Here is a 57,030-nt window from a genome sequence, read left to right on the forward strand (position 1 = left end):
GCCAGACTGCGGCGCCCGCCCTGACGCACGCGCTGATGCGCTTCGTGCAGGCGTTCGCGGAACAGCGAGCGGTTGGCCAGCCCGGTCAGTTCGTCGTAATGCGTCAGGAAGCGCATGCGCTCTTCCGATTCGCGCCGCGCTGAAAGATCGGCGAAGAAGCCGACGATATGGCTCACATTTCCCCGACTGTCGCGCACCGCGTTAAGTTGCAGCCACTGCGGATACAGCTCGCCGTTCTTGCGGGTTTCCACCAGTTCGCCCTGCCAACTGCCGTGCTGCTCCAGCGCGTGGCGGATCGAGACGTAGTGCCGCCGCGCGTCACGACTGCACGGCAGTTCGACGACATTGCGCCCGAGCATGTCTTCGATGTCGTAACCGGTGACCCGGCTGAACGCCTGATTGATCGCGATCAGCGCGTAGTTCGGGTCGAGAATGACGATGCCTTCACTGGCCGCTTCGAACACCGTGGCCGCCAGTCGCTGCTGTTCTTCAAGGCTTTTGCTCGCGCTGATGTCGCGCCGGGTGCCGACCATGCGGATCACCCGCCCACTGTCACTGCGCTCCACGGCGCGCCCGCGATCCTCGATCCACACCCAATGGCCGTCACCGTGCCGTACGCGGTATTCGATCTGATAATCCTCGGTGCGGCCCTTCAGGTGCTCGATCAGCGCCTGCTTCAGACCTGGCACATCTTCCGGATGCAGGCGTGGCTTGAGGTCGCGCAGGATCGCCGTAACGTACTCCGGCGCGAGGCCGAACAGTTCCTGGATCTGCGTATGGTGGACTTCGTCGGTTTGCAGGTTCCAGTCCCATAACCCCAGCTCACTGGCCTTCAACGCCAGGGCCAGACGCGCTTCGCTTTTGCTCAGCGCCTGATTGGCCACGTCCAGTTCGCGGCTGCGCTGGGCCACGCGATCTTCCAGCTCGACCTGTGCCTCACGCAATTGGCCCTCGGCACAGCGTCGCTGCTCGATCTCCTTGGCCAGCGCCTGATTAAGCTGCTCGCTGCGGTTCTGCGCTTGCTGCAGGTGTTCGATCAGGTGCTGATTCTGAAAACGCCGCAGCAAGCCGCGGTCGATCAGCCGGTTGACTTGCCAGGCGACCACGCTCAGCGAACCGAGCAGGATCAATCCGAGCCAGCCCCAACCGCGCGCCTGCTCATCTCCGCCCCAGAACAGGTAGCCGATTGCCGGCAGCAGGCACGGCAAGGTAAAGGACAGAAACGCTGGCAGGCTGACGGCATAGGCGACGCTGGCCGATAACGTCGCGGCGCCGATCAGGCCGAACACCCAGGCTTGCTGCATGAAGTTGTCGGCGGGCACCAGCGCGATGCCTGCACCGGCCAGGGTCAGCCCGGTCATGGTCGAGCCGAGCAGGAACATGCGGAACCAGATCGGCTGGGCCTGACGGTCCGGGATCGCCGAGTCGAACGCGGCGACCTGAATCACCCGCAGTGCCACCAGCGACAACAACCAGACCAGCCAGATGCTGACCACGAAGTAGCGCTGCGGACTCCAGAGCAGAGCGGCGCAGACCAGGCCATTGAGCAACATGAACATCGTCGGTAGCAGCGAGCCCTGATAAAGCAGGCGCGTGCGTTCGACCGCCATTTCAATGGCGTAATGCTTGCGGATGACCCGGGGTTCCACAGAGGGGCCCGACAGGTCTGAGCTGAGGGTCTTGTGCAATGTTGTTGTTCTTATAAGAGTGAGCATGGGCCCGAAACGTGCACGGAGCATACACAAGCCAACCCCGTTGCCAAACTGCTCCAGATCACAATTTGCCGGAAACTTTCCGCCGTCCGATCACCGGCAAAACCCGCAGAGTGAGGCGGGCCGAAGCCTGTAGCCAGTGACCGACCGGTCGTCATCGACGGCGCTTTCATCGGCTAATGCAAAGCTCGGTTTGCCCGGGCCTGCGGCGCACCCTAGAATGCCCCGATGCGCGATGATCTCTCCCTTCTGCTGAACTCCCTCAACGATGCCCAACGCCAGGCCGTAGCAGCCCCCGTTGGCCGTCAGTTGGTCCTGGCCGGTGCCGGTTCCGGTAAAACCCGAGTGCTGGTGCACCGTATCGCCTGGTTGATCCAGGTCGAAAACGCCTCGCCCCACTCCATTCTGTCGGTGACCTTCACCAACAAGGCCGCTGCCGAGATGCGTCATCGCATCGAGCAGTTGTTGGGTATCAACCCGGCCGGCATGTGGGTCGGCACCTTTCACGGTCTGGCGCACCGCTTGCTGCGGGCGCACTGGCAGGAAGCCGGGTTGAGCCAGACCTTCCAGATTCTCGACAGCGACGACCAGCAACGGCTGGTCAAGCGGGTGATCCGCGAGCTGGGGCTGGACGAGCAACGCTGGCCGGCCCGTCAGGCCCAGTGGTTCATCAACGGGCAGAAAGACGAAGGTCTGCGCCCGCAACACATTCAGGCCAGCGGCGACTTGTACCTGGCGACCATGCGCGGCATCTATGAGGCCTACGAGGCCGCTTGCCAGCGCGCCGGCGTGATCGACTTCTCCGAGCTGCTGCTGCGCGCCCTCGACCTGTGGCGCGATCACCCGGGTCTGCTGGCGCATTATCAGAAGCGCTTCCGCCATATCCTCGTCGACGAGTTCCAGGACACCAACGCCGTGCAGTACGCCTGGCTGCGTCTGCTCGGCAAGGGCGGCGACAGCCTGATGGTGGTCGGCGATGACGACCAGTCGATCTACGGCTGGCGCGGGGCGAAAATCGAGAACATTCATCAGTACTCTTCCGACTTCGCGGATTCGGTAACCATTCGTCTCGAGCAGAACTACCGCTCCACCGCCGGCATCCTCAAGGCCGCCAACGCCTTGATCGCCAATAACACCGGGCGTCTCGGCAAAGAGCTGTGGACCGACGGTGGCGACGGCGAAGCGATTAATCTGTACGCCGCGTTCAACGAACACGACGAAGCACGCTACGTTGTCGAAACTATCGAAAGCGCGCTGAAAACCGGCCTGGCCCGCAGTGATATTGCGATTCTCTACCGCTCCAACGCCCAATCGCGCGTTTTGGAAGAGGCCTTACTGCGCGAGCGCATTCCGTACCGCATCTATGGCGGCCAGCGCTTCTTCGAGCGCGCGGAAATCAAGAACGCCATGGCCTACCTGCGTTTGCTTGAAGGTCGCGGTAACGATGCCGCCCTGGAGCGGGTGATCAACGTCCCGGCCCGTGGCATTGGCGAGAAAACCGTCGAGGCGATCCGCGACCATGCACGCCACAGCGATGTGTCGATGTGGGAAGCGATGCGTCAACTGGTCGCCAATAAAGGCCTGACCGGGCGTGCTGCCGGCGCCTTGGGTGCGTTTATCGAGCTGATCGAGAACCTTGCCGCCAAGTGCATGGAGATGCCGCTGCATCTGATGACCCAGACCGTCATCGAGCAATCGGGGCTGATCGCCTATCACGAAGCGGAAAAAGGCGAGAAAGGCCAGGCCCGGGTGGAAAACCTTGAGGAACTGGTCAGCGCCGCGCGCAACTTCGAGAACACCGAAGACGACGAAGAGCTGACGCCACTGGCGGCATTCCTCGGCCACGCTTCGCTGGAAGCCGGCGATACTCAGGCCGACGAGCACGAGGACAGCATTCAGTTGATGACCTTGCACAGTGCCAAAGGTCTGGAATTCCCTTACGTGTTCCTGGTGGGCATGGAAGAAGGTCTGTTCCCGCACAAGATGAGCCTGGAAGAACCGGGTCGGCTTGAGGAAGAGCGGCGTCTGGCCTACGTCGGCATCACCCGCGCCATGCAGAATCTGGTGATGACCTATGCTGAAACCCGACGCCTGTACGGCAGTGAAACCTACAACAAGGTCTCGCGTTTCGTCCGTGAAGTGCCGAAGGGTCTGATTCAGGAAGTACGCCTGTCGAACAGCGTCAGCCGACCGTTCGGCGGCAACCAGTCGATGAGTGGCAGCAACCTGTTCAGCGGCAGCGAGATTCCGGAAACCGGCTTCAGCCTGGGTCAGGCGGTGCGTCACTCGATCTTCGGTGACGGCGTGATCCTCAACTTCGAAGGCGCCGGCGCGCAGGCGCGGGTACAGGTGAACTTCAGCGAAGGCAGCAAGTGGCTGATGCTCGGTTACGCCAAGCTGGAAGCGATCTGACGCCGGTTTCGCTTTTCTGTGGGAGCGAGCCTGCTCGCGAATGACATCACCGTGGTTGATCTGATAAACCGCAGTGTGGCTTTCGCGAGCAGGCTCGCTCCCACAGGGGTCGGCGTTGGATGATCTAACAAGGATATTTGCATGGGCTCAGGCTTCTTCTCTTCCTGGACATTCTGGGCCCTGCTCTCGGCGACTTTCGCCGCGCTGACGGCAATCTTCGCCAAGATCGGCATCGAAAACGTCAACTCCGACTTCGCAACCCTGCTGCGCACCATTGTGGTCCTGGTCAGTCTGGCCTTGATTTTGTACGCAACGGGCCAATATCAGTCATTGGGATCAATTTCCGCCAAGAGCTACCTGTTCCTGCTGTTGTCCGGTCTGGGTACCGGCGCGTCGTGGCTGTGCTACTTCCGCGCGCTGAAGGTCGGCCCGGCCTCGCTGGTCGCGCCAGTGGACAAACTCAGCGTGGTGCTGGTGGCGGTGCTCGGCGTGATTCTGCTGGGCGAGAAACTCGACCTGCGTCAATGGGGCGGCATCGGCCTGATCACCGCCGGTGTGGTGCTGTTGACGTTGCGTCGATAAGCAGTTTTCCCGCTGAACCTATCCCATTTTCCTACAGACAAAAGTACATGGCCTTATTGCTTCGACGGAGCTGAACGTAACCTGTCAGGCAAAAGCCCGAAACACTCTCTCGCTAGCCAGTAACACTTCAGCTGTGCAACATGGCGCGCGTGTCTCCACAAACGGGAATTCCCTTTATGAAACGTTTTCTTAGCATCGCCATGGCGTTGTGCATCGGCCTGACGATGAGCCTCGACGCCAACGCCAAGCGCTTTGGTGGTGGCAAAAGCGCCGGCGCTGCGCCGACACACCAGACCAGCCAGATGGCTCCTTCTTCCCCAGGCATGGGCGGCGCAGCAGCGACCGCTGGTGCTGCCGGCGCTGCCGGTGCCGCGGCCAAGGCCGGTGGCGCTTCGAAATGGCTCGGCCCTCTGGCCGGTATCGCCGCCGGTGGCCTGCTCGCGTCCATGTTCATGGGCGGCGGCTTCCAGGGCATGCAGATCTTCGACATCCTGATCATGGCCGTGATCGCGTTCGTGATCTTCCGCTTCATCGCCGCTCGTCGACGCAAGCAGCAGGAGCACCTGGCTCCGGCCGGCGCACCGATGCAGCGTGAAGTATTCGAGCAGAAACCGGCTGCCATGGGTTCGATCTTCGGTGGTTCGGCCGCACCGGTTGCCGCTCGTCCGGTGATCAACGCGCCGGCCTGGTTCAACGAGCAGAACTTCCTTGCCGCTGCGCGCAGCCACTTCCAGTCGCTGCAGCAGCACTGGGACGCCAACGAAATGGACAAGATCGCCGAGTTCGTGACCCCGCAAATGCTCGACTTCCTCAAGCGTGAACGTGCGGATCTGGGCGATGGCTTCCAGTCGACTTACATCGACAACCTGCAGGTTCAGCTGGACGGCGTGGATGATCGTGCCGACAAGACCATCGCCACCCTGACCTTCAGCGGCGTGTCGAAGACCTCGCGTTTCGACCAGGGCGAAGTGTTCAGCGAAAGCTGGAACATGGAACGTCCGCAAGGCGAGAACCAGCCTTGGCTGGTGGCCGGTATCCGCCAGAACGGCTGATCCCCATCGCGTTACGCATGTGGTAATAAAAACCCCGGCCTCGGCCGGGGTTTTCTATTTCGCGGTTGCATCTATAGCGAGCTACTGTATAAACCGGCCCATATAAACCGCGCCATTCAAGCAAGAGGATCCCGGACGTGGAAGAAATCATCGAACAACTGCGCGAAGCCAACGAACCCGTACCGGTTCCCCTGGAGTTGCCCGACGAAGATCAATTGGTGGAGATCGAGGAAGAACTCTTCATCAACATCCCGTTCGTCTTCAAAGAGTTTCTGCTGACCGTCAGCGACGTGGTGTACGGCAGCCTCGAGCCGGTGACCGTCACCGACCCGCAATCGCACACCTATCTGCCGGACGTGGCGGCCAACGCCTGGGACATCGGCGTACCGCGCGACCTGATCCCGATCTGCCAGGACGGCGACAACTACTACTGCGTCGAAGAAGACGGCACCGTGGTGCTGTGGTCCGGCGAAGAAGAGCTGATCACCGAAGAGTCCTGGGAATCGGTGTGGCACTGGGCGCGGGACGTCTGGCTGGAAAGCTGATTCGCCAGACGCCCGGGCCGGTCAGTGCCCCGACGACTCCTTGTGGTTGTCGAGGGTTTCCAGCAGGGCCACCTGCATCCGCGTGTGCACGCGGATGAACCAGCGCCAGAGCAGCGCCGCCACGGCGGCCGCGACTACGGCGACCAGCACCAGCAACTTGTTGGTCGGCAGAATACTGGCCGACAAGGCTGCCAACAGCAGGAAGATCACCAGCAGCGAGAGGATCGGGATCACTTCGGAGATCACCCGTCGCACTCGCTGCGTGTGCCGTCCGGCCATCTCCGGCTTCACGCCCATTTCCGCCAACAGCATCGACAGCGCCTTGAGCTTGCGATAAGCCGCGATCAGGAACGGCAGCGACAGCAGCAACGCCCCGCCCCAGATCAACGCCTTCTGCCAGCTCGGATCACCAATCCAGTCCTGCATCCACACCGACAGCCGTCCGGCAAAGAACGCACCGCTGAAGAAGATCGCGATCACCAGCGCCAGATTGACCCCGACCTGCAACAGGATCCGCCGGATCATCGCCGCCAGCATTGCGCCCTCGCCTTGCGGCTGAATGCTGCGCAGCCATTCGCCATACATGCCGAACACCCGGCCCAGACGCTTGGGCACTGCTGCCGAGAGCTTGATCGACAGCGGGTCAGCCGCGCGAATCAGGTACGGCGTGAGCAGCGTGGTGATCACCGACACCGCCACGGCCACTGGATACAGAAAGTTGCTGGTGACCTGCAGCGTCATCCCGAGCGCGGCGATGATGAAGGAAAATTCGCCGATCTGTGACAGCCCCATCCCCACGCGCAGTGAGGTGCGTCCATCATTGCCGGCGATAAACGCCCCGAGGCCGCAGGACAACATCTTGCCGAGCACCACCGCCACGGTGATTACCGCGATCGGCCACGCGTATTGCAGCAGGATCATCGGATCGAGCATCAGGCCGATGGCGACGAAGAAGATTGCACTGAACAAGTCGCGTACCGGCTCGATCAGGCGTTCGATCTTCAGCAATTGCCGCGACTCGGCCATGATTGCGCCGATCAGAAAGGCGCCGAGCACCATGCTGTATTCAAGCTTGACCACCAGCAGGCAGAAGCCGAAACACAGGCCGAGCACGGTGATCAGCAGCATCTCGTTGCTTTCGAATTTGGCGACATAGGCCAACAGACGCGGCACCAGCAGAATGCCGACCACCAGCGCAACGATCATGAACAACGACAGTTTGCCGACTGTGGAGAACACTTCGCCGGAGCTGACTGTACCGCTGACGGCGATGCTCGAGAGCAAGGCGATGATACCGATGCCAAGGATGTCTTCGACGATCAACACGCCGAAGATAAGCTGGGCAAAGCGCTCGTTCTTCATCTTCAGGTCATTGAGCGCCTTGACGATGATGGTGGTCGAGGAGATGGCGAGGATCGCGCCGAGGAACAGTGAGTCCATGGTGTTCCAGTCGAACCAGCGGCCGATTTCATAGCCGATCCAGATCATCAGCACGATTTCGAGAAAGGCGGCGATAAACGCCGTGGCCCCGACCTTGAACAACTTGCGCAGGCTGAATTCCAAGCCGAGACAAAACATCAGGAAGATCACCCCCAGTTCGGCGAGGGTCTTGATGGTTTCTTCGTCGTGGATCAGGCCGAACGGTGGCGTATGCGGGCCGATGATGAAACCGGCGACAATGTAGCCAAGCACCACCGGCTGCTTGAAGCGGTGAAACAGCACGGTGACCACACCTGCTACCAACATGATCACTGCCAGGTCCTGAATAAAGCTGATGGCATGCATGGTGTGGGCTCCTTGTATGACGTGACCCGCCGTCAGACATCAGAAAGGTCTGAGCGATATGGGTAAAAATCCGCTTTTCGTGTGGGAATTGCCCTGGGGCAGGGCCTTTTGCAGGTTAACACCGCGACTTCCGGCTGGAAGGCGGTGCAATATAAGGAAACAGATCGGTCGCGGCGTGACGGCAGCCAGTCGTCTGGCGTCCCGATAACGGTGCTTATGAAAAAGCCACCAGGCACCCGCAGAGGTGCGTCCAGCAACCCAGCCTTGATCCGTGAGAACATTATGGAACCCGGAAACGCCCAACTGTCGATGACGGTATTGATGACCCCCGACATGGCCAACTTCTCTGGCAATGTCCACGGCGGTACCCTGCTCAAATACCTCGACGAAGTGGCCTACGCCTGCGCGAGCCGCTATGCCGGCCGCTACGTGGTAACGCTGTCGGTGGATCAGGTGATTTTCCGCGAGCCGATCCATGTCGGCGAACTGGTGACCTTCCTCGCATCGGTCAACTACACCGGCAACACCTCGATGGAAGTCGGCATCAAAGTGGTGACCGAGAACATCCGCGAGCGTTCGGTACGCCATACCAATAGCTGCTTCTTCACCATGGTCGCGGTGGATGACCAGCGCAAACCGGCCGCCGTACCGCCGCTGCAACCGCAGAATAGCGAAGACAAGCGTCGTTACATGCAGGCGCAGCAGCGTCGGCAGATTCGCCAGGAGCTGGAAAAGCGTTATCAGGAGATCAAGGGCGACGCCTGAGATCAAAAGCAAAAGATCGCAGCCTGCGGCAGCTCCTACAGAGGACTAATGTTCACCCTGTAGGAGCTGGCGCAGGCTGCGATCTTTTCGCTTTTAGCTGGTTACAGACTGATCGCGGTCGCCTCGAACTTCACCCGCGGATGCGCGATCCGGTCCTGCGCCCGCACCAGTTGCAGCTCGTAACTGGCACACGCCTGGGTTTCCAGCAGCACTTCATGCACCGCTGCAGCGGTGAATTCGAACGCCGCCACCAAGCTGTCACCCAGCAGCACCCGCGCCAGAAACAGCCCGGACGTCAGATCGCCCACGCCCACTGGCTGACGTGGAAACGCCAGCAGCGGACGGCGCAAGTGCCAGCTTTCATCGGCGGTCACCAACAACATCTCGAAACCGTCCGCCGGCTTGCCCGGATAGTCCAGGTGCTTGACCAGCACCGCTTTCGGCCCGCGTGCCAGCAGCGCCCGCGCCATCGCCAGGCAGTCGAACAGCGACTGCGGCTTGCGCCCGGAAAAACTGTCCAGCTCCAGTTGGTTCGGGCACATGATGTCCGCCACCGCGGCCGCTTCTTCCAGCAGAAAATCGCTGACTTCGGTCGGCACACTGCAGCCTTTCTCCGGGTGACCCATTACCGGGTCGCACAGGTACAAGGCCTTCGGATTGACCGACTTGATGCGCTCGACACCACTGAGAATCGCCCGGCCCTGCGCCGCGCTGCCCAGATAACCGGAGAGCACCGCATCGCAGTTGCCCAGCTCACCGATCGCGGCGATGCCTTCGACCAGTTCGGGAATCTGGTGCGGCGACAGCACTTCACCGGCCCACTGCCCGTATTGGGTGTGATTGGAAAACTGCACGGTGTTGAGCGGCCAGACATTCACCCCGACCCGCTGCATCGGAAACACCGCGGCGCTGTTGCCGGCGTGGCCGAAGACCACATGGGACTGAATGGCGAGCAGATGAGGCGTACGTTTCATTCGGGTTATTCCGTAAAACGATTGAAATTCAAGCCGCGCAGTATGCGACGAAACACAGCCTGTACGACAGACCGGCGACGCAGTTAAGCTGAGCTTATCTTTTGGAGTTTCCTGTTGATGCTGACCCTCGAAAACATCTTCGTGCTGATGCTGTTCGCCGCTGCCGGCGCTTGGCTGTGGCACAACCACGGCTTGCGCGAGCGGGCACTGGAGCGGGTCAAGCAGCATTGCATCAACGTCGGCGTCGAGCTGCTGGACGGTAATGTCGCGTTGAAAAAAATCGGCTTGATCAAGGATGCCAGCGGTCGGCGGCGCCTGGCCCGGGTCTATAACTTCGAGTTCACCGTGACCGGCGAAACCCGGCACAACGGCACCATCACCCAATTTGGCGCACACAGCGCGCAGATCGAACTGGCACCCTACCCGCAACCGTTCGATGACACGCCACCTGTGGTCGAGGTCACCCGCCCACGAGCTGAAGTGATCGAGCTGAGCCAGTGGCGTCAGGATCACAACAAGTGGAAGCCTTGAGCTAACCCGCCTGAATCCGGCATTGCGCCAGACCTGTCTGCAAATCATCAACACTTTGCGCATCGGCAAAGATCAGTTCGATACGTGAATCCCGGCGCCACTCACTGGGTTGCCAATCCAGTTCCGCGTTATCCAGGGCATTAGCCGAAACCCAGCCCTGTGTGCTGTGGATAACCAGCTTGGCGCGCCGCCAGGCCAGGCTTTGCAGCCATTGGCCCAGGCGCTGTGTATCGAACGTCTGCCCCGGGTGCCAACGCCAGCCGATGCTCCAACCGCCCTCCTGTGCCTGACTCAGGCAAATTGGCACGGCCGGATCGCTCCAGATCGCCGGAATCGATCCCAATCCCTGCGGCACGACGAGGTTATCCACACCCGCCATTGCTTGCGAGGCTACACCGGGCAACTCGCGTAAAGGCAGTTGCGCCTGCTGCGTCCAGATCAGTTTGACTGCCGGCAAACGCTCGGCGATGGTCTGCCGCACAGCCTCATCCAGATTTTCCGCCTTGTTCAGCAACAGCAGGCCGGCGTTGGCCAAAGCCTCCTGCTGAGCGGGCGGCAAGGCGTTCCCGGCCGCCAGCGCCTGAGCATCCAGCACCAATACACAGGGTTGCAGCGCCAGTACGCCCAACCAAGGCGCCTGGCCTAACTGCTTGAGCAACTGCGCCGGATGGCCCAGCCCGGACGGCTCAATGAACAGTCGATCCGGCCTGGCCTTGCGCAGCAAGCGGCCGAGGCCGATCTGGAACGGTGCACCATTCACGCAACACAGACACCCTCCGGCGACTTCGCCCAGTGCGATACCATCAGCGTCGCGAGTCAGCAACGCGGCATCGAGGCCGATCTGACCGAACTCGTTGATCAGCACCGCCCAGCGCTCGCCTTCCGGCCGTTGGGCCATGAGCTGGCGAATCAGGCTGGTCTTGCCGGCGCCCAAAGGGCCGGCGATGACATGGGTAGGAATGTTCTGCAACATGACTGGGAGTTTTCTGAGGGGATGGGACATGCGTTGGATGGGATGGTCGTTGCTGTGGATGCTGCTGTCGAGCGAAGCCTGGGCCCAGGCTTGCGTGGTGCACAGCCAGGGTGAGCGTCTCGACGTCAAAGTCTGCCAGCAGAACCGCAATATTCCAGAGAAGCTGTTCAGCGACGGCTTCTGCCAACCGACACTGGCCGGGCAGAAAGTCGAGGTGCAGTACCTCGATCAATGCCCGAGCGGCGCGTTCGGCGTGTGCAGCAACGCGCAAGTCGCCAATATGCCCTATCGCCAGGATATCCACTATTACGGCGTCGCCTCCGACGCGGCGTATTTACAGCCGTACTGCGAAGGTCAGAGCCAGGGCAAGTGGCTCAAGCCCTGAGCTGTCAGCCGAGCCAGTCGAGGGTCAGCAGCAGCCGTCGCTCACCTGGCGCCGGTTGCGGTGAGCGATGAATCAGGCCGAAGCCTTCATTGCCGAGCCATTTCTCGCCTTTCAATAGCGCCACATCACCACGCTTGAGCTGCCGGATTTGGCTCATGCCGTGTGGCTCGGCGTTGGCCTGGCCCAATTGCTCGCGATCCATCACGCCCTCCTTGAGCCACTGGCTGCCAATCCCCGCAAAGGTTGTGATCAAGCGCACCGGCACATGATCGACATGGAAACGTGGGCACATGGCTTTATCCAACACCCGTAGGCGCAAACCGATACGCCGTGCCCCCAGCAGACAGGCGAAGGCACTCACCAGCCATTGCAGGTCAGCGATGAAGGCTTCGTAGCCTTGCAAATCACGGAATCCGGCGGCCAATCCTTGCAGATCAGGGTCGGCATCTTCATTCGGCAATTCGATGCACAGCGATTCCGCCAAAGGCTCGTTGAGCGACAGCAGCAGCTCTGCGAAATCGGCAATGTGTAGCGGCAGTTGACGCTGCCAGACCGCCAGATTGACGTCATCTTCAAGGATTCGTGTCAGCGCTTTCGGCGTCACTCCCTGATGCTGATGGCGGGCCCGGTTTTGCTGCAATTTGAGTGCGAGCATCAGGCGGCCTCTTCGTGCCAAGGGCCAAACGGATCCGGCAGCCGACGCCAACCGTCTGCGCCAATGGCCATTTCTTCGTCAGTCAGCAGGCAGCCATCGAGCTCCGACTTGAGCTGTACGAAGTCGATGTTCTGGCCGATGAATACCAGTTCTTGACGACAATCTCCGACGCTCGGTGTCCAGTTTTCCATGATCGCTGCAGTACTTTCCCGATCCTGCGGCCATTGGTTTTTCGGCACGAAACGCCACCAGCGACCGGCAAAACCATGGCGCATCAAGCCGCCGGCCTGCGACCAACTGCCTGCGTCGGAGGGTTTGCTGGCGAGCCAGAAGAAGCCTTTGGAGCGCAGCAGTTTACCGTTGGTCCACGGACGATCAATAAAGCTGAAGAAGCGCTGCGGATGGAACGGGCGACGTGCGCGGTAGGACGTCGAGGCGATGCCGTATTCCGTGGTTTCCGGCACATGTGCACCGCGCAATTCCTGCAACCAGCCCGGGGCCTGAGCGGCTTTCTCGAAATCGAAGCGGCCGGTGTTGAGGATTTTTTCCAGCGGCACTTCGCCCATCACCATCGGGAGGATGTCCGCTTGTGCGTTGAGGCGCTTGAGGATTGCCATCAGCTCTTCGCGTTCCTGCCGGCTGATGAGGTCGATCTTGCTGATCAGCAGTACGTCGGCGAACTCGATTTGTTCGATCAGCAGATCGGTGATCGAGCGTTCATCTTCATCGCCCAAGGTCTCGCCTCGGGAAGCCAGACTCTCGGTGGCCTGATAGTCGAGGAGAAAATTCACGCCGTCGACTACCGTCACCATGGTGTCGAGCCGCGCGACGTCGGCGAGGCTCTGGCCCTGTTCATCACGGAAGGTAAATGTCTCCGCAACCGGCAGTGGCTCGGAAATGCCGGTGGATTCGATGAGCAGATAATCGAATCTTCCTTCGCGGGCGAGTTGGCTGACTTCTTCGAGCAGGTCCTCGCGTAACGTACAGCAGATACAACCGTTGCTCATCTCCACCAGTTTTTCTTCAGCACGGTTCAGGCTGACATCGCGCTGGACTTCGCTGCCATCAATATTGATTTCGCTCATATCGTTGACGATTACAGCAACGCGCAAGCCCTTCCGATTACGTAGTACGTAATTCAAAAGTGTACTTTTTCCGGCACCGAGAAAGCCCGAAAGAACGGTCACGGGAAGCGGGGATGACATTGGATAATCCTCATCAGATGGTGGCCGATGTGCGCTTTTGCATGGCTTGGCGTAGCGCACCGCGCTCTAAAGCTTCAAAACAGCGATATGGCAGAAGCAGACGCTTGAAATCGGCGGGCTCAGGCCTATTCTTCTTTTATGTTATAGTATAACAATATGAATAAGCCAGCCCTGCTCTTGCCCAAACCGATAAACAGCAGGAAGCTGCACGCCATCTGCCCATCGGGAAATCGTGATGAAAAGTGCCCTGAAGTGCTCGCTGCTAAGCCTTGCGTTGCTATCAGGGGCCAACGCCTGGGGGCAAACTCCCGAGCTCGCCAACTGCACACGCAGCGCCAATCTGCTGGCCTGCATCGATGCGCAGGGCAATGCCTACAGCGTCAACACCGTGGGCAGTACGATTTACCTGCGTGGCTTTGAAAAGCACGGCAAGCGCTATTGGGCGCAGACCAACAGTCGCTTCGGCCAACTGACGTTCTTTACCGGGATAGCCTCTGACGGGGAAGCCTGGGTGGGCTACACCCGTCGCGTCGGCTGGACGACGATCAATCGCTTTTCCAGCTCCGGCGGCAGTAGCGCCAAGTTCATCTGCAGCCGGATCAACGGCTGCTAAACCTGCGCTGCATGCTGCTCCTGCTGCCAGGCGATATAGCTGTCGACTGGCGGATTCTTCTGAAAATAACGCTGCAAACCTTCGAACAAGCCGTCGGCCACGGCTTGCTGATGTCGAGGCGTAACCAGTCGCTGACTGTCACGCGCGTTGGAAATGAAGCCGGTTTCCACCAGAATCGACGGCACGTCCGGCGACTTCAACACGGCGAACCCTGCCTGTTCCACGCGTTTCTGATGCAGCGTGGTAATGCCTGCCAGACTGCCGAGAACGGTGCTGCCGAGCTGAAGACTGGCAGCGATGGTGGCGTTCATCGACATGTCGAGGATCACGCCGGCGAGCATCGGGTCCTTGTCCTTGAGATTGAGCAGACTGGTGGCTCCAAGCAGGTCTGCGCCATTTTCCCGCTGCGCCATGAAGCGCGCTGTCGCTGACGTTGCGCCACCCTCGGAAAGGCAATACACCGAAGCCCCCGAGGCCGTGAGACGCGGCGCCGCATCGGCGTGCACCGAGATAAACATGTCGGCCTTGTGCTGACGAGCGATGTCCACACGCTTGCGAAGCGGCACAAAAAAGTCGTCATTGCGCACCAGTTTCACGTCAAAACCCTTCTCCCTTTTCAGCCGTTTGGCGAGCAATTGGGCGATGGAAAGCACCACGTCTTTTTCTCGCTCACCCTTGGCGCCGACCGCACCGGGATCTTTTCCCCCATGCCCAGGATCAACGACAACGATGATGTCGCGCTTGGGGTGAGTCTGATTCGAGGGTGTTTCACGTGGAACCATTGCCGGACTCGATGCCTGTTTGGCGCTCAGCAGATCAAGCACCAAGCGGTGTCCCTGACCATCCTGAGGTGCCAAAAGAAAGCTGTTCAATAGCAGCGGATGATTCAAATCGAGGACTATGCGCGTATCACCCTGACCAAAGTGTCCGGATCGAATCGAGCGAATAGGCGTATCGGCAAGCGTCAATTGACCGAAGTCGCCACTCAAACTTGCCCCGGAAAGGTCGATGATCAAACGCTCAGGATCGCTCAGAGAGAAGGTTTTGTAGCGCACGGGCCCGCTCAGATCGAAGACCAATCTCAGCTTTTCATCCGAACGCCAGAGCCGCGCATTGCGAATTTGCGTGGCCGAAACATTGAAAGGAAAAGCCAAGGCCGTGCTGGCCAGAAGCAGGTTGAGCAGATGACGTCTGTGCATATGAAAGCCCGTTCATGAAAAAGGCATCGTGATTTGAATTGTTATAATGTAACATCGAATTCAATCAATACGATGGTGCCGAACATGAATTCGCTGACACTTCCGGACATTGCGACTCAAGCCGCTCGCCAGGCATTACCACTTGAATGGGTAGGAATGTGCGGCATTGCCTCGCCTGTTTTATTGGAAGGCCAACGCCTGAATGCAAGAGCTGATGCAGGCGTAAGTCTCGATGATGGTGAAGCGCGTGGCATTCACATGTCGCGGCTGTATCTGGCACTGGAGGCACTTGAACGGCGAAACCTCTCTCCCTCCTTATTGCGTCAGGTACTCGCGGGTTTTCTGGATAGCCATCAGGGTTTATCCAGTAGCGCCTACCTGAACATCCATTGCGAAGTGCTGCTGAAAAGGCCGGCGCTGGTCAGCCCGCTGGCCGGGTGGAAGAGTTATCCAGTAAGCATTTTTGCGAGCCTGAAAAACAAAGTGTTCCACGTGGAACTGAAAATTGATGTGCAATATTCCTCGACTTGTCCCTGCTCCGCCGCGTTAGCGCGGCAACTGATCCAGCAACAATTCATCGACGACTTTGCCAACAAGCCGCTGCAGCACGCCGAAGTTTTGTCTTGGCTTGGATCGAGCCAAGGCATTGTCGCCACACCGCACAGCCAACGCAGCATCGCGCAATTGCATATGCATCTCGACGAGTTCATCGACGAACTACCCGTGAGCGTCATCATTAACGACGCTGAAGCGGCGCTCGGAACCGCAGTGCAAACAGCCGTGAAACGCGCCGACGAACAAGCCTTCGCACTGGCCAATGGACAGAACCTGATGTTCTGCGAAGACGCCGCGCGACGACTCAATCTAGCTCTGCGCCGTGCCCCAGGCGTGAGTAGATTCCACCTGCGAGTGATCCACGCCGAAAGCCTGCACGCCCACGACGCTGTCGCCGAAAGCCACTGGCACCGAGAACGCCCATGATCCGCTGCCATACCCTGAGTTGGGGGGCACCCGGCCAACCACTGACTTCGCCACTGACACTCTCGCTGGAACACGGCAGCCTCAGCGCCATCATCGGCGCCAACGGCTGCGGTAAAAGCAGCCTGCTGAAAGTCATCGCCGGGTTGCAGAAACCGTTATCGGGGAACATCGCACTGGGTGTTCCACGTCAGGGCGGCCTGGCGTTCCTGCCGCAACAGCAACACCTCGACCGCCAGTTCCCCATCAGCCTCGAAGAACTGGTGGCCGCCGGTTTCTGGGGCCGTCGATTGTCGACACAACTGCGCGCACAACGACTCGCCAACGCATTGGAAAACTGGTACTTGAGCGGACTGGAAAAGCGTCCGCTGATGGCCCTTTCCGGTGGCGAACTGCAACGCGCCCTGCTTGCTCGATTGAGCCTGACCGACGCCCCGTTGCTGTTGCTCGATGAACCGCACGCCGCACTTGATGAACTGGGCCAGCAATTGCTCTGGCAACACCTCCACGCCTGGCACGCCGAAGGGCGAACATTGTTAATGGTCTGCCACGACCTCGCCGCTGTCCGCCAGCACATCCCGCAGACGCTGCTGATCAAAAACCGCGAATGCGTATTCGGCCCCAGTGCCGAACTGATCCAGCAAACACCCAACATGCAGGTGGCCTGATGCTCACCGTCGCGCACTTCTGGCAACCGTTCAGCGAGTTCGTATTCATGCGTCGCGCCCTGCTCGGCGGTCTGTTGCTGGCCTGCAGCACAGCGCCGCTCGGGGTGTTTCTGATCCTGCGGCGCATGAGCCTGATCGGTGACGCCGTCGCCCACGGCATCCTGCCCGGTGCGGCGCTGGGTTTCTGGTTCGCCGGCCTCAGCCTGCCAGCGCTGACACTCGGCGGCCTCGGCGCCGGCCTGGGCATGGCCGGTCTCGCCGCCTGGATCACCCGCCGCACCGGCCTGCGCGAAGATGCCAGCCTCGCGGCGATCTATCCGATCTCACTCGCCAGTGGCGTGCTGATTCTCGGCATCGCCGGCAAGCGCCTCGACCTGCTGCACTTGCTGTTCGGCTCGGCACTCGCTGTCGACAGTCCGACCCTCAACGGCATGTTGTGGGTCTCAGGACTGAGCCTGGTCGCCATGGCGTTGATCTACAAACCGCTGCTGCTCGACACCCTCGATCCGCTATTCCTGCAAACCGTCAGCCGTCTCGGCCCACTCGCCCACGGGGTCTTTTTGACCTTGGTGGTGCTCAATCTGGTCATCGGTTTCCAGGCCATCGGCGCCCTGATGGTGGTCGGTCTGATGATGTTGCCCGCCGCCGCTTCACGATTCTGGAGCCGGCGCCTGCCGAGCCTGATTGCCATCTCGGCGCTCATCGGCTGCCTGTCGGTGTGGTTGGGATTGTTGATCTCGTTCTACTACTCGCTGCCCAGCGGTCCGGCGATCGTGCTGGTCTCCGGTATCGGTTATCTGCTGTCCGTGGTGTTCGGACCGGTGCACGGTTTGTTGCGCCGCCCGCCTTTGCTCACATCCCAATGAGGTGTTTCCCGATGCGCGCTCTACTCGTGTTGTTCAGCCTGATGCTGTCGATGTCGTTGTCGGCGGCGGAAAAATTGCCGGTGGTCACCAGCTTCAGCATCCTCGCCGACATGGTGCATCAGGTGGGTGGCGAGCATATCCAGATCACCAACATGGTCGGACCGGATGCCGATGCCCACACTTATGAACCGACGCCGGATGACGCCAAAGCGCTGCTCAAGGCCAGGCTGATCATCAAGAACGGCCTCGGTTTCGAACCATGGCTCGATCGCCTGGTGACCAGCACCGAGACCAAAGCCACGGTTGTCAGTGCCAGCCACGGAGTGATTCCACGCTCGCTGGATGAGGACGGCGAGAGCGTTCCCGACCCGCACGCCTGGCACAATCTGGCGAACACCGAGTTGTACATCGCCAACATCACCAAAGCACTGATCGCCGCCGATCCGGCGAACAAGGCCGGCTACCAGCGCAACAGCCAAGCCTATCTGAAACAGATCTACGCCCTGCTCGCCGAAGCCAAGGCCAAGCTCGGCTCGCTGCCGCCGGGCAATCGCAAGATCGTCACCAGTCACGATGCCTTCGGTTATCTCGGGCAGGCCTACGGCATCGACTTCATGGCGCCGCAAGGTCTGTCCACCGAACGCGAACCGTCAGCCGCCGAAGTCGCCGCGCTGATCACCCAGATCCGTCAGGCCAAGGTCAAAGCGGTGTTCATGGAAAACATCAAGGACGCGCGCCTGCTCAAGCAGATCGCCGAGGAAAGCGGTGCGCACATCGGCGGTACGTTGTACTCCGATGCCCTCGCCGCCAGCGGCCCGGCCAGCACCTTTACCGGGCTGTTCGAATACAACCTCAACACCCTTTACGAAGCGCTGAGCCAGCCATGATCCGCAAGAATCCTTCCGGCGATCTGCCGCACATCGCCGAGTCGGCCTACGTCGACAAAACCGCGATCATCTGCGGCAAGGTGGTCATTGGCGAGAACGTCTTCGTCGGCCCCTACGCGGTGATACGCGCCGACGAAGTAGACGCCTCGGGAGCGATGGAGCCGATCACCATCGGTGCCAATTCGAACATCCAGGATGGCGTGGTGATCCACTCTAAATCCGGCGCGGCGGTGGCCATCGGCGAGTTCAGCTCGATCGCTCACCGCTCGATCGTGCATGGTCCGTGCAAGGTTGGCGACCGGGTGTTCATCGGCTTCAACAGCGTGCTGTTCAATTGCGTAGTGGGTGATGGCTGCGTGGTGCGGCACAACTCGGTGGTCGATGGCCGCGATTTGCCAGACGCGTTCTATGTGCCCTCCACCACTCGCATCGGCCCCAACACCGACCTCTCGCAGTTCCCGCCGGTAAGTGTCAGCGCCTCGGAATTTTCCGAAGACGTGGCACGCACCAACGTCGACCTGGTGCGCGGTTACAAAGCCTTGCAGAACGAGTTCTGAATCATGAGCAGCGTGCTTATTCGCAACGCCAGACTGGTCAACGAAGGACGCGAATTCGACGCCGATCTGCTGGTCAGCCATGGCCGCATCGTCAAGATCGCGCGCAGCATCGACGGTGAAAATGCCCGCGTGGAAATCGACGCCCACGGCCAATGGCTGTTGCCAGGGATGATTGATGACCAGGTGCATTTTCGCGAGCCGGGGGCGCCGGCCAAAGGCAGTATTCACACCGAGTCCCGCGCGGCGGTGGCGGGCGGCATCACCAGCTTCATGGACATGCCCAATACCAACCCGGCCACTCTCACCCTTGAAGCGCTGGCCGATAAAAAGCGTCGGGCGGCGATCAACTCGGTGGCCAACTACGGCTTTCACTTTGGCGTGAGTCAGGGAAACCTCGACACCGTCGCCGCGCTCAATCCCTGCGAAGTGGCCGGGGTCAAAGTGTTCATGGGCGCGTCCACCGGCAACCTGCTGGTGGATGATCCAAAGATTCTCGAGCGTCTGTTCGCCGAAGTGCCGACGATACTGCTGGCCCACTGCGAACACACACCGAGCATCGACGCCAACGCAGCCCGGCTGCGTGAGCGCCTGGGTGGGCAGCTGCCGGCGAATATCCATGCATTGATCCGCGATGCCGAGGCTTGTTACCGCTCTTCTTCGCTGGCAGTGGAACTGGCGAAACGGCACGGTACCCGCCTGCATGTCCTGCACCTGACTACAGCTCGCGAACTTGAATTGTTCGAGGACAAGCCGCTTGCCCAGAAACACATCAGCGCTGAAGTCTGCCTGCATCACCTGCTGTTCGATGAGCGCGACTATCCAGCACTCGGCAACCTGATCAAATGCAACCCGGCGATCAAGACCCGAGCCGACCGCGATGCTTTGCGCGCGGCATTGCTGAGCAATCGACTGGACGTCATCGGCAGCGATCACGCACCGCATACCTGGGCAGAAAAGCAGCGCCCGTATGCCGAAGCGCCTGCCGGTTTGCCGCTGGTGCAGCACGCCTTGCCAGCGCTGTTGGAACTGGTGGCCGATGGCGTGCTCCCAATCACCACGTTGGTGGCGAAAACCAGTCACCGGGTGGCGGACCTGTTTGCGATTCCGGATCGGGGTTATTTGCGCGAAGGGTATTGGGCGGATCTGGTGCTGGTTGAGCCAACGGCTGTGGAAGTGTCGCGGCAACCGATTCTGTCGCAGTGCGGGTGGACGCCGTTTGCTGACAAGACTTTCCGCTATCGGGTGAATACCACGCTGGTGTCGGGGCAGATTGCCTGGAGGGAGCAGCGTATTAACGAAGGATGTCAGGGGCTGCCGTTGCGGTTTATGCGCTGATCATCAAAACGCTTTCGCGAGCAAGCCCGCTCCCACAGGTACAGCGTGATTCGTGTGGGAGCGGGCTTGCTCGCGATGCTTTTAAGCTCTTGGCTTCACAGCGCCGCAATCCTGACCCAACCACACCGCCCGGGTTTCCAGACTGCCCTTCTGGTTGATTCCGATGGCGTTGAACGTGCCGTTGGCCACCGTGGTGAACTCACGATCACTGAGGAACGTGGCAACCCCGGTGCCTTGCGCTTTCGGGCAACTGAAACGGAATTTCCACTGGTTACCGTTGCGTTCAGTGATCTGCTGTTTGCAGCCCGACTGCGGATCGGCCAGCGGAATATCGTTGGTCGCCACCTGCTCCGGCGTCAGGCAGGCACGGATCCCCTTGCCGCCGATGTTGATCCCGTTCTTTTCCAGCGCCGCGCGCTGTTGCGGGGTCATCTGGCCTTGCAACTGGCCGAGGATCGATTGCACATCCATGGGCTGGTCATCGACCTTGACGTTGCTCGAGGTCATTTCCCATAGCCCCGGCTGCAGCATCTGCGCCTGCGCCACCAGCGGCATTGCCAAACCCAGGCCCAGCGCCAAACCCAGCAGACGAACGTTCATCGAAAAACTCCTGATCAGTAGTGGCCGTTAGACGTCGGCCGATTGCTTCGGTTCATGCGCCAATTAAATAGCGACAATCGCCTCGGAACATGGTCTGTTAAGCATTGAATCTTCAGGAGCAAGGCTGCCCCATGGATTATTTTGGACCGCACATTTTCGGTTATCTGATCGCCCTGATACACAGCCTCGGCTTGATCGCCGCGATCCATGCGGTGCTGACCGTACGCACCGCCCAAGGCTCGATTGCCTGGGCATTGTCGCTGATTTTCATTCCCTACCTGACCCTCATTCCTTACCTGGTCTTTGGCCGCAGTACCTTCGACGGTTACATCAAGGCGCGACGCCAGGCCAACGAACAGATGCGCCAGGCGATTTCCGAGTTGAACTGGCGCCCGTGGGTCGAAGAAGCCCTCACCGCCCGCGCCTCTAAGGCCTACGCCTCGCTGCGCGCCATGCCCAAACTGGGACGCATGCCGTGCCTGGCGAACAACCAGGTGCAATTGCTGGTGAATGGCCACGCAACCTTCGAGGCAATTTTCCACGCGATTGATCAAGCGCGCGAAGCCGTACTGGTGCAGTTTTTCATCATCCATGACGACCGCCTCGGGCAGCGTCTGCGTGACCTGTTGCTGAAAAAAGCCGCCGAAGGCGTGGCGATTCATCTGCTCTACGACCGGATCGGCAGCCACGCCCTGCCCCACAGCTACGTGCAGACGCTGCGCGATGCCGGTGTCGAGGTCAAAGCTTTCGCCACACGCAGCGGCTGGCTCAATCGCTTCCAGGTGAATTTCCGTAACCACCGCAAAATCGTTGTGGTCGATGGGGTGCTCGGCTTCGTCGGCGGGCACAACGTCGGCGATGAATACATGGGCGAGAAACCGCCGCTGGCGCCTTGGCGCGATACCCACGTACAAGTGCGCGGCCCGGTGGTGGCCTGCATGCAGGAATCGTTTGCCGAGGATTGGTTCTGGGCCGCACGCAAATTGCCGCCGCTGATCCTGCCGGACGTTTACCCGGAGGACGGCGTACTCTGCCAGTTGCTCGCGAGCGGCCCGGCCGACGCCTACGAAACCTGTTCGCTGTTCTTCGTCGAAGCAATTCACGCAGCGACCGAGCGGGTGTGGATCACCAGCCCGTACTTCATTCCCGACGAAGCAGTCTTCGCCGCGTTGCGCCTGGCGGTTCTGCGCGGCGTCGACGTACGCCTGCTGCTACCCTCTCGCCCCGATCACCGCATCGTCTACGCCGCCTCCAGCCTCTATGCATTCGAGGCGGTGCGCGCCGGCGTGCGGGTGTTCCGCTACGAGCCGGGGTTTCTGCATCAAAAAGTGGTGTTGATCGACAGCGAAATCAGCGCCATCGGCAGCGCCAATCTGGATAACCGTTCGTTCCGGCTGAATTTCGAAGTGATGCTGCTGACCGTCGATTGCGAGTTCGCCGCGAGCGTGGAACAGATGCTCAACGCTGACTTCGCCCAGGCCTATGAAGTCGCCAAGGAAGAAAGCCGGGAAATCCACCGCCTGCAACAGCTCGGCATGCGGATCGCCCGGCTTATTTCACCGATTCTCTAGCCAGCCCATCACCCTCTCCAAGGGAGAGGGCATGGTTCAGGCATCAAGGGTGGTAGATGTCGTCGCGGGTCCAGGGCAGTTCATGGCTGCCATCGGGATGCGCCTTCACTGCAAGAATCTGGTGCAGATTGATCCAGCCACGTGCGAACGCGTAGGCACACCCGGCCAGATACAACCGCCAGATCCGCAACGCCTGATCCGGTACCAGTTTTGCGGCGGCTTCGAGGTTGTCCTCCAGACGCTCGCTCCAGTGATCCAGCGTGCGCGCGTAATGCAGGCGCAGGCTTTCGACGTCGACGATCTCCAGCCCGACTTCGCTGATCTCGGCCGAGATCATCGCCAGGTGCGGCAGCTCGCCGTTGGGGAACACGTATTTCTCGATGAAGTCGCCAGCGCCGCGTCCCACCGGACGACCATCGGTGTGTTTGGCGGTAATGCCGTGGTTCATCACCAGACCACCCTCCTTCACCGCGCCGAACAAGACTTTGCAGTACTCGGCGAGGTTGGCGTGGCCGACGTGTTCGAACATGCCGACACTGACCACCTTGTCGAAGCGCCCGTCCTGCGGCAGGTCGCGGTAGTCGAGCAATTGCAGTTCAACCTGGTCTTCCAGGCCCTCGGCTTTGACCCGTTCGCGGGCCAGTTCCAGCTGTTCCTTGCTCAGGGTGATACCGAACACTTTGGCGCCGAACTCCCGCGCCGCGTAACGCGCCAGACCACCCCAGCCGCAACCGACATCCAGCAGGTAATCGCCCGGCTGCAAACGCAGCTTGCGACACAGATGCCGGAACTTGGCCTGCTGCGCCTGTTCGAGGGTTTCACTGCCGGTTTCGAAGTACGCGCAGGAATACGCCATGTCGCTGTCCAGCCACAGCTGGTAGAACGCGTTGGACAGGTCGTAGTGATAGGAAATGGCCTTGGCGTCGGTTTCCTTGTCATGCACCGAACGCACTGGCTGGGCATCGTCATCGCCACCCAGCAAGGCGCTGCTCAATTCGTCGCAGACCCGGATCACCTCACTGATCGAGCCCTCCAGTTCCAGCCGGCCTTCGACAAACGCCGCCCCCAGCGCGTCGAGACTTGGATGGGTGAACTGAGTGACCATCGTCGGATCCTTGACCACAATGGTAACGCTGGGCGCCGGGCCCAGATTGAACTCATGGCCGTCCCAGAGTCGCAGGCGAAGCGGAAGCTGCAGGTTCTGTAAGGCCGGTGGCAGTTGCGCGAGCATGGAAAATCCCCCCCTTGTTTCAGACGTCAGATCTGAGGGTAGACCATCCTTGAAAAATAGCAGGCTATCGATTTAATTAGCCGAGACTATCGTTCCAGACGCTCCAACATGCCGTCATGCACCCACTACTGCTTTAGCCCAGGTAACGGCGTGAAGTGTGCGCCCTCTTTCATAGATGACTGCCTGTTCGGCGCACAGTTCGATGAAACTCGCTTCAGTGATCATCCTTGAGCTTGAGCAATGGCTCCTGAAACCGCAGCAGCCGTCCGGCATTGCCCAACACCAGCAACGTACTGAGGTTGTGCAACAGTGCGGCGATCATCGCTCCGGCCGCGCCGAGCCAGCCGAATGCCGCGAACACCACGATCGCCAAGGTCCAGCCCAGACCGATGATCACGTTGACCTGCAAGGTTCGCCGGCACTGGCGACTGAGCCGCACACAGGTGCCGAGGCGGCGCAGGTCACTGCCGATCAACACGATATCTGCCGAGGCCAGCGCGATATCGGCCCCACCGACGCCCATCGCGACACCGACCACACCGGCCTTGAGCGCCAGCGAATCATTGATGCCGTCACCCACCACCATCGGCCGAAAACCGTTGTCGATTTCCTTGAGCACGCGGTTGAGTTTGTCCTCGGGCAGCGCCTGGGCTTGCACTTCTTGCAGGCCAACATCGCGGGCCAGGCTCTGCGCGACACTCTGGCGATCGCCGGTCAGCAGCAATTGGCGACCCAGACCCAGTTCACGCAACTCTTCGAGGGCAAAGCGCGCTTCCGGTTTGACGCTGTCAGCCAACAGCAACCAGGCGACAAACTCGCCATTCAACGCCAGCCCGGCAATCGGCCCGTCATGGTCGGGCACGGTGGTGGTGACGATGCCCAGTTGCGCGAACAGTTCGGGACGGCCCAGCGCCGCCTCGCCCTGCGCGGTCATGGCCACGACCCCAAGGCCCTGACGCTCGTGAATATCCGTCAGCGGCAGGCTCTGGTCCTGACTGACCAACCCCGCCAACGCCCGGCTGACCGGGTGACTGCTGGCCGCGCCGAGACTGGCCGCCAAGGCCATCACCGCGGACTGTTCCAGACGCAGGCTGTTGATCGACTGCAAGCGCAAGGTGCCGTAAGTCAGGGTGCCGGTCTTGTCGACCACCAGTGAAGTGAGATCTGCCAATTCCTCAAGGAACGCCGAGCTGCGAATCAGGATGCCATGGCGCGCCGCCACCGCCACTCCGGCAATTGCCGTGGCCGGGGCCGACAGCACCAAGGCGCACGGACAGGCGGCGACCAACACCGCGAGCATCGCTTGCGCGTCATGGGTGACAAACCAGGTCACCGCCGCCAGCAGCAACACCAGCACCATGTAGCTGCCGGCATAGCGCTCAAGCAGACGGGTGATCGGTGGTTTCGAGCGTTCGGCGTTCTGCATCAGCGCGATGACTTTGCCCAGCGTCGATTGATCGCCGGTGCGGGTTACCTCAATACGCAGCAGACCGTCGAGGTTGATCGCCCCGCCAAACACCGTCATGCCCACTGCCGTTTCCACCGGAACCGACTCACCGGTGATCGACGCCGTGTCGAGACTGGCCTGACCGAACAGCACTCGGCCATCCGCCGGCACCCGATCGCCGGCGCGAACTTCCACCGTGTCTCCGGATTTGAGCGTGCCGTTGTCGACTTCAATAATCGAGCCGTCCGCCTGAATCTTGCGCGCGTGACTACGAGTCAACTGGCCGAGGGCGTGAATCGCTTCCTGCGAGCCGATCACGCTGCGCTCTTCCAGCACGTGGCCGAAGATCATGATGATCGGCAGCAACGCCGCCGTCAGCAGATCACCGGTCGCCCACGCACCGAGCATTGCCAAAGCAATCAGTTGATCGGTGATGCCGTGCAGGCTCGGATAACGCAGGCTGTACCACGCCGAACGCATCACCGGCACCGCTACTAATAAGGAGGCGAAGCCCAGCAGCAACTGACTGACACCGGTCTGCTCCGGCACCAGCCAACGCCAGATCAGACCGAGGCCGAGCAAGCCAAGGGCGAGCATCGCCAGGGTCAATTGCCGTGCGGCGCGGCGCTGTTCGGCCGAGGACAACAGGCTCGGTGCAGCAGTGGTCGCAGTCATTTACTGGCTCCCTGAATGATCAGGCGGGAATCGTCTTTCGGATCGACCGTGGTCACTGACCCGGCCTGGCCGAGGATCTTCGGCATGCGTTCGCGGTACAGCCGCAACAGCATTTGCGGGTCGGTGCCTTGCTGCTGAGCCTTGGCCAGACTCAGCACCGTGGCAGTGTCGGCAGACGCTTTGGCCAGGCGTTCGCCGGCCTGTGCATGGGCCACTTGCAGGCTGCGGTCGGCTTGCTCGTTAGCCGTCTGCGTGAGTTTTTCCGCCTCGGTGCGTGCGTTGGCGACGGCTTTGTCAGCCTGTTGGCTGGCGGTCAATACCGCATTGAAAGCGCTGACGGCCGGGTCTGGCAGACTGGACTGCACGTCAACCCGCGCCACTTCGATGCCGATGCCCTGCCCGCTCGCCTTCAAATCAGCCAAGCGCTGGTTAATGCCTTGCACCAGATCACCGCGCAAGCGTTCGCGGCGTTCAGCGGCCTGATTGTCGGCACCGATCAATTCCGGTCGAGCGACCAGAATCGTGTCCAGATCCCGTGCGGCGGTCAGGGTCACAGCGCTGCGCGTAACCAGCCGATCCAGGGCCGGCAGCACGTGATCACCCTGCAGCACGAAGTCATAGGGATCGGTGACTTTGTAAAACACTCGCACATCCAGTTGCACCACGCCGGCGTCGCCAGTCAGCAAATAGCCGGAACCGGCCAGCGCATCACTCAAAGGTGTGGCGAAGGTCGCAACGCGATCAGCCTTGATCGCCTCACTGCTGCGCAGCAGATTCTCCACCCGGCGCTCGATGACCCGATCCGCCGCCGGCAGCAAAACCACTTGCTCGAAAGGCTGCGGCCAGGCCAACAACAGCCCGGCATTCTGGATGCGCTGCAGGGCGCCGAAATGCAGAACCACCGCGCGATTCTGCGGATCAATCTGCCGCACATTGGAAAACGCCCAAGCCAACGCCGCCAATACCGTTACCGCATACAAGGCAAAAAACGCCAGGCGTCCGGCCTGAATCCACGGACTGCTCAACGAATGTGTTCCACGTGGAACTTCATCACTCATGGCTGCAACCCGGATTTGTTTTCAACATTCGGCGGGCCGTCCACCAGCACGCGGAATGGTGCGGCGTCGGTGCGCAGGATCAGTTTGGTGTCCGGCGTCACGATGGTGCCGAGGGTATCGAGCGAGCGCAGCAGGTTGTACAGCTGCGGTGAGCCCGCGTAGGCACGACCATAGATTTGCGCGGCTTCGACCCGCGACTGCGCTTCGATTTCTGCGGCCTTCACCGTGGCATCGGCCTGGACAATTCGCGCATCGCGCTCGGCAGCAGAACGAATCTGCGCGGCTTCTCGCTTGCCGATGGCGGTACGTTCGGTGGCAATTGTTTCACGCTCGGCACGCATCCGATCGACCGTGGCCGTGAGCGTGACCGAAGGCAAGGTCAGGCGTTCGATACCCACCTGCACCACGCGCACGCCGTAAGTGGCGAGCAACTGTTGGTCGATCTGCTGACGCAGTTGCGCTTCGAAATCGGCAATACGCACTTTGCTGGCATCGGTGTTCACCAGATCCGCCAGGTCGAAACTGCTAGCGGTGGTTTCCAGCGCCGAGCCGACAAAGGTGCGAATCTGCCGCGCCGCTTCGTCCGGCTGGTTCTGCACCGCGCGCATGAAACGCTGCACATTGTCCGGGTCGCCCTGCACCTGCCACGCCACGTAAGCCTGAACGATGATGCGCAAACCATCGCGGGTGCCGACATCCTGCAATCCGCTGGAAGTGGTACGCAGGCGCAGGTCCACCGGGATCGCCGCTTCGAACGGTGCCGGCCAGCGCCAGCTCAAACCCGGCTCAAGCAGCACCCGCGACGGATTGCCGAAACGGGTGATAACCGTGGCCTCGCCCGAACGCACTTGCACCAGGCTCGCCGCCGCGACGGCGAACGCCACCAGCAACAGCGCCCAGCTCATCCGCCGCCACGGGAACGGCCCCGCCTCTTCCGGCGCACCGTGGTGATGGTGATGATGCCCATGATGATGGTGGTGCGCGGCATGGCCGTGATCGTGGCCGCTGTGGTCATGCGAATCGTGAGTGTGCGACTGGCTCAAGGGGCAACTCCTGGTTGAGCGGTGGTGCGCGCAGGCGTCGGATCAGCCGGCAGCGTGAACGTACGCAGATCGATAGTCGGCGCATTACTGCTGCCGCCTAAACGGTGGTCGAGCACCAGCAGTTTGGCCTTGCTCAGGCCCAGGCTGAGCTGACTCAGATATTGCTCGAGCACGAATGCCTGGCCAGCGCTGGCGTAGGCTTTCCGTTCAGCGCTGAACTTCAGGTCTGCCGCCTGCGCCGTCGCGTTGATTTCACGGGCGCTGGCACTCGCCTGATCGCGAGCGAGGCTGGCCTGCAACTGCGCCTGGTTACTGGCTTCGGCCGCCGCACCGCGCTCGCGGGAGATCAACGCCTGGGCGCCGATCTGCGCCGCTTGCACGCTGTGGTAAGCATTGGCAGCACCAGCGGGCGGGTGAATCGCTTCGACCACGGTGGCGAGAATTTCCACGCCGCTGTTGAGTTGCTGCAGATCGTTTTGCACCGCGTGGCCGATTTCTTCGCCCAGCCCTACCCGGTCGGCACCGAGCAAACCGTCGAGGGTGCGCGAGGCAAAATCGTGCACCAGAATCCGGCTCGCGGTGCTGCGAATCAGCGTCGGCACATCGGCATTGTTGTAGGTAGCCGCCAAGGCGTCCTGATCACGCAAGCCGATACGATAGACGAAGCGCACGTCCATGTTGACGATCTGAAAGCTCTGCTGATCGCCACGGCTGCTGGCAATCACCTGGGATTTGTCGTTGACGTGGCTGGCATCCCACAAGCGGTTGGCAGTCACCGGCGCCGGGCCTTCGGCGGGCTCGGCCTGGGTCGGGGCAGGCGCATCGCCGACGTTGGTTGCCAACTCGTGCACCACGCCGTTCTCGACGCTCAATACACGGCCCAGCGGCCACGGCAAACCGGCGTGCAATCCGGGGCCGAACACTTGCACCGGTTTGCCGAAGCGCTCGTAGATCCCGCGCCCTTGCAGCGGGATTTCGTGAATCCCGGTCAGCAGCCAACCGACGGCGGCGACCAGCGCCAGCACCGGCAGAAAGGCCCGGCGCATGTAGCTGAACGCCCAGATCTGGCGCAGATCGATGCCGAAACGGTTGTGCAATTCGTGCTGCAAGGCGAGCAACGGCTGCGGTGGCCAACGCAGCATATCGGCGACAAAGCTGCGCGCCAGCAGGGTCGGTTCGAGCTGTTCCCGACGAGGGCTGAATATCGACAGCACTGCGCGCAATAGCAACTCGATCGCGACCAGTCCCGGCAAGATCCCGATCAATACCGCAACGCGCACCGGCCACACCGAAGCCTCGCTGGCGAACAACAGGCACAACGCGCCCAGCACCAGACTGATGATCGCCACCCGCGCCAGTTGCGCGAGGGATCCGGCTTCCGGCCATTGCGCCGGGTTTTCCTGAGCCAGTTGCCGCTCCAGCACCAGCAAGCCGAAACCCAACAGCAACATCAGCGCTGCACCCACCGTGGCCGACAATCCGACTGCAGCAGCCGGCAACGTCAGATTCCACACCTGCTCGATGCCGAGCACCGCCAGCACTGACCAGCCGCCCAGCCACAGCGTGGCCGCGCCGATCTGACCGAGCAGGTGCAGGCCGCGCTGACTCAGACGCTCCAGCAACCGTTCGTACCAGCCGTCAGGTGCGGTTTGCTCAACCTCATTCAGCGGTTGCTGTGCCACTGGGTGCATGACCCGCGCGCGCCATTGCGTCACCCACCATGCCGACTGCAGGCCGGCGACCAGCACCAATAAGGCAGCGCCCAGATTCACCAGCAACGCCGGCCAGATCGATTGCGCGGCAAACAGCTCGACAAACAACGCCAGCACCCACCCTGCCCCGGCCAATCCGCCGAGGCCGATGGCCAGACGACGCAAGCGGCGCCCTTGTGTGGCCGCTTGCTGAAAGCGCGGCAACCCGGTCACTTGCGTGCCATCGTCATCCAGATCGACTTGCATATCACCCCAAAGCCATTGGTTCACCGGTCTAATCGTTACGATATAACGAAAAGCGTGAAATATTCGTACACAAATGCCCTTTATCTAAAGATGCGCAACCTGTCGCTTGCCTGAAGCCTTGACCGAAATGTCCGGAAACGCACATATTACGTTCGTAATTTTATTCGTTTAGTCTTTTCAGCAATCCGTATTCCCAACCAGGAGTAACAGCATGAGCAATTACGACGTGGTGATTCTGGGCGGCGGCCCCGGTGGTTATAACGCGGCGATCCGTGCCGGCCAGTTGGGCCTGAAGGCGGCTTGCGTGGAAGGTCGCGCCACGCTCGGCGGCACCTGCCTGAACGTCGGTTGCATGCCATCCAAGGCCTTGCTGCACGCCTCGGAGCTGTACGACGCGGCCATGGGTGCGGAATTCGCCAACCTCGGCATCGAGGTCAAACCCACGCTCAACCTCGCGCAAATGATGAACCAGAAAGACCAGAGCGTGGACGGCCTGACCAAAGGCATCGAGTTTCTGTTTCGCAAGAACAAGGTCGACTGGATTAAGGGCTGGGGCCATATCGATGGCCCGGGCAGAGTCACGGTAACCGACGATCAAGGCAACAAGACCGAGCTGAGCGCCAAGGACATCATCATCGCTACCGGCTCCGAACCCACGCCCCTGCCCGGCGTCGAGATCGACAACCAGCGCATCCTGGACTCCACCGGCGCGCTGTCGCTGAGTGAAGTGCCCAAGCATCTGGTGGTGATTGGTGCCGGGGTGATCGGCCTGGAACTGGGTTCGGTCTGGCGGCGTCTCGGTGCCCAGGTGACCGTGATCGAATACCTCGACCGCATCTGCCCGGGTGTTGATGGCGAGGCCGGCAAAACCCTGCAGCGTTCGCTGAGCAAGCAAGGCATCAGCTTCAAGTTGAGTGCCAAGGTCACCGGCGCCACCCCTTCGGCCAACGGCGTACAGCTGAGCGTTGAACCCGCCGCCGGTGGCAGCGCCGAATTACTGGAAGCCGACTACGTGCTGGTCGCGATCGGCCGGCGCCCATACACCAAAGGCCTGGGCCTGGAGAACGTCGGCCTGAGCACCGACAAGCGCGGCATGCTCGCCAACCGCCAGCACCGCACCGAGGCGCCGGGCGTGTGGGTGATCGGTGACGTGACCTCTGGGCCGATGCTCGCGCACAAGGCCGAAGACGAAGCGATGGCCTGCGTGGAACAAATCGTCGGCAAGGCCGGCGAGGTCAACTACGACCTGATTCCCAACGTCATCTACACCCGCCCGGAACTGGCCAGCGTCGGCAAGACCGAAGAGCAGCTCAAGGCCGAAGGACGCGCTTACAAAGTCGGCAAGTTCCCGTTCACCGCCAACAGCCGGGCGAAGATCAACCACGAGACCGAGGGCTTCGCCAAGGTCCTTGCCGACGAACGCACCGACGAAATCCTCGGCGTGCACCTGGTCGGCCCGAGCGTCAGCGAAATGATCGGTGAATACTGCGTGGCCATGGAATTCAGTGCCTCGGCCGAAGACATCGCACTGACCTGCCATCCGCACCCGACCCGCTCCGAGGCGCTGCGTCAGGCGGCGATGAATGTCGAGGGGATGGCAACGCAGATGTAACCGTCGATCGGCAACCTCTTCGCGAGCAGGCTCGCTCCCACATTCGATCGCGGTCCAATGTGGGAGCGAGCCTGCTCGCGAAAGGAGCAACCCCGCTCTACAGCGGCAGATGCCCCAACGGCAACGCGCCCGGGGTCTTCACCGTGTGAATCGCAAAGTTGCTGCGAATGTCGCTCACCCCCGGCAGCTTCAGCAGGCATCCGCTGAGAAACCGGTCATACGCGCGCAAATCCGGTACCACCACCTGCAACAGAAAATCCGACTCCCCCGACACCAGAAACGCCGAGATCACCTCCGGCAGTGCCGTGACCGCCGCATAAAAGGCTTCAGCCTGCTCATCGTTGTGGCGCTCGACCTTGACCCCGACAAACACCGTCAGGCCCAGCCCCACTTCGTCGCGATCAAGGTTAGCCTGATAGCCACGAATCACCCCGGCCTCCTCCAGCATCCGCACCCGGCGCAGGCACGGTGACGCCGACAGGCCGATCTCGTCCGCCAGCTCGACGTTGCTCAGCCGTCCGTTGCGCTGCAGGGCGGCGAGAATCTTGCGATCAAAAGCGTCGAGTTTCATGTTTGGCAGATCCTGCTGGTCAAGGCGCAAAAAGAAAGCAGGTTATGCCAATCACGACGCTTTTTGAAGCTGACTTCGCAAGCACCTGCCCCACCCTTGCGCCATAGACTTGGCTCACCGAATCGACAACGAAAGGGCGGCAACATGGCGAGTATCTGGATGTTTTTTCTGGCATTGACGGTGGTCTTCCTGTTGCCCGGCCCGGACATGATCCTGCTGCTGCAAACCGGCGCCCGTCAGGGTCGCGGTGCGGCGCTGGCGACTGCCGTCGGTCTGGCGCTTGCCCGGGGCTGCCACGTGGCATTGGCGGCGCTGGGCCTGGCAACGCTGTTCAAGGCGGCGCCGTGGACGTTTGACGTGGTGCGTCTGGCCGGTGCGGCTTATCTGCTGTGGATCGGCATTCAATGCCTGCGCAGCAGCTTGCTGCCGAACCTGAATACGGCTGCCGTGACTGACAGCCAGGGGCAATGGCGCGAAGCGATTCGCCGTGGCCTGCTGACCAATCTGCTCAATCCCAAGGCGTTGCTGTTCTGCTCGGTGCTGCTGCCGCAATTCATCGTCAATGACAGCTCACCGGTGCTGAGCCAATTCGCCACCCTCGGCGTGTTGCTGGTGGGCGTCGGGCTGCTGTTCGACAGCGCTTATGCCCTGACCGGCGCGGCGCTGGGCCGTTGGCTGCAACACAGTCCAACCGCCCAGCGCGTCCAGCAATGGCTGTTCGGCAGCCTGCTGATCGGCTTTGCCGTGCGCCTGACGTTTATCCAGCAAGCCTAGGGTTTGCGAACCTTGCGCTGGCGTCGGCTGATCAGCGTCAGCGCAACACCGACCCCCAGCACGATCGCGCCGATCAGTACCGGCCATTTGTAAGGCCGCATGGCCGTGCGCGCGGCATCGGTCACCTGGGTGACGTAACGCTTGTCGGCGTTTTCGAAATCCGGGTAAGGGCATTGATTGCCAAAGTCCACCGCCCACGGCACGTACGCACCTTCATTGACGTAACGCCGATACAGCGCGCTCTGCTCCTCCAGGCTGCTGTTGAAACCCGCAGCGTTACATAGCACCGCGGCAAACGCCTGGCTGGTATGCGGCAAATTGTCGGCGGCGCGACTGGCCAGCGCGGTGGCGACGAAGCGGTAGTGATAACGCTCGTCCGGCTGCGCCTGGCTGGCGTTCTGGCGCTGTACTTCAGCCTCGGCCACCAGCGGCCCGACTTTCAGCTCGGTATTTTCCAGGCTGTAGTTGCCGCCAAACGTGGCGTAGTCCGGCGCCATCTCATAGCCGAGAATGTCCATGCCCCACTCGCGCGCGGTCCAGGCGGCGTTATACAAGGCGCTGGCGCGTTTGGTCGGCCACCATGCAGCGTCGGCCTTCAGGCGTTGCTCGCCGTACAGCCGGGCCTTGTGCTGCAGATCCGGATTGTCGAAATAGCCGACCGCTTCCTCGTAATGCCCTTCACGCAGCAAGCGCCGGCCCAGCAGATTACGCAGGCTGGCGGCGACCGGCAGCGGCTCGTAGTTGTCGCGCTGCTGCTGAGTCAGTGCCGGGGGTGCCGGCACGTTGTCATCGACATAGCGCTTGAGCTCATCGACCGTGAGCACCCGTTCGGCCACCGTCGCGGCGTCGAACCAGTAAATATTGTTGCTGCGATACAACTGCACGAACGCTTGCAGGTATTCGCCGCGTTGCAGTGCCAGAATCGCGCTTTCACCCTCGACCCGGCATTTCGGCTGAACGGTTTCGAAGTCCCAGTCCGGGGTGCGCCGGTAGCCCCAGTCTTCGCTCTGCGGGAACGCCTGCGCGGCTTTGGCATAGGCGGCAGCCGCGGCATTTCTATCGCCGTCACGCACCGCCAGTTTGGCTCGCAGCCACCACGCCAGCCCGCCGTCACCGGCATTTTCCAGAAAGGCCTTGGCGCTGGCGTAATCACCCTGTTGGTAGTTCATCGCCGCCAGTCGATCGGCGTTTTCCAGGCTGCCACGGGTGCTGTTCTGCAACAGCCTGACAAGCTTCTTCTCGTTCGGCGGTTGCTCGTCGAATGACCAACCCATGCGACTGATCAACGACGCCGTGACCAGTTGCTGCACGGCCTTGCGATTCAGCAGCTTCGCCAGTTCCGGCTCGGGCAGCTCGGCCAGTTCATTCATCAGTTGTTTCAGCGAGGTGTAACCCACGGCCGAGCCGTGCAGGTTCTGCGCCTCATACAGCTCGATGGCATCGTCCCAGTCGCCGGCGGCGCGCAGCACCCGCGCTTCTTCACCGAGGCTGGCCACACCGAGTTCCAGCGGATCACTGAAGCCATCGATGCTCATCTGTCGGGCCTGACGGAAAGCTGCACGCGCGTCCTCCAGTACTTCGATGACATCACTCGCCTCGGCACTCATGGCAAACCAGGCACGCCCCAGGGAATACGCCGCCCAAGTACTGCGCAGCGGGCGTTGATCGGCCGGCAGCGCCAGCACTTTGTTGAAATATTCGATCGCCAGCGGATGATCGCCCGTGGCAAACGCCACCGCCCCCGCCACGTACAAACGGATTTCCGCGGGCAGACTGGCGCCCTGCGCCTCGACCTGATGCGCATCGGTCAGACCGCGCAGTTGCTTGACCAGCGCTTGCTGCTCCGCCGTCAGACCGGCCTGCTCGGCCTTTTCACGCAAATCGCCCACCTCGGTCGAATCGGCGTAAACGTCATTCGGATTATGGGTTGCCGCCGTGACGTTCTTCAGCCCGGCAATGGTTTTGCCCAGGCGGCTGATCTCGAAATTGAAGTTGCCCTCCGGCAAATCGGCCAGGGTCTGCCCGCGATTGTCGAGCAGGCGCATCGGGAAGTCCGGGCCGCAGGCCAGCGCCGAACCCAGCGGCAGGCTGAGGCTCAGGCAGAGCAGATGGCGGGGCCAGTTACGGGTCAACATGCGAACCTCCTTGATCAATAAATGCACAGCGCGCCCAACCGATGGCGCGTTGTCCACCCGCCGGCAGACGACCGTCGCGCAGGCGGGTGAAGGTAAGCAGATCCGCGCTCTGTTGCAACGAGTAACCGGCAAGCGCATCGGCGCCTTCGCACGCACTGGCCTTGACGGTGATGCGCGTGGGCCAGGCACTGTCGAGGTTTCCGACATTGCGCAGGGCGATGTCTTGCACACCATCGTGGTCGCTGAACGTCAGGCCGAGCCGGCTGCTCAACGCATCGCCACGGGCCACAGCGCGCAAGGTGCTGAGGCTCCAGGCGCGGCGATCATTGGGCAGCGGCAGACGAAACCAGATCAACCCGGCCAGATGTTCCGGGCGATCCTCGCGCAACGCCTTGGCCAGTCGGCTCAGCTGCTGCGGATCGGCGAGCAATTCGCGCCGCTGGCCACCGCGCTCGAGCGGCACTTCACTTTCCACCACCGGCACACCATCGGCATCCGGCAACAGCGCCACACCGTAAGCCGGCAGCGCCAGATAAAACGGCTTGTCGCTCACCCGCCCCCAAGCCTTGGCCCAGCGCCGCGCCTGCTCGGGGTCGAACAGACCACGACGCGGATCGCTGACCGCATGCACCTGCAGCACACTGCTGTCGACAGTTGCCAGCAGCGCCGGCAGTTGCGAACTGTCGAGCCACGCCGGCAACGCAGTGATGCTCAGCGCCAGCTTGGCCGGCAAGGCGCCGCGCAGATGCACAAGGAGTTCGGAATAGGCCGGCAGACGCGCGTTACCGGCGTCATGATCGATCTCGACCCCGCTCAGGCTCAGGCCCTGCCCTTGCCAGTCAGCCACAACCTGAAGGATCTGCGCCGTGACTTGCTGCTGATCGAGCGCCTTGAGCTGACCGTCGAGCCGGATCACCGCGATCAACGGCCGGCCATCGTGCTTGAGCAATGGCGCATCAATTCGCGCCCTATGCCAGCCGTCATTGGGGAATGCCTGCAAGGCCAGCACGCGCAAGGTCGAAAAGTCGTTGCGGCTGTCTTTCAGCGCGAGCTCATGGGCGGACGTCCATTGGCGTTGCCAGACGTAGAGTTGCTGATCGAGGGCGGGCGCGTCATGCCGCCCGCAAGCAGCGAGCAGCAGCGCCGTGATCAAAATCGAAAAGCCGTACCGCATCAAATGCCTATTCCCTGCCGATACAAACACGCAGGGTACACAAATCCCTGTAGGAGTGAGCCTGCTCGCGATGGCTGAGTGTCAGGCAACATCGATATCGGATCGAGCAGGCTCACGCCTACAGGGAAAGCGATTCAAGGCTTGCGGGCAATGATCACCTGACTCTTCGCCACCACCGCATCCAGCGCCTGCTTGATCTGCGCGCCACGGGGCGAATCGAGCACCGCTTGCCAAGTGTCGGCCCAGTGGTTGAGCAACGGGTGATCGGCATTGCTGAAATCGACCTTGGCCTCCCAGAACAGCAGCATCCACATCGACCAGTAAAACCCGTACTGGCTGTGGCTGATGATCTCCAGCCCGGCGTCGCTGACCATCGCTTTGAACTGCTCTTCGCTGATGATGCGAATGTGGTTGGGCTTCTGGAAATACTCCGGCGCCGCAATGTCCTTCTGCAAATCTTCGGAGCTTGGGTGCGGCACGCTCAGCAGGTACAACGCCCCGGACTGGCCGACCCGCACCAGTTCGGCGAGAAACTGCGCCGGGTCGTCGACGTGCTCGATGACTTCAGTGGACACCACGCGGGTGGCGGTGCCGTCGGCAATCGGCAACGGGTTGCAGTCGGTGACGTGGCACTCGACGCTGCGCGCCGGGGTATCGCTCAGGCGCTGGCGGGTGGCTTCGACCTTGGCGCCGTCGATGTCGGCAATGATGATCTTCGCCCCGCGCATGCCGCAAAAATGCACGTTGCCGCCGTCACCACAGCCGACATCGAGCAAGGTGTCATCGGCGGTCACCGGGAAGCCGGTGAACAGCTCGCCGGTCTCCTGATTGAACCAGCCGCTGAGCTTGGCATCGTAGAGGCCGAGCATGTACGGATCGACCTTGTTCGCCGCCGGTGCAACAGGTTGCGCGGGGGCCGGTGCAGGCGTCGCCGCCGTGAGTTTTTTCAAGAGGCTCAGCATGAGGTGGCTCCGGGGGTTGAGACGGCGGTTCGGGACGTGCCGAGGCGCCGCACCAGGGCAGCACCGCGATTGCGCATCGGCATTTCGATGAAACGGTAGTTCAGCTCGCTGAGCAGCAAGATCAGGCCGCAGGCGATCAGCACAGTGAGTATCGGGTGCCCGGCCGGGCTCGGCAGACCGGCAGCCTGCAAGCGAAAGATCAGCTCTCGCACCAGCAGATAGGCCGGGATATGAATCAGGTAGATGCCGTAGGAACGACTGCCGATCCACGCCATCAGCCGTTGCAGATTGCCCGCCGGCAGCAGGTAATCGCGGTTGTACGAGGCGATCCACACCAGCAAGGCGCCGAGCACGGCAATCGAGCCGATGCGGTAAGGCGCGAAAGTGAAGCGATCGGTGGCCATAAAACTCATCAGCAGGGCCACGCCGATCAGCACTGACACGCCAGCCCAAGGCCGGCGCAGAAGCGTCGGCTGCCAGCGCCAGTAAGAAGGTTGCGCACTCCACAGCGCCAGGAGCACGCCAAGTGCCAGGGCGTCGGTGCGCACCACCATCAGCAACGGCGTGCGCAGGGTGAACAGCTGCACCGCGACCAGCGCCAGCAAGGCCCAGACCAGATGCTTGCGACACAGCACAATCAGCACCGGGAACAGCAGGTAGAACTGCTCCTCCAGCGCCAGACTCCAGTAAACGAAACTGCTGCCGTACTCGTAATGAAAGAAGCTGTCGGCAAAACGGAAATTGGCGTACTGCAACACCCCCGCCAGGGTCGCCTGCAGATTGGCGTGCAAACTGCCAAAGGCACCGGAGCGGTTGAGAAACGCGCACGCGAGGAGGATCAGCGCCAGCCACAACCAGGCTGACGGCAACAGACGAAACACCCGCCGCAGCCAGAAATTGCGCGTCTGCTGCCAGTATTCCTGACGCGTCGTGCAGCCTTGCAGTGCGGGGATCAGACTGCGGGCGATGACAAAACCGGAGATCGCGAAAAACAGATCGACGCCCCACCACGGTTGCGCCCAGGCGTGGATTTTTTCCAGCAGCGGCACGCTGTCAGTGAACAGGCTGCCCTGCAAGTGATGAAACAACACACCGAGGACGGCGACCGCGCGCAGTACCTCGATGTCCATGATCCGCCTGGCACTCATGGCTGACTCCCGGCAGCGGTTTCGCCAGCCAATGGCTTGCGGGCAATGATCACCTGACTCTTGGGCATGAAGCGGTCGAGCATCTGCTTGATTGCCAGGCCGTCGGGCTGCGCCAGCAGGTCTTGCCAGGTACGCGCCCAGCTCTCCATCAGCGGCGGATACGGCGCCTGAATCCGGTCGCGTACGGCGCCGCCGAGGTCACGCCCGGCAGCACGTTCGCTGGCCCAGAAGAAAATCATGCCCATTACCCAGAAGAACCCGCTGGCCTGCCGATGCTCGATCACCAGCCCGGCGTTCTCCACCAGTTCGGCAAAGCGCTGCTCGGTGAAAATCTGCACATGATTGGGTGTCTGGTAATAACTCGCCGGGGCGATGCCCTGTTGCAGATGCTCGCCCACCGGCGCCGGGACACTCAGCAGGTACTGCGCACCGGGGCGGCCCATGCGCACCAGCTCGGCCATGAACGGCTCGGGCTGGTCGATGTGCTCCAGCACTTCCATGCACACCACTTTGCTCGCGCAACCGGCGGCCAGCGGCAGTGGCAGGCTGTTGCTGACCAGGCCCAGATTCGGCTTGTCGCTCTGCGCCTCAACCTGCCGGGCCAGATCGCGGACCTTGTCATGTTCGCTGTCGGTGAAAATCACCGACGCACCCTGGCGCACGGCAAACAACGTCGCCACGCCTTCGCCGCAACCGACGTCGAGCAGAGTGTCGTCAGCCGTGATCGCGAAGCCCTTGAGCAATTCACCACTGTCGGGCAAAAACCAGCCGTCGAGGATCGCGTCATGCAACCCCACATCCCGTGGCGAAACCTGGCCGGGCGGCGCAGGTGCGACGGGCAAGGGCGCCGGACGCAGGCGTGCAAGCAGGCGCCGGATCATGCGCTCGCGGCTTCCACGGACAACGCTTTGATGGCTTGCGCACGCTGGGCAAAAAACGTCCGCAGACGCTCTTCAGCGCTCGCCTGACTGCAGAATTTCTGCAGGTTGTGCACCGCATGCCCGGACATCCGCGCATAGCGCTCGACATCGTTTTTCGCCACCGCGTAACTGTCGCGATACGCCGCGCACAGCGAATCCCAATCGGTCATATAGCGCAGGGTGCGGTAAGCCGCTCGTGGGTCGTGGGGCCAGGCTGTCAGCTCGTCGGTGGAATCAACGATAAACGCGTTATCGCTGTCGACGTAGTCGGCCATCGCCGTGTTCAGCGGGGCGATCGCCGGTTTGCCGCAGGACATGAACTCCATCAGCGGCAGGCACTGCCCTTCGCCATAGGAACTGTTGACCACGTAACTGGTGGCCTGCACCAGCGCCTCATAATCGGCGTCCGCCAGATACCCGTGGATCAGCACGATCCGGCACTGGTAGGACTGGTTCTTGTACAGGTGATGCAGCATGTCGCTCAGGGCGTTGGCGATGTCATGGTGCGTGAGCTTGAGCACCAGGGTCGCATCGGCGACGTCACGGAACGTGGTGCAGAACGCGCTGATCATGTCCTGCCAGTTCTTGCGGCCGTCGTACGGGTTGAATACCGAGGTGTAGACCACGCCGTCCAGTTGCAACTGGCAGTCCTGCGGCGGCCCGGCAAACGACAGCGGCGTGCCTTCGCACAACCCGGGTGGCCCGTAGGCCCGCAGGTCGACGGTGCGGCTGTCGAGCAGCAGTCCGCGCAGCTTCAACTGCACCGCTTCGACCACCGGCTGCTTGCGCAACTGCGCGCCGCGTGCGGCGAAGCGATCCCACACCGGTGCAGGAATCGCGCAGATCGGGTAATCCGCGCCCATCACGTCACACACGGCGTTGACCGTGAAGCTCGAATGGGTGATCGCCATGCCACAGGCGTTCAGCACCACACGCCAATCGTGACGCGGCTCGCCGTGCCAGCTTTCGGTGGGGATGGTGCTGAACTCCCAGGCAAAGACCGGGATGGTCGGGCAAGCGTAATGAATCGGCGTGCGATGCGGCGGCGAGAACGACAGGAACACGCACGCTTCGCCACGGCTCAGGCAATCGAAGTACAGGCGATCAACCAGTTCATCCGGGTTGCTCACTTCAATGACCTGGCCCAGGCGCTGCAGCACCGGGCGAAATTCCTTGAGCACAAAGTAGTAGCTGTACTCGGGACGGCCGAGGTTCTGCTGGATGTTGCTCTGGTTGGTTTCCGAATGAATGATGATCAGCATGATGCGGTTCCGGCCTCGGCGAGCGGCTGTGGCGTTGCACTCGGCGTCAGTTGGAGAAACTGCGCCAGACGCTGCTGCACCGGAGCAAAGCTGCAGTACTCGCGCATGCGTTCATTGGCCGCCTGGGCCATGGCCTGATAGGCCGCCGGATCGTTTTTGGCCATGGCGTAGCTGGCCTCGTAGGCGGTTTTCAACGAGCCCCAGTCCGGACGGTGACGCAGGGTGCGATAGAGAATCCGCACATCGTCCGGCCAGATGGTCGGTTCGCGGCTGGACTTGACGATGAAACCGACGCGCGCGTCGATATAGTCGTGCATCGCCGTGTGGTCCGGCGCGATCACCGGGCGCGCGCAGGACATGAACTCCATCAGCGGCAGGCACAAGCCCTCACAGCGGGACGCGTTGACGTAGAAACTCGCCGCACCGTACAGCCTGGCGAATTCCTGGTCCTCCAGGTAGCCATGCATCACCACTACCCGACAGGCGAACGGCGACAACTGCGACAGCAAGGTGATCAGGTGCACGTAGTACGTCGCCAGATCGTTCTGGGTCATTTTCAGCACCAGCGTGGCATCTTCAGCGTCTCGCATGGCCCAGCAGAATGCCGTGATCAGGTGATGCCAGTTCTTGCGCCCGTCCTCCGGGTTGAACACGCTCACATAGACCACACCGCTGACCTCGGTCTGCACCACGCCGCTGGTGTCCGGCAGACTGGCCTGCGGATGCTCGACCACCACTGGTGCTGCAACCGTGGCAGCCGGCGGCAATGGCACAGAGGTTGGCGCGCGCAAGCGGAATAACTGGCGACGCAGGGCGACCGGCAGCAAATCGCGAACGGCTTCGCGATACCACAGCAGCAGGTTGTGTTTGAGTAAAAACAGCGGGTGGTGCTCGCTCGGGGTCGCTGCCGCCCGGTAACTTTCGCGCAAGTAGTGTTTGGTGATGAACGCACGTCGGCGCAAGGTCAGTGCCGGTGGGGCCTGCGGCTCTGGCTGTTCGACAGCGTCAGTCAGGTCCGCTGCCTCACTGTCCTGCTCATCGTGGATAGGCGCAATCAGCCCGTCAGCCGACAGGCCGAGGGCACGGCTGTCGATGATGCATCCCTTGATCTGCAACACCGCACCCGGGTTCACCGCAACCGCCGGATATTGCTGGCGCACACTGGCGAAGCCTTCCCACAACGGGGTTGGCAACACCAGCACCGGAAAATCCTCACCCAGGGTGCGGCGAATGGCTTGTGCGGTGTGGCTGGACAAGGTGATCGCCCGACCGTGGCGGGCGAGGATCCGGCTCCAGTCGTGAGCGCAATCCCCTTCACCCTGATCGACCGGGATCGAGTCGTACTCCCAGGCGATCACGCAGACCACAGGACATTGCAGATCGGTCGGGGTTTTATGCGGCGGAGCAAACGAAAGGAAGAGACAATCCTGACCGGCCAGTTGCAACTGCCGGTACAGCGGGTCGACTTCGGCAGCCGACGTCACCACGTGCACCTGCCCAAGGCTTTCCAGCACCGGGCGGTAGGCCTTGAGCACGAAGTAATAACTGTATTCCGGACGCCCCAGACTCTGGCTGATGGAGCGGTCGTTGACGTCCGAATAAAGAATGAAATTCATGGCATCCCACGGTGAAACCACCATCCCGGCAGTTTCACGCTATGACGGCCAGGCGCGGGAGCGAGCCGGGATCACCGTTGCTCGTCCTTCGTCATGGAGCTCGTCTTCGTTCTTGTTTTAGTGGCTGGTTTCACCCTGTTGCGCAACGTCCCCGGCGGACCTGGGGAGATGGCGACGAGGGCCATTCTAAACACATCCGTCGCGGATCCGGGAACCGCCCGACAAGAATAAATCGGGCTACGCTGACGAGAACTGACCAGTCACGGTTTGCGCTGTTGAAATTGCTGCGCATTTGGCACAGATTGGTAACAAACAAATACAACAACGACTTCGCCCGTCGTCATGTCGGTCTTTTTCACCTGACCTGACAGACTTCTCCTCAAAGCCTGTGGGAACGTGGCGAAAGTTAAAGACCAAGGGGTCGCTGTTTGAAAAAGCGTCTGTTCATCACGGGCCTCAGTGGATTCGTGGGACACCATATCCAGTCGCATCTGGCCCAGCCTGACTCGACGTGGGAGCTGCTGCCTGCCGCCGCACCCTACGATCTCACGTCAGCGGCGAGCCTCGTCGACCTGTGGCCGCAATTGCCCGACGCGGTGATTCATCTGGCCGGCCAGACCTTTGTTCCCGAAGCCTTCCGCGACCCGGCCCGCACCATCGAGATCAATCTGCTCGGTACCCTCAATCTGTTGCAGGCCCTCAAGGCCCGCGGATTTCAGGGGATCTTCCTGTACGTCAGCTCCGGCGACGTCTACGGCCAGGTCGACGAAAGCGCCCTGCCCATCACCGAACGGCAACCGCCCTGCCCGCGCAATCCCTACGCCGTGAGCAAACTGTCGGCGGAATTCCTCTGCCTGCAATGGGGCCTGAGCGAAGGCTGGCCAGTGCTGGTGGCGCGGCCGTTCAACCACATCGGCAGCGGGCAGAAAGACAACTTTGTCATCGCCAGTGCTGCGCGCCAGATCAACCGCATCAAACAAGGCTTGCAAGCCCCGCAACTGGAAGTCGGCGACATTGACGTCACGCGCGACTTCCTTGATGTCGGCGATGTGATTTCGGCGTATTTCGCCCTGTTGGAAAAGGGCACACCGGGGCAGGTCTATAACATCTGCTCGGGCCGCGAGCAGAGCATCCGCAGTCTGATTGAACAAATGGCCGACCTGGCCGAGGTCGACCTGCAACTGGTGCAGGATCCGGCGCGCATGCGGCGGGCAGATCAACGTCGCGTTTGCGGCAGTCACGCACGCCTGGCCCAGAGCACTGGATGGACGCCAGAAATCACCACACAACAATCCCTGCGGGCGATCCTGTCCGACTGGGAGCAGCGAGTACGACAAGAATGAAAAGTGCACTGATCACAGGGATCACCGGCCAGGACGGCGCTTATCTGGCCAGACTGCTGCTCGACAAGGGCTACAAGGTTCACGGTCTGGTCGCACGGCGCAGCAGCGATTCACGCTGGCGCCTGCGCGAGATGGGCGTCGAAGGCGACATCGTCTACCTGGACGGTGACATGGCCGATGCCTGCTCGGTGCAGCGTGCGGTGATCCAGTCGGCACCGGACGAGGTCTACAACCTCGCTGCACAAAGCTTTGTCGCCGCGTCCTGGAATCAGCCGGTGACCACCGGCATCGTCGACGGCTTGGGCGTGACCCACCTGCTCGAAGCGATCCGTCAGTTCAGCCCGCACACGCGTTTCTATCAGGCGTCCACCAGTGAGATGTTCGGCTTGATCCAGGCCGAGCAACAGGACGAGAACACCCCGTTCTACCCGCGCAGCCCCTACGGCGTGGCCAAACTCTATGGTCACTGGATCACCGTCAACTACCGCGAAAGTTTCAACCTGCACGCCAGCAGCGGCATCCTGTTCAACCATGAATCGCCACTGCGCGGGATCGAGTTCGTCACCCGCAAAGTCACCGACGCCGCCGCCCGCATCAAGCAGGGCAAGCAGCAGGAATTGGCCCTGGGCAACATCGACGCCAAACGCGACTGGGGTTTTGCCGGTGATTACGTCGAAGCCATGTGGCTGATGCTGCAACAGGACAAGCCTGATGATTTCGTGGTCGCCACCGGTGTCACCACCACCGTGCGCGAGATGTGCCGCATCGCCTTCGATCACGTCGGTCTGAACTACCGCGATTACGTGAAGATCGACCCGGCGTTCTTCCGCCCGGCCGAAGTCGAAGTGCTGCTCGGCAACCCGGCCAAGGCTCAGCGCGTACTGGGCTGGAAGCCGAAAACCGATCTGGACACCCTGATCCGCATGATGATGGATGCGGACATGAAACGCGTCGCCAAGGAGTAGGTCATGCTGATCCCCGTGATTCTGTCCGGCGGTGCCGGTACTCGTCTGTGGCCGGTGTCCCGCGAGGGCCATCCCAAGCCGTTCATGACCCTGCCCGACGGCCAGTCGTTGCTGGGCAAGACCTACCAGCGGGCGGCAGCATTGCTCGACGGCTGGGGCGACATTGTCACGGTGACCAACCGCGAGTACTACTTTCAGAGCAAGGATCACTATTGCGCGGCCCACGTGTCGCGCCATCGCGGGCACTTCCTGCTGGAGCCGAGCGGGCGCAACACCGCCCCGGCGATTGCCGCCGCTGCCCTGTCGCTGCAGGCGTTGCACGGTGACGACGCAATCATGGTGGTGATGCCCGCCGACCATTTGATCGTCAATCAGGACGCCCTCAAGAGCGCGGTCGAACACGCGGTCAATCTGGCGAAGGACGGTTACCTGGTGACCTTCGGCGTGGTGCCGACCGCGCCGGAAACCGGCTTCGGCTACATCGAAACCGGCGCACCGCTGGATGCCAAAGGCGCGGCGAAAGTGCAGCGTTTCGTGGAAAAGCCCGACCTGCAAACCGCCACGCATTACCTGGAAAGCGGCAACTTTCTGTGGAACTCGGGCATGTTCTGCTTTACCACCGCGACGCTGATCAACGAGCTGCAACTGCATGCCCCGCAGCTGCTGGAACAGACCCGCGCGTGCATGGCGGCCAGTGCTCCGGTAGAAACCGTCGGCTGCCTGCAACAGGAACTGTCGGCGACATTGTTTGCTGAAATCACCGACATCTCCATCGACTATGCGCTGATGGAACGCTCGGAAAAAGTCGTGGTGGTGCCCGCCGGTTTCGACTGGAGCGACATCGGTTCGTGGGGCGCTGTGGCGGCGCTGGTGCCGGCGGATGCCGACCACAATCGCGCCAGCGGCGAAGCAATCTTCATCGACAGCCATCACAACTTCGTACAGAGCGAAGGCCGGCTGGTGGCCGCCGTCGGTGTGGATAACCTGATCATCGTCGACACCGCCGACGCCGTTCTGGTGGCCCACGCCGACCGCGCCCAGGACGTGCGGCGGGTCGCCAAGCAGCTCAAGGACAAATCCCACGAAGCCTATCGCCTGCATCGTACGGTCAGCCGTCCGTGGGGCACTTACACCGTGCTTGAGGAAGGCCCGCGCTTCAAGATCAAGCGCATCGTGGTCAAGCCCGGCGGCAAGCTGTCGCTGCAAATGCACCATCACCGCAACGAACACTGGGTGGTGGTTGAAGGCATGGCCAAGGTCACCAACAACGGTACCGGTACCCATCTGGTGGCCAAGAACGAATCGACGTTCATTGCCGCCGGCCACCGGCATCGCCTGGAAAACCCCGGCGTGATCGACCTGGTGATCATCGAAGTGCAAAGCGGCGAATACCTGGGCGAAGACGATATCGTGCGTTTCGAAGACCAATACGGCAGGACGGTTTGATGCTGCTTTCCCTGTATCGCTCGCTGCGCAGCTACCGCGGATTCATCCTCGGCAGCGTCAAGCGGGAGTTTCAGGCGCGTTATCGCAATTCGCTGTTCGGCGCGCTGTGGACCGTGCTCAACCCGTTGTCGATGATCGTCGTGTACACGGTGATCTTTTCCCAGATCATGCGCGCGCGCCTGCCGGGGGTGGATGACGGCCTGGCCTACAGCGTGTACCTGTGCGCGGGCCTGCTGACCTGGGGGCTGTTCGCGGAAATCACCTCGCGCAGCCAGAGCATGTTTCTGGAAAACGCCAACCTGCTGAAGAAAATCAGCTTCCCGCGCATCTGCCTGCCGGTGATTGCACTGCTCAACGCCGGGATCAACTTCGCGATCATTCTCGCGCTGTTCTTCGGCTTTCTGCTGATCAGCGGACGCCTGCCCGGCATGGCGCTGCTGGCGCTGATTCCGCTGTTGCTGGTGCAGGTGATCTTCGCCGCCGGGCTGGGGATGATCCTCGGCATCCTCAATGTGTTCTTCCGCGATGTCGGGCAGATGTTCGGCATCTGCCTGCAGTTCTGGTTCTGGCTGACGCCGATCGTTTACCCGCTGTCGATCCTGCCGCCGGGCATTCAGCACCTGATCAGCCTCAATCCGATGACGGCGCTGATGACCAGTTACCAGAACGTGTTCCTCTACAACCAGTGGCCGAACTGGCCGTCGCTGCTGCCGTTGCTGATCATCGGCCTGCTGTTCTGCGCCATGGCGTTGCGCCTGTTCCGGCAACGTGTCGGCGAAATGGTGGATGAACTCTGATGGGACACATACGCGTCAGTGGCCTGGGCAAGGCCTACAAGCAATATCCCAATCGCTGGAGCCGGTTGTTCGAATGGCTGGTGCCGTTTTCGCGCACACGGCACCATTTGCACTGGATCCTGCAGGACATCGATTTCGAGATTCAGCCCGGCGAAGCGGTCGGCATCGTCGGGGTCAACGGCGCGGGCAAAAGCACCCTGCTGAAAATGATCACCGGCACCACGCAACCGAGCTGCGGCCAGATTCAACTGCAAGGCCGCGTCGCCGCGCTGCTGGAACTGGGCATGGGGTTTCACCCGGACTTCACCGGCCGCCAGAACGCGTTCATGGCCGGGCAGTTGCTGGGCATGCAGGTCGAAGAGATCGAGGCGCTGATGCCGCAGATCGAAAGCTTCGCCGAAATCGGCGAAGCCATCGACCATCCCGTGCGCACCTACTCCAGCGGCATGCAGATGCGCCTGGCCTTCAGTGTTGCCACCGCCCGGCGCCCGGACATCCTCATCGTCGATGAAGCGCTGTCAGTGGGCGATGCCTACTTCCAGCACAAAAGTTTTGAGCGCATCCGCAACTTCCGCAAGGCCGGCACCACCCTGTTGATCGTGTCCCATGACCGCTCGGCGATTCAGTCGATCTGCGACACCGCGATCCTGCTGGAGAACGGCCGTCTGGCCATGCAGGGCAAACCCGAAGAAGTCATGGACTACTACAACGCCATGCTCGCCCAGCGCGAGGGGCAGATCGTGCGCCAGGAAATGCTCGCCAACGGCCAGGTGCAGACCATTTCCGGCACCGGTGAGGCGGGGATCGTCAGTGTACGTTTGCTCGACGCTCAGGGCCGTAGCCTGGAGGTGGCGGAAGTCGGTCAGCCGGTGGTGCTGGAAGTACAGACCGAAGTGCGCGAGGACATCGAACGGCTGGTGCTGGGCTTTCTGATCAAGGATCGCCTCGGCCAGGCGATCTACGGCATCAACACCCACCGTCAGGATCAGGCGATCAGCGACCTGAGTGCCGGTGAACAGGTGACCTTCCGCTTCGCCTTCGACATGCGTCTGGGCAAGGGCAGCTATTCGGTGGCACTGAGCCTGTCGCGCCTGGATTCGCATCTGGATCGCAACTTCGAATGGCGCGATTACGGTCTGGTGTTCCACGTCATCAACAATCGTCAGGAAGACTTCGTCGGCTGCTCGTGGCTGCAAGCCCGAACCGACATCCGCCGCTCCAGCGCACACACAAAGCCGCAGCCAGACAGGGAGATCTCGCGATGACACGACTGTTGGTGGAGTGCACCTACGTCTTCGAACACCCGTCGGCCAACTCCGGCATTCAGCGGGTGGTGCGCAACGTCATTCAACAGTTGCCCGCCGCCGACGGCGAGCGCGAATGCATTCCGGTGGTAATGCTCGACGGCGCCCTGTATCAGGTGAAAAGCCTGGCGCCGATCAAGACCCCGACAATCAACCTGACCAGCCTGCGGGTGAAACTCGAACAGTGGGCCAACGGCTTTTGGCTGCGGCATCGCGCGCTGGAGCGGCGGCGGCCGTTCAGCCAGTCGCATTTCGCCCGGCGAGTGCTGTACGTGCTCTGCCGACTCACCGCGTTCGCCTGTTTCAGCCTGCCGATGCGCGTGCTCGGGCGCCTGCTCAAGGGCAAGCCCGTTCCCGAACGCTGTGTGCCGTTGCAACATCGGGCCGGCGATCAACTGGTGTTGCTCGATTCGTCCTGGCACGCCAACTTTTTCCCCCTGGCCGAACAACTCAAACGCGACGGCGTCGGTATCGTGTCGGTGATCTACGACCTGATCCCGCTGACCCATCCGCAGTTTTGCGACGCGGGTCTGGTCAAGGTGTTCAACGACTGGTTCGACTGGATTGCGCGCACCGCCGATGGCTATGTCGCGATCTCGACCACCATTCGCGATCAGGTGCGTCAGGAGATGCTGCGCCGGATCGGTACGCAACAGGTGCAGCAGCGCTGGTTCGACTATTTCCACCTCGGTTCCGAGCTGGACCTGACCGACGCCGCAGCGGAGGTCGATCGCAACCTGCTGAACCTGTTCAAGACCCCGGAGCCGGTGTTCCTGATGGTCAGCACCATCGAGCCGCGCAAGAACCACACCTACCTGCTCGATGCTTTCGAACGTGCCTGGGCGGCTGGTTCCACGGCGCGCTTGTGCATTGCCGGGAAAATCGGCTGGAAGTGCGATGCGCTGATCGAACGGATCCGTCAGCATCCACAACTCAACCGCCGGCTGTTCATGTTCAACACGCTCTCGGACAAAAGCCTTGAGCACGCCTATTCCCACGCCACGGCGCTGGTGTTCCCGTCGCATGTCGAAGGGTTCGGCCTGCCCCTGGTGGAAGCCATGCAACGCGGGCTGCCGGCGATGGCCAGCGACATCCCGGTGTTCCGCGAAATCGGCGGCGATTACATGGCGTATTTCGATCTGCACAACCCGCAGAGCCTCACTGATCTGGTGATCGGGATGGAGCGCTCGGGGCAGTTTCCGGCACCCATGAATCTGGACCAATGGCGCTGGCTGAGCTGGCGCGAAGCCAGCGCGCAACTGGTGCAGCGCATCGAGCGCAACCTCAACGGTTCGTTGTCGACACCCGAGAGCCAACATGCGCATTGCTCTTAACGCACGGATTCTTCAGGCGCCACGCACCGGCATCGGCCACTACGTCGCCGAACTGGTCCACGCCTTGCGCAGCACCACCGATGTCGAGGTGGCGTTGTTCCACGGCTGGGGCTGGAGCTCGGCGCTGCCGGAAGCGGCCATGCCCGGCTATTCACGCCTGACGCCGCTGCTGCGGCAGATCCCCGGGGCCTATCAGGCGCGGCGCTGGCTGGAACAGAAACGCTTCGATCAGGGCCGTGCGCAAGACATCGACCTGTATCACGAACCGAGCCTGTGGCCGCTGGCCTTCGACGGCCCGACCGTGATCACCCTGCACGACCTGACCCACCTGCATTTTCCTGACAGCCAACCGGCGGCGCGCCTCAAGGAAATCGAACGGCGCCTGGCTGCTGGCGTGCAACAGGCGCACCGGATCGTCACCGACTCGCAGGCGATTGCCAACGAGGCGCAGGCTTATTTTGGTCTGCCGCCCGAGCGTTTCGTGGTGGCGCCACTGGGTGTGGCCGAGCGTTTTCATCCACGGGAGCCGCACACCATCGAGGCGGTGCTCAAAGCCCACGCCGTTGCGCCGAGAGAGTACTTCTTGTGCGTCGGCACCCTCGAACCGCGCAAGAACCTGAGCCTGGCCCTGCGTGCCCACGCCCTGCTGCCGGACGCCGTGCGCCAGCGCTTTCCGCTGCTGATCGTCGGTATGGCCGGCTGGCAACAGGCGCAGTTCAGCGACGAACTGCGCCAGGCCCTGGCCTCAGGGCACGTGTGCCTGCTCGGCTATCTGCCGGATGAACAGCTCGCGCAGCTGCTGGCCGGCGCCCGCGCGCTGGTGTTTCCGTCACTGTATGAAGGCTTCGGGCTGCCGGTGCTGGAGGCGATGGCCAGCGGCACCCCGGTGATCCTCACCCGTTCTTCAGCCATGCCGGAAGTCGCCGGCGCGGCGGGCAACTATATTGAACCTGACGATGCACACGGCTTGCGCGATGCGCTGAATCGCCTGATCGACGATCAAGCGCATTGGCAGGCCTGCCGAGAAGCCGGATTGCACCGGACGCGGCTTTTTTCCTGGGAACGTTGCGCACAGGCCACCGCCGGTGCCTACCGCCAGGCCATGGGAGGCTGAATGCGAGTTCTTCATTTCTTCAAGACGTACCTGCCGGATTCGGTCGGCGGCATCGAACAAGTGATCTTCCAGCTCTGCGAAAGCGGCGCGCATCACGGCATCGACGGCCAGGTGCTGACCCTCAGCGCCGACCCGACCCCGCCCGTGGTGCAACTCGGCCAACACGAAGTGCACCGCGCCCGACTCGACATCCAATTCGCCTCCACCGGTTTTTCCTGGAGCGTGTTCAAACAGTTCCGCGAACTGGCCGCCGAGGCCGATGTGGTCAACTACCACTTCCCCTGGCCGTTCATGGACCTGGTGCATTTCGCCAGCGGCATGAACAAACCGAGCGTAGTGACCTACCACTCGGACATCATCCGTCAGAAGCATCTGCTCAAACTCTACCGGCCGCTGATGAACCGCTTCCTCGCCAGCGCCGACCGGATTGTCGCGGCCTCGCCGAACTACCTGCACACCAGCGACGTGTTGCAACAGTTCCAGGACAAGACCCGAGTGATTCCATACGGTTTGAACAAGGCCGGTTATCCACAGGCGGACAGCGAACGGATGAATCGCTGGCGTCAGCAGCTTGGGGATAAGTTTTTCCTGTTCGTCGGAGTCATGCGTTATTACAAGGGTCTGCACATCCTGCTCGACGCCTTGAAGGACGTGGATTATCCGGTGGTGATCGTAGGCGCCGGGCCGCTTGAGCTGGAGCTGCACGCCCAGGCCCAGGCACTGGGTCTGCGCAATATTCACTTCCTTGGGCGCCTGGGCGACGAAGACAAAGTCGCCCTGCTGCAATTGAGCTACGCCATTGTGTTTCCCTCGCACCTGCGTTCCGAAGCGTTCGGCATTTCGCTGCTCGAAGGCGCGATGTACGGCAAACCGATGATCTCCAGCGAAATCGGTACCGGCACCAGCTACATCAATATCCACAACGAAACCGGGCTGGTGGTGCCACCGAGCAATCCACTGGCCTTTCGCGAGGCGATGCGCACCCTCTGGGAAAACCCGGAGCGCGCGGCGGCCATGGGCATCAAGGCCGAGGCGCGTTACCGGCAGCTGTTCACCGCCGATGAAATGGGCCGCAAGTGGACCGAGCTGTATCAGGAGCTGCTGGAAGAGAAAGACCTGTCCTACGCCTGACGTGCCACAACACATCAATCCCCTGTAGGAGCTGCCGAAGGCTGCGATCTTTTGATTTTAAAAACCCAGGATCAAAAGATCGCAGCCTTCGGCAGCTCCTACAGGGGGGGCATTACAGGTCCAGCACCAACGGCCGCTCACTTTGCGCCGGCACCGCGCAGCAGATCAGCACCTGTCCCGCTTCCGGCATGTCTGCCGGCGGCTGTGGATAATTCACCGCGCCGCTGATCAAGCGCGTCTTGCAGGTGCCGCACGAACCGCCACGGCAACTGAACTCTGGGCGCAATCCGCGGCTTTCCGCCAGTTCCAGCAGACTGCCGCCGTCCGGCTGCCAGCGCGCTTCCTTCGCGGAGCGTTCGAACACTACCGGTACCGAGACGATGGCCGCCGGTGGCTGCTCGATGGTCAGCGCATCCGGGTCCGGCTGGCGCTTGAGCGTCGACGGGCCAAAGGTTTCCGCATGAATCTGCGCATCGCGCACATCCAAATCGCGCAGGCTGTCGTAAACGCTTTGGGTAAAAGCGCCGGGACCGCAGACAGCGAAATCGATCTGGTCGTAATCCTCGACCTCCAGCAGATCGCGCAGCAGTGCGCCATCAATGCGCCCATGGCGGTCGAAATCTTCGCCCTCGCGCACATCGGCTTCCGGCTGGCTGAGCAAACGCATCACCCGTACCGCATCGCCAGCGTTTTCCAGCAACCGATCCAGCTCTTGGCGAAATGGCTGATCGGCCAGGCTGCGCGAACTCTGCAGCAACCACGTCGGCCGGATCCTGCGGGTGCGCAGACCTTGATAAATCACCTCACGCAGCATCGACAGCAAGGGGGTGATGCCAACGCCCGCCGCCAGCAGTACGAGTGGTCGTTGCTCCAGCGGCGCCACCGTGAAGTGCCCTTGTGGCGCTCTTGCCTCGAGGACATCGCCGACCCGGATCTGCTGGTGCAAATGTCCTGAAACCAGGCCCTCGCGTTTCACGCTGATGCGCAGGAAATCATCCGACGGCGCACTCGACAGGCTGTAGGTGCGGATATGCGTTTCACCGCCCAGATTGAAGCGCAGCGGCAGATGCTGACCGGCCTGAAACACCGGCATTCCCGCGCCATCATCCGGTTGCAGATAAATCGAGCGGATGTGCTGGCTCTCCCTTTCGATGCGGGTCACCCGCAGCGGCCGCCAGCGATCGCCCAGAGCTTTGGCTTGCAAGCGTGCATCGGCCTGAGCCCAGGTGCCGGTCAACAAACTGGTCGGCGACATGCCGTCAAAGCGCCAACGCAAGGCCAGTGCCGCCGGGCGTCGCACCAGTTTCTCCACCTCGAAGGTCCACAGCCGTTCCGCACCTTGAAAGGCCTCGATCTGCGGCCCTTCAAGGATGATTTCGGTGCGCCCGCTAAGTTGCAGCAACTCACCTGTGGAAAAGTCGATGAACAGCAAACCAGCCTTGGGGTTGAGCAGCAGATTGCCGAGCGTGTTGAAGTGCAGGTTGCCGGCGAAGTCAGGGATGGTCAGACGATTGCCCTCCACGCGCACGAAACCGGCCTGGCCACCACGGTGGGAAACATCCAACGCACGCTGACCGTCGACATCGACATAACTGGCGACGAAGAACGTATCGGCGCCTGCGATCAACGCGCTGGCAGCCTCATCGAGACCGTTCAGCGATTGCGCCGGGCGCGTCTGCGGATCCGTCAGCGCTACGCGCTGAAACTGGCGCAGCTGGATGTATTGCGGGCAGTTGCCGAACGCCTGATCCACGCTCACCTCGAAACCCTGCGCGGTCAGATTGCCAACATGCCCGTTGAGGCGATTGCGCCGGCGGGTATGCAACTCAATGCCGAGCAAACCGATCGGCTCGCCATTGCGCAGCTGCGCCGGATCATCGGCCGCGGGCTGACTGGCAAAATGCAGGTGCTCGGGGTCAGGCGAATGCGCGAACCCCGGCGCACCTTCCAGCACACTGGCCCATGGGCGCCCATCGGCATCGACGGCGCCGTACAGCACGAAGGGCAATTGCTGATAGAACTCACGGTGCTGGTCCGGCATCCAGCTGCGAATCACCTTACGCCCGAAGGCCTCCATGCGTTCGGCAACACCCACATGGGCTTGTAACTGTTGCTCGCCAGCGTGCCACGGTGAATGTTCCATCACGCCTCTCCCCGCGCCGCTGGCGCACTGTGGATAACTTGATCAGAGCGGGCCTGGTTCTCAGGCAGTCTTTTGCAGACCGGCCACGGTACGCGGCATGCCGACAAAACCGGGCAAGGCTTCGACTCGCGCCAGCCACGCACGCACATTGGCGTAATCGTCCAGCGACACGTTGCCTTCCGGCGCATGGGCAATGTAGCTATAGGCGGAAACGTCGGCGATGGTCGGCTCACTGCCGGCCAGATAGGCGGTCTTGCCCAGTTCCAGCTCCATCACCTTGAGCAGGTTGTGCGCGCGGGTGATGAGTTCTTCCGCGTTCATTTGTGCGCCAAATACCGTGACCAGACGCGCTGCCGCCGGCCCAAAAGCGATTGGACCCGCCGCCACCGACAACCAGCGCTGGACCCGCGCAGCGCCCAGCGGATCGGTCGGCAGCCACCGGCCCTGGCCGTACTTGAGCGCCAGATAAACCAGAATCGCATTGGAATCGGCCAGCACCACACCGCCGTCGTCGATCGCCGGCACCTGACCGAAACTGTTGATCGCCAGATACGGCGCCTGCTTGTGCTCCCCCTTGGCCAGATCGACCAGGATCAGTTCAGTCGGCAGTTGCAGCAGGGACAGCATCAGCTCCACCCGGTGGGCGTGGCCGGAGCGTGGGAAGTTGTAGAGTTTGATCGCTTGCATGGTCGGCTCCGCGGGAGGTGGCGCCGTTTCGGGATGGCAGCGCCGTGGAAGCCATCTTCCACCTATCCCCAAAGCAACAGAATCACCAGCAATCGCAAACGATTATTTCACCTGATGAAATAACGCCCCGTTCTGCAGCGCCGGATGCTCACGCAACACCTTCACCGCATAGTCGACAAAACTGCGCACCCGCGCCGGCGCCTTGCGCCCGCCCTGATACACCACATGGATCGGCAGCGGCGGCAGTTCGAAGTCGGCGAGAACAATTTCCAGTTCACCGGATGCCACCTTGCCGGCGACCTGATAGGACAATACCCGCGTCAGCCCCAACCCCAGGCAGGCCGCGGCAATCGCTGCCTGATTGGCGGTGACCACCAGTCTCGGTTCGGGCCGCACACTGATGGCTTCGCCCTGATCCATAAACGGCCAACTGCGTAGCTGACCGATGGATGAAGTCGCCACCACCGGCGCGCCGGCCAGAGCTTGCGGATGCTCGGGCCGACCTTGCCGGGCCAGATAGGCCGGCGAAGCACAGATCACCCGCCGCACCTCGCCGACACGGATCGCGTGCTGATTGCTGTCCGGCAAGTCACCGATGCGCACCGCGACATCAATGCCCTCCTCGACCATGCTCACCACCCGATCGACCAGCAGCGCATTGATCGAAACGTCCGGGTATTGCGTCAAATACCCGACCATCAACGGCGTGACGAACAGCTCGCCGAACAACACTGGCGCGGTCACCGTCAATTGCCCACGGGGCTGGGCGTGACTGCCGGCCGCCGAATCCTCGGCTTCCTGCACCTCGGCGAGAATTCTCCGACAGTCTTCCAGATAACGCTGCCCGGCCTCACTGAGGTGCACAGTGCGCGTCGTGCGAATCAGCAACTGTGTACCGATGCGCTGCTCCAGCGCCGCCACCGCACGTGTCACGCTCGCCGCCGATAACCCCAGGCGTCGCGCGGCCGCGGAGAAACCTTGCTCCTGAGCAACGGTGGCGAAGATGTGCATTTCCTGGAAGCGATCCATCATCACCTCGGAGCGGCTAAAAAAATCGCCATCGAAATGGCGACCCTATGGGATGCAACCCGACGACACCTCACAGCGCGTCCGCACGGCCCAGAGTTCTGTAGAAGTAAAAGCCAGGCAAGATCGTCAGGGTGACAACGATACAGATTATGGACAGTGAGTACGGCGCAAACGGCACTTGTGCCGTCAGAAATGCAGCGGCGGCTCCGACCGCCTGATAGCCCACACTCATCGTTGCATTCAACACCCCACGGTCAGCGTTGCCACAGCGAGCGTTCGCGCCTGACAGGATATGGGCGGATAACAATTGCCGACAGGCGTTATAGATAAACCATGCCGCCGAGACTGCCCATAGTTCCTGCACAGAAGCGGGCAGACTCAAAACAGCCATACCGCTGACCCCGAGCAGAATATGAAAAAATCCAGCCCGTTTGCCCGCTACCATCGCCAGACACCCTGCTCCCAGAACCGCGCCCAAGCCGCCAACAAATAGCACGACGCTGGACTGCCCGCCCCCCAAAAGTCGCTGAAAACAGGCGGGTATCCAGGACATCAACGCGAAATAGGCAAACCCCTGAAACCAGTACCACAGGGCATAACTTCGCAGCGCCGCATCCTCTTGATATAGCCGTACAGCGCCTTGTCTGCCGGTCGCACCGCTCAACCGGTTGCTGGCGTACTGGCGGTAGTAGGCAAAATAGCAGATCAAACCGAGGCACAAGCACGCGATGGAAAAGGTCAGAAATACGTACTGCCATTTCGATGGAATGGAAAACCAGGCGCCTATCGGCAAGATAATCAGTCCCGCCAGGGAGGCGGCCGTACTCACCAGCGAGGTGATTCGAATCCGCGATCTGGCGCAGTAGACATCAGCAATAACCGCATAGAGGCTCGCGCCAATCAATGGCATGCACAGACCGGTCAGCGCTCGCGACACAATCGCAACCGTGCCATTGGTTGCCATACACATCATCAGGAAGCACCCGGCAGCCGTAAACAACCCCGTCAGCACACTCAGCGGCCGACCGATCCGGTCAATGACCCGGCCAACAAACAGGTTGCTGACAAACGCCATCGCTGGAAACGCCGCCAACAAAAGCCCCGTCGACCAGGCATTCAAGGCAAGTTCTTCCTGAACCCCCAACAGCAGCACCGGCATAATCAACAGGTTGCCGACCACTAGGAACTGAGCCGAAAACAGCATAAACGCAATCATAAAATGCCAGCCCACCGCTGCAGTTTTCTGTCCCTGCACGCATCGTCGATTGCTATCGCGCTTCGATCAAAACCCGCGATATTGC

The 57,030-nt window shown here is 61.6% G+C and carries 50 protein-coding genes (1 of these 50 cut by a window edge); 25 read left to right on the forward strand and 25 right to left on the reverse strand.

Going from position 1 to position 57,030, the window contains the following annotated elements:
* Positions 1–1,739: the 5' portion of an EAL domain-containing protein gene (locus tag ACIOUG_RS06890; RefSeq protein WP_401063672.1), read on the reverse strand. It extends 1,192 nt beyond the left edge of the window; 1,739 of the gene's 2,931 nt are visible here — the first part of the coding sequence; it begins with the start codon at positions 1,737–1,739; the stop codon falls past the left edge of the window.
* A gap of 201 nt (positions 1,740–1,940) precedes the next feature.
* Here ACIOUG_RS06890 and uvrD point away from each other — a divergent pair, with 201 nt between their 5' ends.
* The 4 genes from uvrD (at position 1,941) to ACIOUG_RS06910 (ending at position 6,303) form a co-directional block, all read left to right on the forward strand.
* A complete protein-coding gene (uvrD, locus tag ACIOUG_RS06895) occupies positions 1,941–4,124 on the forward strand; it encodes a DNA helicase II (protein ID WP_401063673.1) in 2,184 nt (727 codons plus the stop codon).
* Positions 4,125–4,265: 141 nt separating this feature from the next.
* Positions 4,266–4,706, forward strand: a complete 441-nt coding sequence (locus ACIOUG_RS06900) for an EamA family transporter (RefSeq protein WP_400761958.1) — start codon at positions 4,266–4,268, stop codon at positions 4,704–4,706.
* Between the two features lie 176 nt (positions 4,707–4,882).
* Complete coding sequence (locus ACIOUG_RS06905; RefSeq protein ID WP_007962237.1) at positions 4,883–5,758, forward strand: Tim44 domain-containing protein; 876 nt, start codon at positions 4,883–4,885, stop codon at positions 5,756–5,758.
* Positions 5,759–5,895: 137 nt separating this feature from the next.
* On the forward strand, positions 5,896–6,303 hold the full coding sequence (locus ACIOUG_RS06910) for an SMI1/KNR4 family protein (RefSeq protein ID WP_047596914.1): 408 nt from the start codon (positions 5,896–5,898) through the stop codon (positions 6,301–6,303).
* Between the two features lie 21 nt (positions 6,304–6,324).
* Here ACIOUG_RS06910 and ACIOUG_RS06915 read toward each other — a convergent pair whose 3' ends face one another.
* Positions 6,325–8,088, reverse strand: a complete 1,764-nt coding sequence (locus ACIOUG_RS06915; protein WP_003229692.1) for a cation:proton antiporter — start codon at positions 8,086–8,088, stop codon at positions 6,325–6,327.
* 282 nt (positions 8,089–8,370) lie between these two features.
* Here ACIOUG_RS06915 and ACIOUG_RS06920 point away from each other — a divergent pair, with 282 nt between their 5' ends.
* Positions 8,371–8,853 carry an acyl-CoA thioesterase gene (locus ACIOUG_RS06920; protein WP_003229693.1) on the forward strand — a complete coding sequence of 161 codons (483 nt, stop codon included), beginning with the start codon at positions 8,371–8,373 and terminating at the stop codon, positions 8,851–8,853.
* Positions 8,854–8,954: 101 nt separating this feature from the next.
* Here ACIOUG_RS06920 and pdxY read toward each other — a convergent pair whose 3' ends face one another.
* On the reverse strand, positions 8,955–9,827 hold the full coding sequence (pdxY, locus tag ACIOUG_RS06925) for a pyridoxal kinase PdxY (RefSeq protein WP_401063675.1): 873 nt from the start codon (positions 9,825–9,827) through the stop codon (positions 8,955–8,957).
* A 117-nt stretch (positions 9,828–9,944) separates the two neighbouring features.
* Here pdxY and ACIOUG_RS06930 point away from each other — a divergent pair, with 117 nt between their 5' ends.
* The gene (locus ACIOUG_RS06930) at positions 9,945–10,358 is read left to right on the forward strand and encodes a DUF3301 domain-containing protein (RefSeq protein WP_401063678.1); all 414 of its coding nucleotides are present in this window, start codon (positions 9,945–9,947) and stop codon (positions 10,356–10,358) included.
* A gap of 1 nt (position 10,359) precedes the next feature.
* Here ACIOUG_RS06930 and ACIOUG_RS06935 read toward each other — a convergent pair whose 3' ends face one another.
* The gene (locus ACIOUG_RS06935) at positions 10,360–11,331 is read right to left on the reverse strand and encodes a CobW family GTP-binding protein (protein ID WP_401063680.1); all 972 of its coding nucleotides are present in this window, start codon (positions 11,329–11,331) and stop codon (positions 10,360–10,362) included.
* Positions 11,332–11,359: 28 nt separating this feature from the next.
* Between ACIOUG_RS06935 and ACIOUG_RS06940 the strand changes: the two genes are divergently transcribed.
* On the forward strand, positions 11,360–11,716 hold the full coding sequence (locus tag ACIOUG_RS06940; RefSeq protein ID WP_401063683.1) for an NADH:ubiquinone oxidoreductase: 357 nt from the start codon (positions 11,360–11,362) through the stop codon (positions 11,714–11,716).
* A 4-nt stretch (positions 11,717–11,720) separates the two neighbouring features.
* Here the strand turns inward: ACIOUG_RS06940 and ACIOUG_RS06945 are convergent, their stop codons facing one another.
* Both ACIOUG_RS06945 and zigA read right to left on the reverse strand, forming a co-directional pair.
* Positions 11,721–12,371, reverse strand: a complete 651-nt coding sequence (locus ACIOUG_RS06945; RefSeq protein ID WP_401063685.1) for a DUF1826 domain-containing protein — start codon at positions 12,369–12,371, stop codon at positions 11,721–11,723.
* The gene (zigA, locus tag ACIOUG_RS06950; RefSeq protein ID WP_401063687.1) at positions 12,371–13,576 is read right to left on the reverse strand and encodes a zinc metallochaperone GTPase ZigA; all 1,206 of its coding nucleotides are present in this window, start codon (positions 13,574–13,576) and stop codon (positions 12,371–12,373) included. The genes ACIOUG_RS06945 and zigA overlap by 1 nt, the downstream gene beginning before the upstream one ends.
* A 235-nt stretch (positions 13,577–13,811) precedes the next feature.
* On the opposite strand from zigA, the gene ACIOUG_RS06955 reads away from it, so the two are divergent.
* Positions 13,812–14,189, forward strand: coding sequence for a glutamine synthetase (locus ACIOUG_RS06955; protein WP_401063688.1), 378 nt, complete (start codon positions 13,812–13,814; stop codon positions 14,187–14,189).
* Here ACIOUG_RS06955 and ACIOUG_RS06960 read toward each other — a convergent pair.
* Complete coding sequence (locus ACIOUG_RS06960; protein ID WP_401063690.1) at positions 14,186–15,388, reverse strand: N-acetylmuramoyl-L-alanine amidase; 1,203 nt, start codon at positions 15,386–15,388, stop codon at positions 14,186–14,188. The two genes, ACIOUG_RS06955 and ACIOUG_RS06960, sit on opposite strands and share 4 nt — an antisense overlap.
* 84 nt (positions 15,389–15,472) lie before the next feature.
* Between ACIOUG_RS06960 and folE2 the strand changes: the two genes are divergently transcribed.
* Genes folE2 through ACIOUG_RS06990 form a run of 6 tightly spaced genes read left to right on the forward strand, consistent with a single transcriptional unit; the run spans position 15,473 to position 20,679 of the window.
* On the forward strand, positions 15,473–16,369 hold the full coding sequence (folE2, locus tag ACIOUG_RS06965) for a GTP cyclohydrolase FolE2 (RefSeq protein ID WP_401063692.1): 897 nt from the start codon (positions 15,473–15,475) through the stop codon (positions 16,367–16,369).
* Positions 16,366–17,034: a metal ABC transporter ATP-binding protein gene (locus tag ACIOUG_RS06970; RefSeq protein WP_401063695.1), complete on the forward strand. Its 669-nt coding sequence runs from the start codon at positions 16,366–16,368 to the stop codon at positions 17,032–17,034. The genes folE2 and ACIOUG_RS06970 overlap by 4 nt, the downstream gene beginning before the upstream one ends.
* Positions 17,034–17,900, forward strand: coding sequence for a metal ABC transporter permease (locus ACIOUG_RS06975; protein WP_401063697.1), 867 nt, complete (start codon positions 17,034–17,036; stop codon positions 17,898–17,900). The genes ACIOUG_RS06970 and ACIOUG_RS06975 overlap by 1 nt, the downstream gene beginning before the upstream one ends.
* 11 nt (positions 17,901–17,911) lie before the next feature.
* On the forward strand, positions 17,912–18,787 hold the full coding sequence (locus ACIOUG_RS06980; protein WP_401063699.1) for a metal ABC transporter substrate-binding protein: 876 nt from the start codon (positions 17,912–17,914) through the stop codon (positions 18,785–18,787).
* Positions 18,784–19,344 (forward strand): DapH/DapD/GlmU-related protein, encoded by a 561-nt coding sequence (locus ACIOUG_RS06985; protein WP_401063702.1) that lies wholly within the window; start codon positions 18,784–18,786, stop codon positions 19,342–19,344. Before ACIOUG_RS06980 ends, ACIOUG_RS06985 begins: the two co-directional genes overlap by 4 nt.
* Before the next feature lie 3 nt (positions 19,345–19,347).
* Complete coding sequence (locus ACIOUG_RS06990) at positions 19,348–20,679, forward strand: dihydroorotase (RefSeq protein WP_401063705.1); 1,332 nt, start codon at positions 19,348–19,350, stop codon at positions 20,677–20,679.
* Between the two features lie 81 nt (positions 20,680–20,760).
* Here ACIOUG_RS06990 and ACIOUG_RS06995 read toward each other — a convergent pair whose 3' ends face one another.
* Positions 20,761–21,279, reverse strand: a complete 519-nt coding sequence (locus ACIOUG_RS06995; protein ID WP_401063708.1) for a DUF3617 domain-containing protein — start codon at positions 21,277–21,279, stop codon at positions 20,761–20,763.
* A 131-nt stretch (positions 21,280–21,410) separates the two neighbouring features.
* Here ACIOUG_RS06995 and cls point away from each other — a divergent pair, with 131 nt between their 5' ends.
* Complete coding sequence (gene cls / locus ACIOUG_RS07000; protein ID WP_401063711.1) at positions 21,411–22,850, forward strand: cardiolipin synthase; 1,440 nt, start codon at positions 21,411–21,413, stop codon at positions 22,848–22,850.
* A 43-nt stretch (positions 22,851–22,893) separates the two neighbouring features.
* Here cls and cfaB read toward each other — a convergent pair whose 3' ends face one another.
* From cfaB to hflK (ACIOUG_RS07025), 5 genes are all read right to left on the reverse strand, one after another.
* Positions 22,894–24,081, reverse strand: a complete 1,188-nt coding sequence (cfaB, locus tag ACIOUG_RS07005) for a C17 cyclopropane fatty acid synthase CfaB (protein WP_401063714.1) — start codon at positions 24,079–24,081, stop codon at positions 22,894–22,896.
* 214 nt (positions 24,082–24,295) lie between these two features.
* The gene (locus ACIOUG_RS07010) at positions 24,296–26,203 is read right to left on the reverse strand and encodes a heavy metal translocating P-type ATPase (protein WP_401063716.1); all 1,908 of its coding nucleotides are present in this window, start codon (positions 26,201–26,203) and stop codon (positions 24,296–24,298) included.
* Positions 26,200–27,261 carry a protease modulator HflK gene (gene hflK, locus ACIOUG_RS07015; protein WP_401063719.1) on the reverse strand — a complete coding sequence of 354 codons (1,062 nt, stop codon included), beginning with the start codon at positions 27,259–27,261 and terminating at the stop codon, positions 26,200–26,202. Before hflK (ACIOUG_RS07015) ends, ACIOUG_RS07010 begins: the two co-directional genes overlap by 4 nt.
* Positions 27,258–28,304 (reverse strand): protease modulator HflC, encoded by a 1,047-nt coding sequence (gene hflC / locus ACIOUG_RS07020; protein ID WP_401063722.1) that lies wholly within the window; start codon positions 28,302–28,304, stop codon positions 27,258–27,260. Before hflC ends, hflK (ACIOUG_RS07015) begins: the two co-directional genes overlap by 4 nt.
* Positions 28,301–30,262 carry a protease modulator HflK gene (hflK, locus tag ACIOUG_RS07025; RefSeq protein WP_401063806.1) on the reverse strand — a complete coding sequence of 654 codons (1,962 nt, stop codon included), beginning with the start codon at positions 30,260–30,262 and terminating at the stop codon, positions 28,301–28,303. The genes hflC and hflK (ACIOUG_RS07025) overlap by 4 nt, the downstream gene beginning before the upstream one ends.
* Before the next feature lie 211 nt (positions 30,263–30,473).
* Between hflK (ACIOUG_RS07025) and lpdA the strand changes: the two genes are divergently transcribed.
* Entirely contained in the window at positions 30,474–31,874 is a 1,401-nt protein-coding gene (gene lpdA, locus ACIOUG_RS07030) for a dihydrolipoyl dehydrogenase (RefSeq protein ID WP_401063724.1), read from the forward strand.
* Positions 31,875–31,971: 97 nt separating this feature from the next.
* Here the strand turns inward: lpdA and ACIOUG_RS07035 are convergent, their stop codons facing one another.
* Positions 31,972–32,445, reverse strand: a complete 474-nt coding sequence (locus ACIOUG_RS07035; protein WP_007960832.1) for an Lrp/AsnC family transcriptional regulator — start codon at positions 32,443–32,445, stop codon at positions 31,972–31,974.
* Positions 32,446–32,589: 144 nt separating this feature from the next.
* Here ACIOUG_RS07035 and ACIOUG_RS07040 point away from each other — a divergent pair, with 144 nt between their 5' ends.
* Positions 32,590–33,219, forward strand: a complete 630-nt coding sequence (locus tag ACIOUG_RS07040) for a LysE family translocator (RefSeq protein WP_401063727.1) — start codon at positions 32,590–32,592, stop codon at positions 33,217–33,219.
* Here the strand turns inward: ACIOUG_RS07040 and ACIOUG_RS07045 are convergent.
* From ACIOUG_RS07045 to ACIOUG_RS07075, 7 genes are all read right to left on the reverse strand, one after another.
* Entirely contained in the window at positions 33,216–35,354 is a 2,139-nt protein-coding gene (locus ACIOUG_RS07045; protein ID WP_401063729.1) for a hypothetical protein, read from the reverse strand. The two genes, ACIOUG_RS07040 and ACIOUG_RS07045, sit on opposite strands and share 4 nt — an antisense overlap.
* Positions 35,341–36,528, reverse strand: a complete 1,188-nt coding sequence (locus ACIOUG_RS07050; protein ID WP_401063732.1) for a DUF3142 domain-containing protein — start codon at positions 36,526–36,528, stop codon at positions 35,341–35,343. The genes ACIOUG_RS07045 and ACIOUG_RS07050 overlap by 14 nt, the downstream gene beginning before the upstream one ends.
* Positions 36,529–36,662: 134 nt before the next feature.
* Positions 36,663–37,490, reverse strand: a complete 828-nt coding sequence (locus ACIOUG_RS07055; protein WP_401063735.1) for a class I SAM-dependent methyltransferase — start codon at positions 37,488–37,490, stop codon at positions 36,663–36,665.
* Complete coding sequence (locus tag ACIOUG_RS07060) at positions 37,484–38,638, reverse strand: acyltransferase family protein (RefSeq protein ID WP_401063737.1); 1,155 nt, start codon at positions 38,636–38,638, stop codon at positions 37,484–37,486. The genes ACIOUG_RS07055 and ACIOUG_RS07060 overlap by 7 nt, the downstream gene beginning before the upstream one ends.
* The gene (locus ACIOUG_RS07065; RefSeq protein ID WP_401063740.1) at positions 38,635–39,519 is read right to left on the reverse strand and encodes a class I SAM-dependent methyltransferase; all 885 of its coding nucleotides are present in this window, start codon (positions 39,517–39,519) and stop codon (positions 38,635–38,637) included. Before ACIOUG_RS07065 ends, ACIOUG_RS07060 begins: the two co-directional genes overlap by 4 nt.
* Positions 39,516–40,820: a glycosyltransferase gene (locus tag ACIOUG_RS07070; RefSeq protein WP_401063742.1), complete on the reverse strand. Its 1,305-nt coding sequence runs from the start codon at positions 40,818–40,820 to the stop codon at positions 39,516–39,518. Before ACIOUG_RS07070 ends, ACIOUG_RS07065 begins: the two co-directional genes overlap by 4 nt.
* Positions 40,814–42,436 (reverse strand): glycosyltransferase, encoded by a 1,623-nt coding sequence (locus tag ACIOUG_RS07075; protein WP_401063745.1) that lies wholly within the window; start codon positions 42,434–42,436, stop codon positions 40,814–40,816. Before ACIOUG_RS07075 ends, ACIOUG_RS07070 begins: the two co-directional genes overlap by 7 nt.
* A 428-nt stretch (positions 42,437–42,864) precedes the next feature.
* Between ACIOUG_RS07075 and ACIOUG_RS07080 the strand changes: the two genes are divergently transcribed.
* From ACIOUG_RS07080 to ACIOUG_RS07115, 8 genes are read left to right on the forward strand one after another with little or no spacing between them, the layout of a single operon-like run.
* Positions 42,865–43,779 carry a GDP-mannose 4,6-dehydratase gene (locus ACIOUG_RS07080; RefSeq protein ID WP_401063747.1) on the forward strand — a complete coding sequence of 305 codons (915 nt, stop codon included), beginning with the start codon at positions 42,865–42,867 and terminating at the stop codon, positions 43,777–43,779.
* Positions 43,776–44,744 (forward strand): GDP-mannose 4,6-dehydratase, encoded by a 969-nt coding sequence (gene gmd, locus ACIOUG_RS07085; protein WP_401063750.1) that lies wholly within the window; start codon positions 43,776–43,778, stop codon positions 44,742–44,744. The genes ACIOUG_RS07080 and gmd overlap by 4 nt, the downstream gene beginning before the upstream one ends.
* A 3-nt stretch (positions 44,745–44,747) precedes the next feature.
* Positions 44,748–46,190 carry a mannose-1-phosphate guanylyltransferase/mannose-6-phosphate isomerase gene (locus ACIOUG_RS07090; RefSeq protein WP_401063752.1) on the forward strand — a complete coding sequence of 481 codons (1,443 nt, stop codon included), beginning with the start codon at positions 44,748–44,750 and terminating at the stop codon, positions 46,188–46,190.
* Positions 46,190–46,987 (forward strand): ABC transporter permease, encoded by a 798-nt coding sequence (locus ACIOUG_RS07095; RefSeq protein WP_401063754.1) that lies wholly within the window; start codon positions 46,190–46,192, stop codon positions 46,985–46,987. Before ACIOUG_RS07090 ends, ACIOUG_RS07095 begins: the two co-directional genes overlap by 1 nt.
* Positions 46,987–48,252 (forward strand): ABC transporter ATP-binding protein, encoded by a 1,266-nt coding sequence (locus ACIOUG_RS07100; protein WP_401063756.1) that lies wholly within the window; start codon positions 46,987–46,989, stop codon positions 48,250–48,252. The genes ACIOUG_RS07095 and ACIOUG_RS07100 overlap by 1 nt, the downstream gene beginning before the upstream one ends.
* Complete coding sequence (locus ACIOUG_RS07105; RefSeq protein WP_401063759.1) at positions 48,249–49,625, forward strand: glycosyltransferase family 4 protein; 1,377 nt, start codon at positions 48,249–48,251, stop codon at positions 49,623–49,625. The genes ACIOUG_RS07100 and ACIOUG_RS07105 overlap by 4 nt, the downstream gene beginning before the upstream one ends.
* Complete coding sequence (locus ACIOUG_RS07110) at positions 49,609–50,739, forward strand: glycosyltransferase family 4 protein (RefSeq protein ID WP_401063762.1); 1,131 nt, start codon at positions 49,609–49,611, stop codon at positions 50,737–50,739. The genes ACIOUG_RS07105 and ACIOUG_RS07110 overlap by 17 nt, the downstream gene beginning before the upstream one ends.
* Positions 50,740–51,870 carry a glycosyltransferase family 4 protein gene (locus ACIOUG_RS07115; RefSeq protein WP_401063765.1) on the forward strand — a complete coding sequence of 377 codons (1,131 nt, stop codon included), beginning with the start codon at positions 50,740–50,742 and terminating at the stop codon, positions 51,868–51,870. It abuts the gene before it with no gap.
* Between the two features lie 112 nt (positions 51,871–51,982).
* Here ACIOUG_RS07115 and ACIOUG_RS07120 read toward each other — a convergent pair whose 3' ends face one another.
* From ACIOUG_RS07120 to ACIOUG_RS07135, 4 genes are all read right to left on the reverse strand, one after another.
* Positions 51,983–54,013 carry a pyridoxamine 5'-phosphate oxidase family protein gene (locus ACIOUG_RS07120; protein WP_401063768.1) on the reverse strand — a complete coding sequence of 677 codons (2,031 nt, stop codon included), beginning with the start codon at positions 54,011–54,013 and terminating at the stop codon, positions 51,983–51,985.
* A 60-nt stretch (positions 54,014–54,073) separates the two neighbouring features.
* Positions 54,074–54,700, reverse strand: a complete 627-nt coding sequence (locus ACIOUG_RS07125; protein WP_401063771.1) for a glutathione S-transferase family protein — start codon at positions 54,698–54,700, stop codon at positions 54,074–54,076.
* A 102-nt stretch (positions 54,701–54,802) separates the two neighbouring features.
* The gene (locus ACIOUG_RS07130) at positions 54,803–55,729 is read right to left on the reverse strand and encodes a LysR family transcriptional regulator (RefSeq protein WP_401063774.1); all 927 of its coding nucleotides are present in this window, start codon (positions 55,727–55,729) and stop codon (positions 54,803–54,805) included.
* 70 nt (positions 55,730–55,799) lie between these two features.
* Positions 55,800–56,984, reverse strand: a complete 1,185-nt coding sequence (locus tag ACIOUG_RS07135; RefSeq protein WP_401063777.1) for an MFS transporter — start codon at positions 56,982–56,984, stop codon at positions 55,800–55,802.
* Positions 56,985–57,030: the final 46 nt, after the last annotated feature.

Origin of the sequence: Pseudomonas sp. NPDC087803 (genome assembly GCF_044742995.1) — a bacterium.
Lineage (GTDB): Bacteria > Pseudomonadota > Gammaproteobacteria > Pseudomonadales > Pseudomonadaceae > Aquipseudomonas.

Excerpts from the sequence above, each read along its gene's own strand:
- ACIOUG_RS06985 (WP_401063702.1), top strand. The coding sequence starts at position 18,784 with ATGATCCGCAAGAATCCTTCCGGCGATCTGCCGCACATCGCCGAGTCG.
- ACIOUG_RS06915 (WP_003229692.1), bottom strand. The coding sequence starts at position 8,088 with ATGCATGCCATCAGCTTTATTCAGGACCTGGCAGTGATCATGTTGGTA.
- folE2 (WP_401063692.1), top strand. The coding sequence starts at position 15,473 with ATGAATTCGCTGACACTTCCGGACATTGCGACTCAAGCCGCTCGCCAG.
- ACIOUG_RS07060 (WP_401063737.1), bottom strand. The coding sequence starts at position 38,638 with ATGAGTGCCAGGCGGATCATGGACATCGAGGTACTGCGCGCGGTCGCC.
- ACIOUG_RS06980 (WP_401063699.1), top strand. The coding sequence starts at position 17,912 with ATGCGCGCTCTACTCGTGTTGTTCAGCCTGATGCTGTCGATGTCGTTG.
- ACIOUG_RS07065 (WP_401063740.1), bottom strand. The coding sequence starts at position 39,519 with ATGATCCGGCGCCTGCTTGCACGCCTGCGTCCGGCGCCCTTGCCCGTC.
- gmd (WP_401063750.1), top strand. The coding sequence starts at position 43,776 with ATGAAAAGTGCACTGATCACAGGGATCACCGGCCAGGACGGCGCTTAT.
- hflK (WP_401063806.1), bottom strand. The coding sequence starts at position 30,262 with ATGCAAGTCGATCTGGATGACGATGGCACGCAAGTGACCGGGTTGCCG.
- pdxY (WP_401063675.1), bottom strand. The coding sequence starts at position 9,827 with ATGAAACGTACGCCTCATCTGCTCGCCATTCAGTCCCATGTGGTCTTC.
- ACIOUG_RS06995 (WP_401063708.1), bottom strand. The coding sequence starts at position 21,279 with ATGAACGTTCGTCTGCTGGGTTTGGCGCTGGGCCTGGGTTTGGCAATG.
- ACIOUG_RS07055 (WP_401063735.1), bottom strand. The coding sequence starts at position 37,490 with ATGCTGAGCCTCTTGAAAAAACTCACGGCGGCGACGCCTGCACCGGCC.
- ACIOUG_RS06945 (WP_401063685.1), bottom strand. The coding sequence starts at position 12,371 with ATGCTCGCACTCAAATTGCAGCAAAACCGGGCCCGCCATCAGCATCAG.
- ACIOUG_RS06955 (WP_401063688.1), top strand. The coding sequence starts at position 13,812 with ATGAAAAGTGCCCTGAAGTGCTCGCTGCTAAGCCTTGCGTTGCTATCA.
- zigA (WP_401063687.1), bottom strand. The coding sequence starts at position 13,576 with ATGTCATCCCCGCTTCCCGTGACCGTTCTTTCGGGCTTTCTCGGTGCC.
- ACIOUG_RS06960 (WP_401063690.1), bottom strand. The coding sequence starts at position 15,388 with ATGCACAGACGTCATCTGCTCAACCTGCTTCTGGCCAGCACGGCCTTG.
- lpdA (WP_401063724.1), top strand. The coding sequence starts at position 30,474 with ATGAGCAATTACGACGTGGTGATTCTGGGCGGCGGCCCCGGTGGTTAT.
- ACIOUG_RS07130 (WP_401063774.1), bottom strand. The coding sequence starts at position 55,729 with ATGGATCGCTTCCAGGAAATGCACATCTTCGCCACCGTTGCTCAGGAG.
- ACIOUG_RS07090 (WP_401063752.1), top strand. The coding sequence starts at position 44,748 with ATGCTGATCCCCGTGATTCTGTCCGGCGGTGCCGGTACTCGTCTGTGG.
- ACIOUG_RS07095 (WP_401063754.1), top strand. The coding sequence starts at position 46,190 with ATGCTGCTTTCCCTGTATCGCTCGCTGCGCAGCTACCGCGGATTCATC.
- ACIOUG_RS07010 (WP_401063716.1), bottom strand. The coding sequence starts at position 26,203 with ATGACTGCGACCACTGCTGCACCGAGCCTGTTGTCCTCGGCCGAACAG.
- ACIOUG_RS06900 (WP_400761958.1), top strand. The coding sequence starts at position 4,266 with ATGGGCTCAGGCTTCTTCTCTTCCTGGACATTCTGGGCCCTGCTCTCG.
- ACIOUG_RS07125 (WP_401063771.1), bottom strand. The coding sequence starts at position 54,700 with ATGCAAGCGATCAAACTCTACAACTTCCCACGCTCCGGCCACGCCCAC.
- ACIOUG_RS06975 (WP_401063697.1), top strand. The coding sequence starts at position 17,034 with ATGCTCACCGTCGCGCACTTCTGGCAACCGTTCAGCGAGTTCGTATTC.
- ACIOUG_RS06935 (WP_401063680.1), bottom strand. The coding sequence starts at position 11,331 with ATGTTGCAGAACATTCCTACCCATGTCATCGCCGGCCCTTTGGGCGCC.
- ACIOUG_RS07045 (WP_401063729.1), bottom strand. The coding sequence starts at position 35,354 with ATGTTGACCCGTAACTGGCCCCGCCATCTGCTCTGCCTGAGCCTCAGC.
- ACIOUG_RS06990 (WP_401063705.1), top strand. The coding sequence starts at position 19,348 with ATGAGCAGCGTGCTTATTCGCAACGCCAGACTGGTCAACGAAGGACGC.
- ACIOUG_RS07105 (WP_401063759.1), top strand. The coding sequence starts at position 48,249 with ATGACACGACTGTTGGTGGAGTGCACCTACGTCTTCGAACACCCGTCG.
- ACIOUG_RS06920 (WP_003229693.1), top strand. The coding sequence starts at position 8,371 with ATGGAACCCGGAAACGCCCAACTGTCGATGACGGTATTGATGACCCCC.
- ACIOUG_RS06940 (WP_401063683.1), top strand. The coding sequence starts at position 11,360 with ATGCGTTGGATGGGATGGTCGTTGCTGTGGATGCTGCTGTCGAGCGAA.
- ACIOUG_RS07100 (WP_401063756.1), top strand. The coding sequence starts at position 46,987 with ATGGGACACATACGCGTCAGTGGCCTGGGCAAGGCCTACAAGCAATAT.
- ACIOUG_RS07050 (WP_401063732.1), bottom strand. The coding sequence starts at position 36,528 with ATGCGGTACGGCTTTTCGATTTTGATCACGGCGCTGCTGCTCGCTGCT.
- ACIOUG_RS07115 (WP_401063765.1), top strand. The coding sequence starts at position 50,740 with ATGCGAGTTCTTCATTTCTTCAAGACGTACCTGCCGGATTCGGTCGGC.
- cfaB (WP_401063714.1), bottom strand. The coding sequence starts at position 24,081 with ATGCTCGCGCAACTGCCACCGGCCTTACAGAACCTGCAGCTTCCGCTT.
- uvrD (WP_401063673.1), top strand. The coding sequence starts at position 1,941 with ATGCGCGATGATCTCTCCCTTCTGCTGAACTCCCTCAACGATGCCCAA.
- ACIOUG_RS06930 (WP_401063678.1), top strand. The coding sequence starts at position 9,945 with ATGCTGACCCTCGAAAACATCTTCGTGCTGATGCTGTTCGCCGCTGCC.
- ACIOUG_RS07110 (WP_401063762.1), top strand. The coding sequence starts at position 49,609 with ATGCGCATTGCTCTTAACGCACGGATTCTTCAGGCGCCACGCACCGGC.
- ACIOUG_RS07040 (WP_401063727.1), top strand. The coding sequence starts at position 32,590 with ATGGCGAGTATCTGGATGTTTTTTCTGGCATTGACGGTGGTCTTCCTG.
- cls (WP_401063711.1), top strand. The coding sequence starts at position 21,411 with ATGGATTATTTTGGACCGCACATTTTCGGTTATCTGATCGCCCTGATA.
- ACIOUG_RS07120 (WP_401063768.1), bottom strand. The coding sequence starts at position 54,013 with ATGGAACATTCACCGTGGCACGCTGGCGAGCAACAGTTACAAGCCCAT.
- ACIOUG_RS06905 (WP_007962237.1), top strand. The coding sequence starts at position 4,883 with ATGAAACGTTTTCTTAGCATCGCCATGGCGTTGTGCATCGGCCTGACG.
- ACIOUG_RS07070 (WP_401063742.1), bottom strand. The coding sequence starts at position 40,820 with ATGCTGATCATCATTCATTCGGAAACCAACCAGAGCAACATCCAGCAG.
- ACIOUG_RS06970 (WP_401063695.1), top strand. The coding sequence starts at position 16,366 with ATGATCCGCTGCCATACCCTGAGTTGGGGGGCACCCGGCCAACCACTG.
- ACIOUG_RS07035 (WP_007960832.1), bottom strand. The coding sequence starts at position 32,445 with ATGAAACTCGACGCTTTTGATCGCAAGATTCTCGCCGCCCTGCAGCGC.
- ACIOUG_RS07075 (WP_401063745.1), bottom strand. The coding sequence starts at position 42,436 with ATGAATTTCATTCTTTATTCGGACGTCAACGACCGCTCCATCAGCCAG.
- hflK (WP_401063719.1), bottom strand. The coding sequence starts at position 27,261 with ATGAGTGATGAAGTTCCACGTGGAACACATTCGTTGAGCAGTCCGTGG.